This is a genomic window from Sinorhizobium sp., assembly GCF_059070375.1.
In genome coordinates this window covers 592,177-649,076 of sequence record NZ_JCACWC010000003.1, presented here as the reverse complement: position 1 = coordinate 649,076, position 56,900 = coordinate 592,177, and the positions used below count along the sequence as shown (strand labels likewise).

At 63.6% G+C, this 56,900-nt stretch carries 50 protein-coding genes, 1 tRNA gene and 1 pseudogene (1 of these 52 running past the window's edge); 18 read left to right on the top strand and 34 right to left on the bottom strand.

The window, feature by feature from the left end:
- Positions 1–190: 190 nt before the first annotated feature.
- The 9 genes from yacG to AC5J09_RS15060 form a co-directional block, all read right to left on the bottom strand.
- The gene (gene yacG, locus AC5J09_RS15100) at positions 191–403 is read right to left on the bottom strand and encodes a DNA gyrase inhibitor YacG (protein WP_018094182.1); all 213 of its coding nucleotides are present in this window, start codon (positions 401–403) and stop codon (positions 191–193) included.
- A 4-nt stretch (positions 404–407) separates the two neighbouring features.
- Entirely contained in the window at positions 408–1,028 is a 621-nt protein-coding gene (locus AC5J09_RS15095; protein WP_494297929.1) for a Maf-like protein, read from the bottom strand.
- 97 nt (positions 1,029–1,125) lie between these two features.
- Positions 1,126–1,344: a translation initiation factor IF-1 gene (gene infA / locus AC5J09_RS15090; protein WP_004435948.1), complete on the bottom strand. Its 219-nt coding sequence runs from the start codon at positions 1,342–1,344 to the stop codon at positions 1,126–1,128.
- A gap of 157 nt (positions 1,345–1,501) precedes the next feature.
- Positions 1,502–1,981, bottom strand: a complete 480-nt coding sequence (locus tag AC5J09_RS15085; RefSeq protein ID WP_100669629.1) for an arsenate-mycothiol transferase ArsC — start codon at positions 1,979–1,981, stop codon at positions 1,502–1,504.
- A 13-nt stretch (positions 1,982–1,994) separates the two neighbouring features.
- The gene (locus tag AC5J09_RS15080; protein ID WP_018094178.1) at positions 1,995–2,471 is read right to left on the bottom strand and encodes a UPF0262 family protein; all 477 of its coding nucleotides are present in this window, start codon (positions 2,469–2,471) and stop codon (positions 1,995–1,997) included.
- Positions 2,468–3,772 (bottom strand): histidinol dehydrogenase, encoded by a 1,305-nt coding sequence (hisD, locus tag AC5J09_RS15075; protein ID WP_494297928.1) that lies wholly within the window; start codon positions 3,770–3,772, stop codon positions 2,468–2,470. The genes AC5J09_RS15080 and hisD overlap by 4 nt, the downstream gene beginning before the upstream one ends.
- Before the next feature lie 64 nt (positions 3,773–3,836).
- On the bottom strand, positions 3,837–4,277 hold the full coding sequence (locus tag AC5J09_RS15070) for a DUF2948 family protein (protein WP_494297927.1): 441 nt from the start codon (positions 4,275–4,277) through the stop codon (positions 3,837–3,839).
- A gap of 154 nt (positions 4,278–4,431) precedes the next feature.
- Complete coding sequence (gene murA / locus AC5J09_RS15065) at positions 4,432–5,724, bottom strand: UDP-N-acetylglucosamine 1-carboxyvinyltransferase (protein WP_275596795.1); 1,293 nt, start codon at positions 5,722–5,724, stop codon at positions 4,432–4,434.
- Between the two features lie 169 nt (positions 5,725–5,893).
- Complete coding sequence (locus AC5J09_RS15060) at positions 5,894–6,109, bottom strand: hypothetical protein (protein WP_494297926.1); 216 nt, start codon at positions 6,107–6,109, stop codon at positions 5,894–5,896.
- A gap of 261 nt (positions 6,110–6,370) precedes the next feature.
- On the opposite strand from AC5J09_RS15060, the gene AC5J09_RS15055 reads away from it, so the two are divergent.
- Positions 6,371–6,445, top strand: a tRNA-Thr gene (locus AC5J09_RS15055).
- Between the two features lie 94 nt (positions 6,446–6,539).
- Here the strand turns inward: AC5J09_RS15055 and AC5J09_RS15050 are convergent.
- The 6 genes and pseudogenes from AC5J09_RS15050 to AC5J09_RS15025 all read right to left on the bottom strand — a co-directional run bounded on the left by AC5J09_RS15050 (position 6,540) and on the right by AC5J09_RS15025 (position 10,513).
- Positions 6,540–6,824: a copper-binding protein gene (locus AC5J09_RS15050; protein WP_494297925.1), complete on the bottom strand. Its 285-nt coding sequence runs from the start codon at positions 6,822–6,824 to the stop codon at positions 6,540–6,542.
- Between the two features lie 21 nt (positions 6,825–6,845).
- Positions 6,846–6,980 (bottom strand): annotated as a pseudogene (locus tag AC5J09_RS15045) (cupredoxin domain-containing protein); the annotation flags it as partial.
- A gap of 27 nt (positions 6,981–7,007) precedes the next feature.
- Positions 7,008–8,357, bottom strand: a complete 1,350-nt coding sequence (locus tag AC5J09_RS15040; RefSeq protein ID WP_494297924.1) for a multicopper oxidase family protein — start codon at positions 8,355–8,357, stop codon at positions 7,008–7,010.
- A gap of 14 nt (positions 8,358–8,371) precedes the next feature.
- Positions 8,372–9,817 carry a TolC family protein gene (locus tag AC5J09_RS15035; protein ID WP_494297923.1) on the bottom strand — a complete coding sequence of 482 codons (1,446 nt, stop codon included), beginning with the start codon at positions 9,815–9,817 and terminating at the stop codon, positions 8,372–8,374.
- Positions 9,814–10,041 (bottom strand): hypothetical protein, encoded by a 228-nt coding sequence (locus AC5J09_RS15030; RefSeq protein ID WP_494297922.1) that lies wholly within the window; start codon positions 10,039–10,041, stop codon positions 9,814–9,816. The genes AC5J09_RS15035 and AC5J09_RS15030 overlap by 4 nt, the downstream gene beginning before the upstream one ends.
- Before the next feature lie 94 nt (positions 10,042–10,135).
- Positions 10,136–10,513 carry a hypothetical protein gene (locus AC5J09_RS15025; protein WP_494297921.1) on the bottom strand — a complete coding sequence of 126 codons (378 nt, stop codon included), beginning with the start codon at positions 10,511–10,513 and terminating at the stop codon, positions 10,136–10,138.
- Positions 10,514–10,846: 333 nt separating this feature from the next.
- Here AC5J09_RS15025 and AC5J09_RS15020 point away from each other — a divergent pair, with 333 nt between their 5' ends.
- Entirely contained in the window at positions 10,847–10,993 is a 147-nt protein-coding gene (locus tag AC5J09_RS15020; RefSeq protein ID WP_494298942.1) for a hypothetical protein, read from the top strand.
- Positions 10,994–11,039: 46 nt separating this feature from the next.
- Here the strand turns inward: AC5J09_RS15020 and AC5J09_RS15015 are convergent, their stop codons facing one another.
- The 4 genes from AC5J09_RS15015 to AC5J09_RS15000 all read right to left on the bottom strand — a co-directional run bounded on the left by AC5J09_RS15015 (position 11,040) and on the right by AC5J09_RS15000 (position 14,995).
- Positions 11,040–11,252 (bottom strand): hypothetical protein, encoded by a 213-nt coding sequence (locus AC5J09_RS15015; protein WP_004435886.1) that lies wholly within the window; start codon positions 11,250–11,252, stop codon positions 11,040–11,042.
- Positions 11,253–11,385: 133 nt separating this feature from the next.
- On the bottom strand, positions 11,386–12,690 hold the full coding sequence (gene pncB / locus AC5J09_RS15010; RefSeq protein ID WP_100669636.1) for a nicotinate phosphoribosyltransferase: 1,305 nt from the start codon (positions 12,688–12,690) through the stop codon (positions 11,386–11,388).
- Positions 12,691–12,806: 116 nt separating this feature from the next.
- On the bottom strand, positions 12,807–13,406 hold the full coding sequence (gene pncA, locus AC5J09_RS15005; RefSeq protein WP_494297920.1) for a bifunctional nicotinamidase/pyrazinamidase: 600 nt from the start codon (positions 13,404–13,406) through the stop codon (positions 12,807–12,809).
- A 401-nt stretch (positions 13,407–13,807) separates the two neighbouring features.
- Positions 13,808–14,995 carry a polysaccharide biosynthesis/export family protein gene (locus AC5J09_RS15000; protein ID WP_018094165.1) on the bottom strand — a complete coding sequence of 396 codons (1,188 nt, stop codon included), beginning with the start codon at positions 14,993–14,995 and terminating at the stop codon, positions 13,808–13,810.
- Between the two features lie 403 nt (positions 14,996–15,398).
- Between AC5J09_RS15000 and AC5J09_RS14995 the strand changes: the two genes are divergently transcribed.
- The 5 genes from AC5J09_RS14995 (at position 15,399) to AC5J09_RS14975 (ending at position 28,201) form a co-directional block, all read left to right on the top strand.
- Positions 15,399–22,898, top strand: coding sequence for a type I polyketide synthase (locus tag AC5J09_RS14995; RefSeq protein ID WP_494297919.1), 7,500 nt, complete (start codon positions 15,399–15,401; stop codon positions 22,896–22,898).
- Complete coding sequence (locus AC5J09_RS14990) at positions 22,895–24,310, top strand: aminotransferase class I/II-fold pyridoxal phosphate-dependent enzyme (protein ID WP_494297918.1); 1,416 nt, start codon at positions 22,895–22,897, stop codon at positions 24,308–24,310. The genes AC5J09_RS14995 and AC5J09_RS14990 overlap by 4 nt, the downstream gene beginning before the upstream one ends.
- 39 nt (positions 24,311–24,349) lie before the next feature.
- Positions 24,350–25,153 (top strand): SDR family oxidoreductase, encoded by an 804-nt coding sequence (locus AC5J09_RS14985; protein ID WP_411923378.1) that lies wholly within the window; start codon positions 24,350–24,352, stop codon positions 25,151–25,153.
- Between the two features lie 81 nt (positions 25,154–25,234).
- The gene (locus AC5J09_RS14980; protein WP_411923379.1) at positions 25,235–26,851 is read left to right on the top strand and encodes an LTA synthase family protein; all 1,617 of its coding nucleotides are present in this window, start codon (positions 25,235–25,237) and stop codon (positions 26,849–26,851) included.
- A 24-nt stretch (positions 26,852–26,875) separates the two neighbouring features.
- Entirely contained in the window at positions 26,876–28,201 is a 1,326-nt protein-coding gene (locus AC5J09_RS14975) for a capsule polysaccharide biogenesis protein (RefSeq protein WP_494297917.1), read from the top strand.
- Here AC5J09_RS14975 and AC5J09_RS14970 read toward each other — a convergent pair.
- From AC5J09_RS14970 to AC5J09_RS14935, 8 genes are all read right to left on the bottom strand, one after another.
- Positions 28,171–29,184, bottom strand: a complete 1,014-nt coding sequence (locus tag AC5J09_RS14970) for a KpsF/GutQ family sugar-phosphate isomerase (protein ID WP_100669643.1) — start codon at positions 29,182–29,184, stop codon at positions 28,171–28,173. The two genes, AC5J09_RS14975 and AC5J09_RS14970, sit on opposite strands and share 31 nt — an antisense overlap.
- 184 nt (positions 29,185–29,368) lie before the next feature.
- Positions 29,369–29,824, bottom strand: a complete 456-nt coding sequence (locus tag AC5J09_RS14965) for an RrF2 family transcriptional regulator (RefSeq protein WP_100669644.1) — start codon at positions 29,822–29,824, stop codon at positions 29,369–29,371.
- 296 nt (positions 29,825–30,120) lie between these two features.
- Entirely contained in the window at positions 30,121–30,339 is a 219-nt protein-coding gene (locus AC5J09_RS14960) for a hypothetical protein (protein WP_018094157.1), read from the bottom strand.
- Between the two features lie 547 nt (positions 30,340–30,886).
- Positions 30,887–33,421: a protein translocase subunit SecD gene (gene secD, locus AC5J09_RS14955; protein ID WP_379941621.1), complete on the bottom strand. Its 2,535-nt coding sequence runs from the start codon at positions 33,419–33,421 to the stop codon at positions 30,887–30,889.
- Between the two features lie 93 nt (positions 33,422–33,514).
- A complete protein-coding gene (locus AC5J09_RS14950) occupies positions 33,515–33,937 on the bottom strand; it encodes a hypothetical protein (RefSeq protein ID WP_324762867.1) in 423 nt (140 codons plus the stop codon).
- 158 nt (positions 33,938–34,095) lie between these two features.
- Complete coding sequence (locus AC5J09_RS14945; RefSeq protein ID WP_494297915.1) at positions 34,096–35,709, bottom strand: 5-guanidino-2-oxopentanoate decarboxylase; 1,614 nt, start codon at positions 35,707–35,709, stop codon at positions 34,096–34,098.
- On the bottom strand, positions 35,706–36,896 hold the full coding sequence (locus AC5J09_RS14940; RefSeq protein ID WP_275596810.1) for a pyridoxal phosphate-dependent aminotransferase: 1,191 nt from the start codon (positions 36,894–36,896) through the stop codon (positions 35,706–35,708). The genes AC5J09_RS14945 and AC5J09_RS14940 overlap by 4 nt, the downstream gene beginning before the upstream one ends.
- A gap of 23 nt (positions 36,897–36,919) precedes the next feature.
- Positions 36,920–37,534 (bottom strand): TetR family transcriptional regulator C-terminal domain-containing protein, encoded by a 615-nt coding sequence (locus AC5J09_RS14935; RefSeq protein ID WP_494297914.1) that lies wholly within the window; start codon positions 37,532–37,534, stop codon positions 36,920–36,922.
- 269 nt (positions 37,535–37,803) lie between these two features.
- On the opposite strand from AC5J09_RS14935, the gene AC5J09_RS14930 reads away from it, so the two are divergent.
- The 8 genes from AC5J09_RS14930 (at position 37,804) to AC5J09_RS14895 (ending at position 45,448) form a co-directional block, all read left to right on the top strand.
- Positions 37,804–38,577, top strand: coding sequence for an ABC transporter ATP-binding protein (locus AC5J09_RS14930; protein ID WP_018094151.1), 774 nt, complete (start codon positions 37,804–37,806; stop codon positions 38,575–38,577).
- A 35-nt stretch (positions 38,578–38,612) separates the two neighbouring features.
- A complete protein-coding gene (locus AC5J09_RS14925) occupies positions 38,613–39,395 on the top strand; it encodes a transporter substrate-binding domain-containing protein (RefSeq protein WP_100670015.1) in 783 nt (260 codons plus the stop codon).
- Between the two features lie 105 nt (positions 39,396–39,500).
- Entirely contained in the window at positions 39,501–40,226 is a 726-nt protein-coding gene (locus AC5J09_RS14920) for an ABC transporter permease (protein WP_018094149.1), read from the top strand.
- On the top strand, positions 40,223–41,047 hold the full coding sequence (locus tag AC5J09_RS14915; protein WP_494297912.1) for an ABC transporter permease: 825 nt from the start codon (positions 40,223–40,225) through the stop codon (positions 41,045–41,047). The genes AC5J09_RS14920 and AC5J09_RS14915 overlap by 4 nt, the downstream gene beginning before the upstream one ends.
- A 1-nt stretch (position 41,048) precedes the next feature.
- A complete protein-coding gene (locus AC5J09_RS14910) occupies positions 41,049–42,218 on the top strand; it encodes a M20 aminoacylase family protein (RefSeq protein ID WP_018094147.1) in 1,170 nt (389 codons plus the stop codon).
- A 213-nt stretch (positions 42,219–42,431) separates the two neighbouring features.
- Positions 42,432–43,913 (top strand): cytochrome ubiquinol oxidase subunit I, encoded by a 1,482-nt coding sequence (locus tag AC5J09_RS14905; RefSeq protein ID WP_494297911.1) that lies wholly within the window; start codon positions 42,432–42,434, stop codon positions 43,911–43,913.
- Entirely contained in the window at positions 43,903–44,907 is a 1,005-nt protein-coding gene (gene cydB / locus AC5J09_RS14900) for a cytochrome d ubiquinol oxidase subunit II (RefSeq protein ID WP_494297910.1), read from the top strand. Before AC5J09_RS14905 ends, cydB begins: the two co-directional genes overlap by 11 nt.
- 235 nt (positions 44,908–45,142) lie before the next feature.
- The gene (locus AC5J09_RS14895; RefSeq protein WP_100669651.1) at positions 45,143–45,448 is read left to right on the top strand and encodes a chorismate mutase family protein; all 306 of its coding nucleotides are present in this window, start codon (positions 45,143–45,145) and stop codon (positions 45,446–45,448) included.
- A gap of 18 nt (positions 45,449–45,466) precedes the next feature.
- Here the strand turns inward: AC5J09_RS14895 and galE are convergent, their stop codons facing one another.
- From galE to mscL, 3 genes are all read right to left on the bottom strand, one after another.
- A complete protein-coding gene (gene galE / locus AC5J09_RS14890) occupies positions 45,467–46,495 on the bottom strand; it encodes a UDP-glucose 4-epimerase GalE (protein WP_018094143.1) in 1,029 nt (342 codons plus the stop codon).
- Positions 46,496–46,675: 180 nt separating this feature from the next.
- Positions 46,676–47,842: a pyridoxal phosphate-dependent aminotransferase gene (locus tag AC5J09_RS14885; RefSeq protein WP_338278022.1), complete on the bottom strand. Its 1,167-nt coding sequence runs from the start codon at positions 47,840–47,842 to the stop codon at positions 46,676–46,678.
- A gap of 133 nt (positions 47,843–47,975) precedes the next feature.
- Positions 47,976–48,404 (bottom strand): large conductance mechanosensitive channel protein MscL, encoded by a 429-nt coding sequence (mscL, locus tag AC5J09_RS14880; RefSeq protein WP_018094141.1) that lies wholly within the window; start codon positions 48,402–48,404, stop codon positions 47,976–47,978.
- 218 nt (positions 48,405–48,622) lie between these two features.
- Here mscL and AC5J09_RS14875 point away from each other — a divergent pair, with 218 nt between their 5' ends.
- Entirely contained in the window at positions 48,623–52,129 is a 3,507-nt protein-coding gene (locus tag AC5J09_RS14875) for a hybrid sensor histidine kinase/response regulator (RefSeq protein ID WP_494297909.1), read from the top strand.
- Positions 52,130–52,310: 181 nt separating this feature from the next.
- Here the strand turns inward: AC5J09_RS14875 and AC5J09_RS14870 are convergent, their stop codons facing one another.
- Entirely contained in the window at positions 52,311–52,958 is a 648-nt protein-coding gene (locus tag AC5J09_RS14870; protein WP_029959395.1) for a response regulator, read from the bottom strand.
- Positions 52,959–53,098: 140 nt separating this feature from the next.
- The gene (locus AC5J09_RS14865) at positions 53,099–53,536 is read right to left on the bottom strand and encodes a hypothetical protein (RefSeq protein ID WP_100669655.1); all 438 of its coding nucleotides are present in this window, start codon (positions 53,534–53,536) and stop codon (positions 53,099–53,101) included.
- Positions 53,537–53,656: 120 nt separating this feature from the next.
- Between AC5J09_RS14865 and AC5J09_RS14860 the strand changes: the two genes are divergently transcribed.
- Positions 53,657–54,004 carry a DUF952 domain-containing protein gene (locus tag AC5J09_RS14860; RefSeq protein ID WP_100670017.1) on the top strand — a complete coding sequence of 116 codons (348 nt, stop codon included), beginning with the start codon at positions 53,657–53,659 and terminating at the stop codon, positions 54,002–54,004.
- Positions 54,001–55,089, top strand: coding sequence for a quinone-dependent dihydroorotate dehydrogenase (locus tag AC5J09_RS14855; protein WP_494297908.1), 1,089 nt, complete (start codon positions 54,001–54,003; stop codon positions 55,087–55,089). Before AC5J09_RS14860 ends, AC5J09_RS14855 begins: the two co-directional genes overlap by 4 nt.
- Here AC5J09_RS14855 and AC5J09_RS14850 read toward each other — a convergent pair.
- On the bottom strand, positions 55,065–56,432 hold the full coding sequence (locus AC5J09_RS14850; protein WP_494297907.1) for an MATE family efflux transporter: 1,368 nt from the start codon (positions 56,430–56,432) through the stop codon (positions 55,065–55,067). The two genes, AC5J09_RS14855 and AC5J09_RS14850, sit on opposite strands and share 25 nt — an antisense overlap.
- Before the next feature lie 46 nt (positions 56,433–56,478).
- On the bottom strand, positions 56,479–56,900 hold the 3' portion of the coding sequence (locus AC5J09_RS14845; protein WP_018094134.1) for a CAP domain-containing protein. The gene runs 82 nt beyond the window's last position; only the last 422 of its 504 coding nucleotides appear in the window; its start codon lies off the right edge, out of view; the stop codon is at positions 56,479–56,481.

Genomic DNA, 56,900 nt, shown 5'->3' with positions numbered 1-56,900 from the left:
TTCGCCCCGGAAGCGAGCGGGGTTATAACATCTTGTTCGGCCGTGTCCAGCACCAAATGACTCTTTTTCGAAGGAATTTAGCTGGCTGCGGAAAGATGGAGAAAGTCGAAGGAATTCAGAGAGATCGCCGGCGTCCGCGAATTCCCCGGGGCCCGCTCCGAAATAACCGATGTTCGGGTGGAGCGAAGAATTACCGTTCGTCGCCGTCGTCGGCCTTCGACTCGTCGTCAGCGACCGGGATCGCATAGGAACCGGACAGCCAGCGATTGAGATCGACGTTACGGCACCGCTCGGAGCAGAAGGGATAATGCTCGCGCACGGACGGACGTCCACACTCCGCGCAGGGACGCGTTGCGCGCAGGGGTTCTACGTTCGACCCGTTTTTCTTGCCTTCGCCGCGCATCTTCTCAGCCTTCCAGCCAACGATCGTGCACGTCGTACCCTTCGCCGAACAGGAGATTGACGGTCTCATAGAGCGGCAAGCCTACCACATTGGTGTAGGAGCCGACCAGCTTCACGACGAAACCTCCGGCAATTCCCTGGATACCATATCCGCCGGCCTTGCCGCGCCACTGGCCGGAAGCGAGATAGCTCTCGATGTCGAGCATGGAAAGGCGTTTGAAGCGCACCTTGGTGTCGATCACCTTCTGACGAAGCGTGCGGTCGGGCGTGACGAGGCAGATGCCCGTATAGACGCGGTGGCTGCGGCCCGACAGAAGATGCAATGCGCTCGACGCCTCGCTCACCAGTTCCGGCTTCGGCAGGATACGGCGGCCGACGCAAACGACGGTGTCGGCTGCGAGAATGTAGCTGCCGTCCCAGGCCGGGTCGCCGGTAATCGCAGAAAGCGCCGCCTTCGCCTTTTCAGCCGAGAGCCGCCGCGCAAGCGAGCGGGGGTGTTCCGAACGCTTCGGCGTTTCGTCCAGGTCCATAGGCATGAGGCGCGCGGGCTCGATTCCCGCCTGCGCCAGGAGCTCGACACGACGCGGCGATCCGGACGCCAGTATCAGTTTCTTGGTCACTGCCATCGATGCGAGCCGTTATTCCCGGAGTTTGTGCCATGCTCGTGCATATCGCTGCCCAAAATCGCTCAGCACTTTTGGGCGACGTCCATTCGGCCGGGGCCTACTTGAAGCGGTAGGTGATGCGACCCTTCGTCAGGTCATAGGGCGTCATCTCGACGAGGACCTTGTCGCCGGCCAGAACGCGGATACGGTTCTTGCGCATGCGGCCCGCCGTGTGGGCGATGATCTCGTGCTCGTTTTCAAGCTTCACGCGAAAAGTCGCGTTGGGAAGCAATTCGGTGACCACGCCCGGAAATTCTAGGACTTCTTCTTTCGCCATGCAGGACTGTTCTTTCTCGTGCTCAATAGCGGATGCAACAGGCATCCTCGAAAAGTTGCCGGAAACTACACAATCGCCGCGGCTTTGTGAACCGCTTTGATCAGGCTTTTTCGGGTACCCGATCCTCGCGCATCGAATCGCGGCGCGAGGATCGGAATCATGCCGCCGGAGGACTGCCTTTCTGGGGGCTTTCCACGGCGAGACGGCTTGCGATCAGCGTCGCGAGATGATCGCGCACCGCCCGGTAGGCGGCCACGATCTGCTCCCTTGTGCCGGTCGCAACGGTCGGGTCGGGTGTCGGCCAGTATACCACATCCACCGCCATGGATCGGGTCAATTCAAGGGCCATGTGGTGGGCTTCGGGCGCCAGCGTCACGATGAGGTCGAAGTAATCGTCTTCGAGCTCTTCGAGCGTGCGCGGCTGATGCCGGCCGATCGTCAGCCCGACCTCTTCGAGAACCACGTCTACGAAGGGATCCCGCTCGCCCTGCCGGACGCCGGCGGACGCGACGTAGGTCCCCTTCGGGAGCGCCACGCGGGCGAGCGCCTCGGCCATCGGCGAACGGATGGCGTTCATGCCGCACATGAAAAGAACCGAGCGGGGCGCTTTCGATTGCGGCGTGGCGGTCGCGATCATCTCCGCCTCCCCGTCAGCCGCGCCAGTACAGCACGCAGACGAGCGTGAAGAGCCGGCGCGCCGTATCGAAATCCAGTCTGATCTTGCCCGAGAGCCGGTCCATCAGGGTCTGAGAACCCTCGTTGTGGATGCCGCGCCGCCCCATGTCGATCGCCTCGATCTGGCTCGGCGTCGCCGACCGGATCGCCTGGTAATAGCTTTCGCAGATCATGAAGTAGTCCTTCACGATACGGCGAAAGGGCGTGAGCGAGAGGATGTGGGTGGCGACCTCGGTACCGCCATCCGTCGAAATCCGGAAGACCAGCTTCGCGTCGACCAGCGACAGATTGAGCCGATAGGGGCCGCCGGAATGCCCGACGGGTTCGAACAGGTTATCTTCGAGCAGGTCGAAAATCGCAACCGCGCGCTCATGCTCCACATCCGGCGTCGAGCGGCCGATCGTCTCGTCCAGCACGACATCGCAGAGCCGCAGGTTGCGATCGGCCTTCATCCCTCTTCCCCGAGATTGAGGCGGATGGCAACCGATCGGGCATGGGCCTCGAGGCCTTCCGATCTTGCCAGCGCGATCGCGGCGGGCCCGAGAATGCGTAACTGATCCGGGCCGAGCCGCAGGATCGAGGTTCGCTTCACATAGTCGAGCACGCCGAGGCCCGAGGAGAACCGCGCCGAACGCGCCGTCGGCAGTACGTGGTTGGAACCGCCCACATAGTCGCCGATGACTTCGGGCGTGTGCCTGCCGATGAAGATCGCACCGGCATTGCGGATCGCGGGAACCATCGAGTCCGGATCGGCCGTCGCCAGTTCGAGATGTTCCGGGGCGATGCGGTTGGCGAGCGGCACGGCCTTGTCGAAATCCGGAACCAGGATCACGGCGCCGAAATCGCGCCAGCTCGCTGCCGCCGTGTCGGCGCGCGGCAGCGTCTTCAACTGACGCTCCACCGCCTTTTCGACCGCATCGCCGAAGGCCGCATCGTCGGTGATCAGGATCGCCTGCGCGCCGGCGTCGTGCTCGGCCTGGGCGAGCAGGTCAGCGGCGATCCAATCCGGATCGTTGTCGCGGTCCGCGATCACCAGCACTTCCGACGGCCCGGCGATCATGTCGATGCCGACCGTGCCGAAAACCTGCCGCTTGGCGGCCGCAACATAGGCATTCCCAGGGCCGACGATCTTCGCAACCGGTTCGATCGTCTCGGTGCCGTAGGCGAGCGCGGCCACGGCCTGCGCGCCGCCAATGCGGTAGATCTCCTCCACACCGGCAAGGCGGGCGGCTGCGAGCACCGCCGGGTTGATCGCCCCGCCGCTGGCCGGCACGACCATGACGATGCGCGGCACGCCTGCGACCTTGGCCGGCAGAGCGTTCATCAGAACCGAGCTCGGATAGCTCGCCGTGCCGCCGGGCACATAGAGACCGACTGCGTCGATCGGCGTCCAGCGCGAGCCGAGGCCGACGCCCATCTGGTCTTCGTAAATGTCGTCCTTCGGCAATTGCCGCCGGTGATGCGCCTCGATGCGGGTCGCCGCGACTTTCAAAGCACCGAGCACTTCCGGAGCAACCGCGTGGATCGCCGCATCTATTTCCGCCGACGTCACCGCCATGCCCGTGACCGTGAGGTCGATTCCGTCAAAACGCGTGGAATAATCGGCGAGCGCCGCATCTCCGCGGGCGCGGACATCGTCGATGATGGTGCGCACGACGGCGTTGACGTCTTCGGAAACTTCCCGTTTCGTCGTCAGGAACGCGGCGAAATCGCGCTCGAAGCTCGTATCGAGATAGTTCAGCCTGATTGCCAATGCGATGATCCTTTTGGTGGTTGCCGGCGGGGACGCTCAAGCGGGAGTTCTCAAACCGGCGTCCTCAGGCGCCCTCGGGGTGGCGCGGCTTGAACGCCGTCTCCCAGGCGCCGCCGGTATCGGCCAGCTGCACCTCGATGCACTCCACATCGAGCGCGATCGATGCCTCGCCCGCGAGCACGAGCTCGATCGTGCCTTCCGGCCCCTGCCCCTTGACGTCGAAGCGCAGGGCGAGAAGGTCGAGCACCGCTTCCATGTCGGTGCGATCGAAGCCGAGCGACCGCACGGCACTGACGCATTTGAACAGAAGGACGGCGCGGCGCCGCTCGAAGCCGCGGCGCTTGCCCTCCGCCTTTTCCCAGGCGAAGCGGTTGACCACCAGGGTGAACTGCCGGCGCCGGGCGTCGTAGGCGATGCCCGCTACCTTGAAGACTGCGTCCTGCACATGGGCGGAGACGACGCCAAGGTCTTCCTCGTCGAGTGCCAGCAGTTTCAAAGCATCCATGCGATTCATCCCGTCCGTTTTCATGCCCCGCATTTTAGCGGGTGATCGTCAAGGACATAGGACGTTGCGCCCGAAACCGCAACGGCTCGAGCGCGGGAAGTGACCGAAAGCGTCACAGCGGCTTTGCGCACCTGATCGGACGCGCCGAGCCGGATCAGTCGCTGACGCGCTCGACATGGGCGCCGCAGCGCGTGAGCTTCTCTTCGAGGCGCTCGAAGCCGCGGTCGAGATGGTAAACGCGCGAGACCATGGTCTCGCCCTCGGCCGCCAGGCCCGCGATGACGAGCGAAACGGAGGCCCTGAGATCCGTCGCCATGACCGGTGCGCCCTTCAGCCGCGACACGCCCTCCACCTTGGCCGTCTGGCCGGAGAGCGAGATCTTGGCGCCGAGCCGCGCCAGCTCCTGCACATGCATGAAACGGTTTTCGAAGATCGTCTCGGTAATGTGGGAAATGCCGCTCGACCGGGTCATCAGTCCCATGAACTGCGCCTGGAGGTCGGTGGGGAAGCCGGGAAACGGATCGGTAACGATGTCGACCGGCTTGATGCCGGCGCCGTTGCGAACGATGCGGATGCCGTTGTTCGTCTCGCTGATCTCGGCGCCGGCGCGGCGGATCGCCTCGAGCGCCGTGTCCAGGAGGCTCGCCTCGGTGTCCTCGAGAATGACGTCGCCGCCTGCCATGGCGACCGCCATGGCATAGGTTCCCGTCTCGATGCGATCGGGCAGCACGCGGTGACGGGCGCCCGAGAGCGAGCGCACACCCTCGATGGTGACAGTGCTCGTCCCCTGCCCGCTGATCTTCGCGCCCATGGCGTTCAGGCATTTGGCAAGGTCGACGACTTCGGGTTCGCGTGCGGCATTGCCGAGCACGGTCGTGCCGTTGGCCAGCGTTGCCGCCATCATCAGCACATGCGTCGCGCCGACGGAAACCTTCGGGAACACGTAGCGCGCACCGATGAGCCCGCCTGCCGGTGCGGTGGCGTTGACGTAGCCGCCATCGATCTCGATATTGGCGCCAAGTGCTGCCAGCCCCTCGATGAAGAGATCGACCGGACGCGTTCCGATGGCGCAGCCGCCCGGCAGAGACACCCGCGCCTTGCCTTCGCGGGCGAGCAGCGGCCCGATGACCCAGAAGCTCGCGCGCATCTTCGAGACGAGTTCATAAGGCGCCGTCGTCGAAACGATGTTGCGGCTGGTGAAATGAACCGTGCGGGCATAGCTCTCGCCCTGGCGTTCGCGCCGGCCATTGACGGAAATGTCGGCACCATGATTGCCAAGGATGCGGATCAATTGCTCGACATCGGCCAGATGCGGGACGTTTTCGAGCGTCAGCGTGTCGTCGGTCAGGAGCGACGCGATCATCAGCGGCAAGGCGGCGTTCTTCGCGCCGGAGATGGGGATCACCCCGTGGAGTTCGTTTCCGCCTACAATCCTGATGCGATCCATGAGACCTCTCGAACGGGCGCTGCCCGCCTTTCTGGAAAATCGATGCCGATCCGGCATTGTTGAAGGGCGTCTCTTTAGTGGAGATGCGGTGAAATTAGAAGTGCCTTGAAAGGCGGGGTGCAGGGAAAGCGTGGACCCGGACGGCCCCGCCTGCCGCCGGTTGCAGGACCTAATCTTCCGATTGGTCCGTTTTTGCGGCAGGCAGTCCGGATGTCTCGTCCGCAGCACCAGCCCGGCGCGCACGCATCTGCTGCTTGCGCCGCTGGAGATTGTCGCGCAGGTTCTTCGCCAGACGCAGCCGCCTCGCCTCGGCCTCGCTCGAATGCCCTGCGCCCTTTGCCCGCCCCGGCGCATGCTTATTGTTATCGTCGCTCTGCATGGCCATCCATTACCGCAAAACCAGGACCTTCGGAAGCGGCAAGCCGGCCGGGTGAGAGCGAAATCGGGGAAAACCGCGAAGCTGCTTCCGAGCCGGTCCGTGCCGCAACAGGCCGCAACGGAAGAGCTTGAGCGCCCCGGACCATGTGAGCCCGCCACCTTCCCGGCGCGGCCCGCCCAAAAACTTCGAAATGCGGCTTGCGCTCTCCCTCAAGCTATGGCAATAGGCCCCTCGCCTGATGCGGCTCGTCACGAAGCGCCGCCGGATGCTGCTATAGCTCAGGGGTAGAGCACTCCCTTGGTAAGGGAGAGGCCGAGAGTTCAAATCTCTCTAGCAGCACCATCATCCCCCCCGGAAAACACTCTTTTTTGAGCTTTAAGCTTGCCGGCGAAGCCGGGATGGGGACGGGCGGCATCCCGCCGCGTCCCCATCGGAGCTACTTCACTTCGGTGACGGTCAGCTTGCCGTCGAGGCGTTCGGCAACGAATTCGATCTGGTCGCCTTCCTTCAGCTTCGACAGCAGGGCTTCGTCCTTGACCCTGAAGACCATCGTCATGGCAGGCATCTCGAGAGCCTTCAGCTCCTCATGCTTCAGCGTGACCTTCTTCGCTTTGGCATCGACCTTCTTGACGGTGGCTTTGGTGAAGTCGCCGGCGATGGCGCCGTAGGCAGTGCCGAGAGCGAGGGCGAAGGCCAGTGTGAATTTGACAGTCGTTTTCATGTGAGACCCTTTCCTGAGGATTTATTTCTGTGCGGCAGTCACGTCGCCGTGCATGCCCGCGTCGTAGTGACCCGGCACCAGGCACGCGATCTTGAAAGCGCCGGCATTGGTGAATTTCCAGACGATCTCGCCCGACCTTCCGGGGGCGAGACGGATCGGTTGGTTGAAGATCGTCATGCGCTATCACCCGTGTTTGGAGTGCTTCGGCGTGATCCGGGTCTTTGCGTCATCGGCCCTGGTCCAGTCCGGAAGCTCGCCCGTCCACTCCCAGGCCTGCGTTCCGGGCGGGTTTTCGTACCAGCCGGGATCGGAGTAATCGTCCGCCGAGATGCCCTCGCGCACCTTGACGACGGAGAACATGCCGCCCATTTCGATCGGCCCGTGCGGACCCCAGCCGGTCATCATGGGTATGGTGTTTTCGGGAAGCTCCATCTCCATCTTGCCCATGTCGGACATGCCGGCCGTACCCATCGGCATGTATTCCGGGTGGGCCTTCCGGATCTTTTCCGCGACCTCCTTTTTGTCGACGCCGATAAAGGTCGGGATGTCGTGTCCCATGGCGTTCATCGTGTGGTGCGACTTGTGGCAGTGGATCGCCCAATCGCCCGCGTATTTGGCGTCGAATTCGTAGGCGCGCATGGCGCCGACCGGAATGTCGATGCTGACCTCCGGCCAGCGCGCCTCCGGTCGGACCCAGCCGCCGTCGGTACATGTGACCTCGAAGTCGTAGCCGTGCATGTGGATCGGGTGGTTGGTCATGGTGAGATTGCCAACCCGCACGCGCACGCGGTCGTTCCTGGAAACGACCAGCGGGCTGATGCCCGGGAAGATGCGGCTGTTCCAGCACCACATATTGAAGTCGGTCATTTCCATGACACGCGGCACGTAGGAGCCCGGCTCGATGTCGTAGGCGTTGAGCAGGAACACGAAATCCCGGTCGACCGGCATGAATTTCGGATTCTTGGGGTGGATCACGAAGAAGCCCATCATCCCCATCGCCATCTGCACCATCTCGTCGGAATGCGGGTGGTACATGAAGGTGCCCGACTTCACGAGATCGAACTCGTAGACGAAAGTCTTGCCGGGCGGGATGTGCGGCTGCGATAGCCCGCCGACGCCGTCCATGCCGGATGGCAGGATCATGCCGTGCCAGTGGATCGTCGTCGGCTCCGGCAGCTTGTTGGTGACGAAGATGCGGACCCGATCGCCTTCGACCGCCTCGATCGTCGGGCCCGGCGACTGGCCGTTATAGCCCCAGAGATAGGCGGTCATGCCCTCCGCCATCTCGCGCTCGACCGGCTCGGCGACGAGATGGAACTCCTTGACGCCGCTGTTCATCCGGTGGGGTGCGGTCCAGCCGTTGATGGTCACCACCGGGTTGTAGTCGGGCCCGGAGGAAGGCCGGACGGGGGCTTGCGTATCCGCCGTCTCCCTGAATGCCGCCTCGGGCAGGCCCATATTCGACGTTTTCGCCCAGGCGGCGGTGGATACCAGTGCGGCGCTCGCGCCGAGTAACTGTCGTCTGTTGAACATTTTGCGTGCCTTTCTCATTCGCCGCTTTCGGCGGCCGCCGCGACCGCGGTTTCGCGGGAGGCTGCGCCCCCGCCGTAGATCGCCGGAGCCAGATCCGCCTCGGCCAGCCAGAAGTCGCGCTTGGCATCGATCGCGAGCAGGATCGCATTGACCTTCTCGCGGCTGTCGGCGAGCAGTTCGAAGGTGCTGGTGATCATCCCGTTGTAGGTGAGGAGGGACTGCTCCTCGATTTCGGTGCGCAGCGGCACGACGCTGCTGCGGTAGTGCCGGGCGATGTCGTAGTTGGCGCGGTAGGCCTGATAGGCCGAGCGTGCTTCCGAGCGGACATTGACGGCCTTCTCGGCGAGAAGGTTCGCCGCCCGCATATAAGCGAGCTCGGCCTTGCGCATGCGCGCTTTGCCGCTGTCGAAGATGGGAATGACGAATTCGAGATCGGCCCGGCCCGTCGTCTCCGACGAGATGTCGCCGTCCTCCTTTGCCCGCTCGGTCTCGAAGCCGGCGAGGAGGTTGAGGTCGGTGACGTAGCGGGTGGCCTCGGTCAGATTGTAGGATCTGGCCGTCGCCTCCAGATCGAGCTTCGCAATCTGGAGATCGACCCGCCGCCGCAGAGCTTCCGCCTCGATCTGGTCGCGCTTCATCAGACCCTTCGGCAGGGGAGCCAGCCGGTTCGGCACCTGGAATTTGACGTCCGAACCCCAGAGGCCCATCAACCGCGTCAGTTCCTCCTTGGCCAGACGCGCCTGGAGCCGCGCCTTGGCCCCCTCTCCCGCCAGTTCGGCGTAGAAGACATGCTCGCGGGCCTGCGCCCCCTTTGTCATGGCCCCGCTCTCGCCGAGCTTTTCGGCAAGCGCGGACGCTGCGTCGGCCGCCGCCTGCGCCCGGTTGAGCTGGCCCACCGTTTCCCAAGCCGCTACGGCATTGATCCAGGCGCGCCGCGTCTCGGAAGCAAGCTGCAAGGTGCGCGAAGCGGCATCCAACTGCGCCTTCCGGAACTCGGTGTCGGCGAGCGCGATATTCCTGTCGCGCGTGACGAGCGCAAGAATATTGGAGACGATCGCGCCCTCGACCGTCCGGAATGCCGTAAGCCCCGGCGTGCCGATGCCCGTCAGCCCGACACCCACGGTCGGGTTGACGAGCATTGTCGCCTGCCAGGCGTCGGACGCCGAATCGCCGAGATCGGCATAGGCCGCCTGCAGCCCCTTGTTGTTGAGTAGCGCGACCTGGACTGCCGTCTCGACGTCGATCGACTTCTTCGCCATCAGCGCCTTCACCCGCTTGGAGACGGATCGGGCCTGTTCCTGGTTCTGCACCCACACGGTCTGCTTGCCGGCGGCTTCGGCCGTTGTCGCCGCCACCAGGGAAAATCCGGCATTCTTGACTGCGTACTCGCCAGCCGTAACGCAGCCGCCGAGCACCAGCGGCAGTGCGAGCGTCGCCAGTCTCATCTTGGCTTTCATCATGATCCGCCTCCTTTCGGAGCCTGCGCATCATTCTGGTCGCGCCATGGTTTGGGATCGACGGCCCTGCGGTCCGTATAGCCCGAGACAGGACTCGTATAGGCAACGGGGCGCACCCCGGCATCGCTGGCCGGGCGTTCGCCCGAGGCGATCACATCGGGAGGCAAGGTGGCGGCGCAACCGCTCGCAAAAAGCGGCAGGACGGCCACGAAAAGCAGATGTTTCATGGATTTATCCGAATAGGAGATTGCGGCGGCGCTCGAGAGCAAGGCTTGCTCGCGAACACGCGTTCGACCCGTCAAACGGACGGGCGCATCCTATTCAGGCGCTTGGGGGGCGGTGCAGCAGCGGCAATTCGCCCGTGGTCCCGGCCTCGTCGACGAATTCCCGGACGGGGGATATGCGGGGTCTGCCAATAGCGTCGGTCGCCGCCAGAATCGCCATGCCGGCACAAACGTCTTTACAGCATTGCTGCTTCGCGGGCTTCTCGTCGCCTGCGGCAGAGGAGTCCTGATCGCCGTGCGAATGCGCGCCGCTCGCCATATCGGAATGATCGCCCGACTGCGCAATTTCAGACTGGGACCAGTCGCCGTGCATGGCTGCGGAGGAACTCGGCAAGGCATATGCCGCCAGTGACACGAAAATCACCAGGCGGAACAGAATCAACAGCTTCTGCGTCGTGATTCGAAGCATGACCATGTTCAATGCCTATCATCGGGCCCAAAATTTTCAATCTTCAGCTCACATCCACGCGCAAGGCGCATCGAGTGTGGCGCGACCACAACGGGCGAACTTCGCCGCTGCAACCCGATTTTCAAGTTCTAGGGCTTACAACGATGGCAAGGTCAATCGGAAAATTTCAGGGAAGAGAAGCAATTGAAAGCCTCAGGTGGCGTGGCATGCCCGCCACGGTCAGGAGATTGTTAACCATATTCTCCGTTCCTCGGGGAACAGTCCGACCGGCGCCACAGGAATAACTCTATTCCGCGGTCTTTCGCACGTGCAACCAAGCAATGGTCGGAGAAGATGGACATGATCAAATCGGGTCTCGGCGTCACTGTCGCGGTTCTCGCCCTGTCCGTCACAGTCAGCGGCATCCTGCATTTTGCGCTGTCCAGCTATCGCCCGGAGGCGAATGCCGCCGTGTCGCACGAAATCACCTCATCGATACCACGATGAAAGAGGCCGCCTTGTCAGGCGCGCAAAGCTCGCACGGGGACATGCGTCATGAAACGCGGCGACGCTGCTCCGGGCCGAAATCTCCCAGCTGAGCCAGAAGTTCGTCGCAGGAACACTTCTTCGTGTCCATCAGGTCGAGAATGCGCTTGGCGGCCCTGTTGGCCTCCACACCATCCCTGCCGACATTGTGCAGAGCGCACCAGATATCGAGCGCTCCGCGCATGACGTCCACGTCATCCGGAGAATAGGCCTGACGCACGAACCCCTCCCAAGGTGTACCTCAACGACCTCATCATGGGGCAATCGGGGGGAAATTCAAGGAAATAGTGAGGTACCGCAATAAGTCATATGATTGAGGGATTGGAAGCCGCAGACGCCGGCTTCTTCCCCCGTCACACCCGTACGGATTGCTCCACGAAATCCTCGCTGCCGAAGAATTTCAGATAGCGCGAGACTTCGGCCGGATCCCCCGTCGCCTTGCGCGGGTTGTCCGAGAGCTTGACCGCCGGGCGGCCATTGGCCTCACTGACCTTGCATACGATGGAGATCGGGTTGAGGCCCTTGATTTCGGTCGGAGCGCAGCCGGCGAAATCATTGGTGAGGTTGGTTCCCCAGCCGAAGCTCATGCGCACGCGCCCTTCGAAGTGGCAGTAGGTCCTGATGATCGTGTCGACGTCGAGGCCGTCGGAGAAGATCAGAAGCTTCTCCCGCGGGTCTCGGCCCATCTTCTTCCACCAGGCGATGATCTTCTCGCCTCCCTCGATGGGCGGGGCGCTGTCCGGCCGGAAGCCGGTCCAGTCCGCCACCCAGTCGGGCGCATCCCTGAGAAAGGCGGCCGTCCCGAACGCGTCCGGGAGCACGATCAGGAGGTTGCCGCCATAGAGCTGGTTCCAGTCCTGCAGAACCTTGTAGGGCGCGGCCGCAAGCTCGCGGCCGTTGCGGGCAAGCGCCGCGGCCACCATCGGCAGCTCGTGCGCATTGGTGCCGACCGCCTCCAGGTCGTTGTCCATTGCCAGCAGCACGTTACTGGATCCCGTGAAGGACGGGCCGATGCCTTCCTTGAGCGCCTCGACGCACCAGCGCTGCCATAGGAAGCTGTGCCGCCGGCGCGTGCCGAAGTCGGAGATGCGCAGGTTCGGATGCTCGCGCAGCTGCTCGACCTTCGACCACATCTTGGCCTTGGCGCGGGCATAGAGCACGTCCAGCGTGAACGGGCCGAGCCCTTTCATCGCCGCGCGCGAGCGCAATTCGTTGATGATCGCGAGCGCGGGGATTTCCCACATCGTCGTCTCGGCCCAGCGGCCACGGAACGTCAGCTCGAACTGGCCGTCACGACGCGACAACTCGTATTCCGGAAGGCGGAATTTTGCGAGCCAGGCCAGAAATTCCGGCGAGAAGATCTGCGTGCGGCCATAGAAGCTGTTACCCGCGAGCCATATCATCTCTTTCTTGGTGAAGCGCAGGCCGCGCGCGTGGTCGAGCTGGTCGCGCAGTTCCTGCTCGTCGATCTCCTCGGCAAGGCGCACCGTCTTCGTGCGGTTGATCAACGAAAAGGTCGCGTCCACGCCCGGATAGAGCTGCCAGATCATCTGCAGCATCAAAAGCTTGTAGAAATCCGTATCCAGCAGGCTGCGGACGATCGGATCGAGCTTCCAGGTATGGTTATAGACCCGTCGCGCGATATCGGTCTTTGGCATCTGCAATACGCTCCTCTTGGACCGTCATGACCCGCTCTGTGGCGAGGCGATCGTGGTCGATATCCTAAGTCCGGGCGGGGATGCGGCCGATGCCGCGCTTCCCCGTCCCGGGGCGACTAGATCAGCCGGACGCCGGCATCGCGCATGCGCAGGGTCATGGCCGCGAGCGAGCCGTTCAGATCGATGCCGCGGCAGGCACCGAGCACCACCGACGTCGAAAAACCCTGAGCGACCGCATCGAGTGCCGAGAAGCCAACGCAGAAATCGGTGGCCAGGCCGCAAAGCGTCACGCTCTTTATGCCGCGCTCGCGCAGGTAACCGGCAAGCCCGGTCGGGGTCCGGTGGTCGTTTTCGAAAAAAGCGGAATAACTGTCGATCTCGCGGCGGAAGCCCTTGCGTATGACGAGTTCCGCCGAGGTCCATCGCAGGGAGGGATGAAAATCGGCACCGGGGCTCCCCTGGACGCAATGCTCGGGCCAGAGCGTCTGCTCTCCATAAGGCATCGCCACGGTCTGAAACGGAGCCTTGCCCGGATGCGTCGAGGCGAAACTCGAATGGTCGGCCGGGTGCCAGTCCTGGGTCAGGACGACATGCGGCGACGCGTCGATGAGGCGATTGACGGCAGGCACGATCTCATCGCCGCCCTCGACCGCGAGAGCGCCGCCGGGGCAGAAGTCGTTCTGCAAATCGATAACGATCAGGGCGTCGTCAGGCATTGCCTCTCGCAATCCGGCCGAGCCGCATCGGCCATCAACAAATCGATCTCGATCACGATGGTTCAGGTCGGATCGACCTAAGTGATGAACGTGATCGATTCTAATAAGTTAGAGCGGGATGCGGGCGGAAAACCGCATCCACTTTTCCTCATCCCGCTCCAAGTTAGAGCAGGATGCGGGCGGAAGATCGCATACACCTTTCCTCATCCCGCTCTAAACCAGATCAACCATAGAACGCGCACCGCGGCAAGCACGTTCGGCGCTCGTGACGTGAATCTCGCGGCGAACGGGCGAACCTTATAAAGGTGATTGATTATAAGATCTTAATTCATGCCGGCCGAAAGCGTTCAGCGGCAACCGCGTCGACACCGGACCGACGCCCGGTGTCGCGCGCCCCAAGATCAGTTGTTCAAATCGCTGAGATTGTCGGCGACGTTCACGCCGGAATTGACGATACCGATCGGCCTTGCGACGAAATCGAGGAATTTCGTGATGTCGACAGAAGGATGGCGCGAGGCATAGATGACGTCGCGATTTTTGACCGGGAAGGTCTGACCGACAATGAGGCTGTCCGGTTTCGTCATGTCGAACCGGTAGACGACCGGGTAGCGCCCGACGCGGTCGGCCTTCATGCCCTTGCTCAGCAGCTTGTGAAACCGCTCCTGCCCAAGCAGGCTCATGACGATGTCCGGCTCCTCGTAGCGGAAGACGAAGTAACCCTTGGCATCCACCGTCCGATCCGAGCCGCCGCCCGCGAGCGCCACGGCCTCGAGCAGGTTGAGATCGTTGGCGCCGAATTCGACGCGCTGATTTGCGCGGACCTGGCCGAGCACGGTGAAGGTCCGCGGATCGCGCGTCACGAAGATCTGGTCGCCCGGCTTTACGTGAATGTTTTCCGACGGGCTCTCGATGATCGATTTCAGCAGGACCGTGCCGGTCTTCTTGCCGCGCACCAGGGTCACATAGGTCTCGTAGGGCTGCGCCGATGGGCCGCCCGCCTTCGCGATGACCTCGTTGATCGTCTCGCTGACGAGATTGAGAGGCACGACCGAAGGGCGGCCGACGGCACCGGAGACCGTGACGATGCGCGACGCCGTCGACGTCGACGTCACGATCACATCCGGCTCGACGGCCTTCTGTTTCAATGCATCGAGGATCGCCTGGCGCGCCTGCTCGAGCGTCAGGCCGGCAAAACGGACCGATCCGACATAAGGAATTGCCGCCTTGCCATCGGGCTGGACGACGAGATCGATGCTCGTCTGCTTCGATTCAGTTGTGGAAAACAGTCCGTCGCTGCCCGCCTCGAAGATCGTGACCTTCAACTGGTCGCCAATGCCGATGACCACCTGACCGACGCCGCCGCCAATGCCGAAGCGGCGGCTGAGGGTTGTGGAAACATATTCGGAAACGAGCCGCGCCGACTGGCCATCGACATCTACAATATCAAATACCGTCGCGTTCCTTCTGCCGATCTCCGAGCCGGACTGGCCGGCATCCGAAACGATATCGGTTGTCAGAGGGCCCTCGCCCGGCACGGCCTGGCATCCCGCAAGCGCGGTACAAAGCAGAAGGGCAGTCACTCGTTTCACTACGACACTCCGTGTTCGGCGCAGCAATGATTCCATACAGATATCTGCGCCGCATTTTCCCGGCAGGGAATCCGCCGGTCTCTGAAAAGCACAAAGGCCGTCCCACAACAAGCCACCTCGCCGCGACAGCCGGCAAAATAATCGAGACTGCGCTCTTCCGGCCATACCGCCTCGATCTTGGTTACGAACCGTCGCGGTAATTGTATTGGACGGAACGCAGGAGACGTATATCTAGCCCTTCGGGGTTGAAAGCTAGGCACTATGAGTTAAAAGCTCACTAATACAGCGCAGGGGATAAACCCGGGGATACCCACAGAGCAGGAATGTCGCCGATTGCAATTTACGTTTGACCTTGCAATGGGCTAAGACAATTTTAACGGCAGTTCAGAGCGTTCGATCTTACATGACGGTTGAAATCATAGGGCGTGCATGCCTTGCCCCGGGAGCGAAATCTCCGCAGGCGCTGTTCAAAATCCTTCGTCAGGGCAAGTGCACCGTGACCCGCGTCCCTTCGGACCGCTGGGACCTTGCGCGATTCTGGCATCCGGTCATGGGCACGCCCGGCAAGACCTATTCCTTTGCCGCCGGCGTCCTCGACCATATCTACGATTTCGATCCCGCCGTTTTCGGGATGTCGCAGCGCGAGGCCATGTATATGGACCCTCAGCAGCGGGTTCTGTTGCAGCTCGCCTGGCGTGCGCTCGAGGACGCCAATATTTCCGTCGCCTCGCTGCACGGTGAAAACGTCGGCGTCTATGTCGGGGCCTCCAGCCTCGATCACGCCAATCTCACGGTCGACGACCCGGCTGCCGCCGGCCCCTACTTCATGACGGGCAACACGCTGTCGATCGTCTCCAACCGTATTTCCCACGTCTTCGGCCTGAGCGGTCCGAGCATGACCGTCGACACGGCCTGTTCCTCTTCGCTCGTAGCCCTAGATCAGGCAATGCGGGCGCTGAACGCCGGAGAGATCGACACGGCCATCGTCGGCGGCGTCAATATCCTCGCCCACCCGCTTCCCTTCGTCGGCTTCGCACAGGCGCGCATGCTCTCGCCCGAAGGGCTCTGCCGCGCCTACGACAACGACGGCGCCGGCTATGTGCGCGCCGAGGGCGGCGTCGTCTTCGTCCTGCGCCGCACGGACCGGGCGCAACGCGAGCGCGACCGGAGCTATGCGCGGATCGTCGCCACCGGCGTCAATTCGGCCGGCCGCACCAACGGCATCTCGCTGCCCTCGCGCGAGGCGCAGGCCAATCTGTTGAGGATGATCTACGAAGGCAACGGCATCGACGCCAACCAGGTCGCTTTCGTAGAAGGCCACGGTACCGGCACGAAGGTCGGCGACCCGGCTGAGGTATGGTCCATCGGCACGGTCATCGGCGCGAAGCGCCGGGCTCCGGTGCCGATCGGCTCGATAAAGTCCAATATCGGCCATACCGAGCCGGCCTCCGGCCTGTTCGGGATGCTGAAAGCGGTTCTGGCTCTGGAGAACAATTATCTGCCGGCCTCGCTGCATTTCGAGACGCCGAACGAACAGATCGACTTCGACGGACTCAATGTCCGTGTGACGGCCAATCCGATCGAGCTGCTGAAGGGCAAGCGGGCGCGGCTCGCCGGCATCAATTCCTTCGGCTTCGGCGGCGCCAACGCCCATGTCGTCATCAGCGATCCGGATCCGGCACAGGCGGAAAAGGCTGCGACCTCTCCGGCGGGCCACGTGTTTCTGGCAAGCGCCCATACCGCGTCGAGCCTCGAAAACCTGCTCAGAGACTATAAGGCCGCCTTTGCGGGCGCGACGAAGGAAGAGACGCGCGCGATCGTCGCCGCTTCCGGCGCCAACCGGACGCATATGCGCCATCGGTTCGCGGCACGCAGCGATCATCCCGAAGATATCGTCCGGGCGATTGCCAACCACCTGGAAAAGCCCGGCTCCGATATCGGAGAGACGGGCGAAGCGTCAGCGAAGGAAGCAAAGGTCGCCTTCGTCTTCTCCGGCAACGGCTCGCAATGGGCCGGCATGGGTGTCGAGGCGTTCCGCGAGAATCTGCACTTCCGTCAGTCGTTCACCTCGGTCAGCGCCCTTTTCAGGTTCCATTCGGATATCGTTCTCACCGATCTCCTGACCGACCCTGGACTCGACAGGAAGCTCGCGGACACGAAGGTGGCCCAGCCGCTGCTTTTCGCGATACAGGCCGCGCTCTCCGACTCGCTCGTGGCCATGGGCATCAAGCCGACCGCCGTCTTCGGTCATTCGGTCGGCGAAATCGCTGCCGCTTATGCGGCAGGGGCGCTGTCGCTCGTCGACGCCGTGTCGATCGTCGCCAAACGATCGCTGCACCAGGACCTTCTGGCCGGCCAGGGCACGATGGCTGCCGTTATGCTGGGCGAGCAGGCAGCCAAGGCCTTCGCGGCGGAGCGCGGGCTCGACGATGTCTGCGTCGCAGCCATCAACGCTCACAATTCGGTGACGATTTCCGGCCCGGCAAACGAGATTTCGGCGTTCCGCGACGCTGCGCGCAAGGCTAAAATCCCGGTTCAGATCCTCGACATCAATTATCCGTTCCATCATCCGATCATCGATCGGGCGAAAGAGGCGTTTCTCGCCGACATCCCTGATATTGCCCCCCGCCGGACGGAGCTGGCCTATCTGTCGACCGTCACGGGTGCCGCGCTCGACGGGACTGCGCTCGATCCCGACTACTGGTGGAAGAACGTTCGCGAGCCGGTGCGTTTCCAGGCCGCTGCCGAGGCCGCGCTCGATCTCGGCTGCACGCTGTTCATCGAGATCTCGCCGCGTCCCATCCTCGGATCTTACGTCAAGGAGACGATCAAGCAGGCGGCGGTGCCGGCTTCGGTGGTGGCGACATTGCTGCGCGATGCCGGCGAGAACGGCCACGATCCGATCTCGGCATCGATGGCGCGCGCAGTCGCCCACGGTGCCGCCGTCGACCGGTCGCGTGTCTATGGCAAGCGGGACGCATTCATCGAACTGCCCGCGCTGCCCTTCGAGCCGGTAGAGTTGCGGCCGGCTGTCACGACCGATGCGACGGATCTCTTGGGACGCTCCGCAAAGCCCTATCGTCTCAACGGCTGGCGCGGCGACCCCAATGCGGGAAGCTGGAAAAACCACGTCGACGCGAATCTCTTTCCGGATCTCGCCGAACACGTGGTCGACGGCAAGGCGATCCTCCCGGGCAGCGGTTTCATCGAAATCGCCGTTTCCGCCGCACAGCAATATCACGGCAGCGACGAGGTCGAGATCACCAATCTGGAGATCGTCCGCCCGCTCGAACTGAGCGACAGCCGCATCATGGAACTCTCGACCATCCTGTCGCCGGAGACCGGCGACATCGAGATCCGGTCGCGCGAACGTCTCTCGGAGGACGATTGGACGGTGCATGCCGTCGCGCGAAGCCGCAAGCCCTTGCCGACGACGAGCAACGGCTGTCCGTCCACCAAAGGCCTGGCGAAGACGGCGACCGTGACGGCGGCCAAAGCCTATGAGACGGCGAAGCAGTTCGGGCTGGACTATGGCCCGCAATTCCAGCTTCTCTCCAAAGCCGTGGCCTATGGCGACCGGCTCATCGACGTCGAGTTGAAGCATCCTCAGGCGTCGGGGCACCCCCACGTCACCTACGCCCTTCATCCGATTTCGGTCGACGCGACCTTCCACGGCCTGGTCGCACTCTTTGACCGCTTCACCGGCGACAGGGGCGGCGCCCCCTATATTCCTGTCCGTTTCGGCTCCGTACGCGTGGTCAATGCCGGCCGGGCGATCGCCCGCGCGACGATCGAGATCGAGCGGGTCAGCGCCAACTCGATCAAGGCACGGTTCCATTTCTTCGACGAGACCGGCGTCGCGATCGCACATTTCGAGGATTGCCGCTTCCGCCGTACCTATCTGCGCAAGCACAAGACGCTTGAAGGCCTTTCCTTCCACTATGAGGCAGTTCTGTCTAACGCGGCCGTGCCCGGCACGAAAGTTGCGACGGCCATGCCTGCGACGCTGGCCGAACCGATAGACGGCGACGGCGTCGACAACGCGACCCTGCTCTTCAACGCCGCCATCTATCGCGCCTGCCAGGAAATTGCCCTGAAGCTCGGCAAGGGGACCGCCACAGTGCGAGCCGACGCGCTGCCCGGGGACTTCGCTTTCCAGTGCTTCCTGACGAGCTGCCTCCTGACGCTGGAGGATGCCGGACTTTGCGAACATCAGAACGGCAACTGGAAGGTGGCACGGGAATTCACGCTTCCGACCGTGCCGGAGATCCTTGGCGAGCTCTATGGCGACCGCCCCGATCGTGCGGTCGAAGCGGTGCTCGTCAACAACGCCTATGCGGAAGCGCTCAGCCGTCTCGACGCGCTGCTTGCTCCCCTACCTGCAGGTGACGACGCGGCTTCGTTCAATGCCGGTTTCGTCAGCGAAGCGACGCTCGACCATCAGGCCGTGCATTCCGTGGCGAGCCGGTCGCGCATGGACCAGGTGCTTCACACGGTCGAACGCATTCTCGCTGCGCAGCCGGCAGGCGCCCGCCTGCGGCTCATCGAACTCGGCAGCGTCTCTGCCGGCTTCAGCCGCCGGCTGGCCGATCTCGCGGCGCGCAACGGTGCGGTACTTTCCATTTTCGAGCCGCGCGACAATGCACAACGGAGTCTGGAAATCGCCTTCGAGGAGGATGCGCATGTGCGCGTTCTGAAGAAGAGCGAATTCGCAGATATCGGGCCGTTCGACCTCGCAGTCAGCGCTTCGGACAATCTCTACCAGCTGATCGAAGAGGAGAGCGGGGTCCGCACGGCCCTTCGCTCGATGCTTCCCGGAAGCGGGCTCGTCGCGGCCGTCAGCGCGCCGTCGATCTTCGCCGATTTCGCCCTGGGTCTCTCGGGCGGATGGTTCGAGCGCAGCCAGACGGCAGAATTCCCGATCGGCAGGATCGCTGCCGTACCCCATTGGCAGAAGTGTCTCGCAGATCTCGACCTCGGCGACGTGGTCGTGACGGATCGCGAATGCCCGCATGGGAACACCATCCTGATCGAGGCCCGGGGCACAGCGGCGGCAGGCTCAGGCGCCGAGCCGGGCGAAGCCGCGGCACCCTATCTGCTGATCGAGACTGCCACTGCCCCGAAACCGGTTGCGGCCGGTGGAAGAAGTGCCACGCCCGTCCGGGTGACAGGCGACCTTGCCGCAGACATGGCGACGCTCCGCGCAGCCCTCGAAGCCATGGGCGACAGACCGTTGCGCGCAGTTTTCGCGTCTGAGGCGGAGCGCGCCGGCGGCGACGGTTCGGACCTGTTGCAGACGCGCGTATTGGCGCTCAGCGCCTTTGCCGAGGCCTTGAAACAGCATCTCGCCGGCGTCGAGCCGGAAGGCGACGACCGGCCGCGCCTCGTGCTCGTGGCCCCGGGCGGCGCTCCCCTGTCAGCCTCGGCAAGCTCCGGGCTGAATTCCGGATTGTGGGCCTTCGCCCGCGTCCTTCAGAACGAATATGAGTTCATCGACATTCATGCGCTCGATGTTGCCGACGTCGCCCGCAAGGATATGCTTGCCGCAGCGCTTTCCCTGCTGACGGTTTCGGGACAGAACCGGGAATGGCTGCTGGACCAGAAGACGGGCCTGCTTTCGGAGCTTCGGGCCGTACCCGGCGCAACGAACAAGGCCGACGGGAAAACCAGCGCGTTTGCGGCCGCGACCATTCGCCAGCGCGTCAGTTCGCAGGTTGCAAGCATCGCCTGGGAAGAGGCGAGCGTACCGGAGCCGGGCCCCGGCGAGGTCGTCGTCGCCGTCGCGGCAACCGGCTTGAATTTCCGCGACGTGATGTGGGCCATGGGCCTGTTGCCGGAAGAGGCGTTGGAAGACGGCTTTGCCGGGGCGACGATCGGCATGGAACTATCCGGCCACGTGGTCGCCGTCGGCGAAGGGATCGACGATCTCGCAGTCGGCGATGCGGTGATGGCGATCGCCTCCGCCGCCTTCTCGACCCATGCGGTCGTCGCGCGCGCAGGCATTGCCAAGCTGCCCCGAGCGATGAGCCCGGTGGCCGCGGCCACCTTGCCGGTCGCCTTCCTTACCGCCTATTACGCCATTGTCGAACTCGGCCGCATTCAGGCTGGAGAGACGATTTTGATCCACGGTGCTGCCGGCGGCGTCGGCCTCGCCGCGCTCCAGGTCGCAAAGCTCAAGGGCGCCAAGGTCATCGCCACGGCGGGAACGCGCGAAAAGCGGCGCTTCCTGACGATGCTCGGCGCCGATCATGTCTTCGATTCGCGTTCGCTCGGCTTCGTCGACGATGTCCGTTCGGTCACCCGCGGGGAAGGCGTCGACCTCGTGCTCAACTCGCTTTTCGCCGAGGCGATGGAGCAGAGCCTCTCGCTGGTGAAACCCTTCGGCCGATTCCTGGAGCTCGGCAAACGCGACTATTACGCCGACAGCAAGATCGGGCTCAGGCCGTTTCGCCGCAATGTCAGCTATTTCGGCATCGACGCCGATCAGCTGCTGGTGAATGCGCCGGATCTGACCAGGCGCATCTTCATGGAGATCGGAGCGCTCTTCGAGGAAGGCAAGCTCACGCCGCTTCCCTATCGCGCCTTCGATTACGATGAAATCGGCAATGCCTTCCGGCTGATGCAGAATGCCGGGCATATCGGCAAGATCGTGGTGCTGCCGCCCGTTGCCGGCAGGCACGAGGTGACCGCGAAGGCTGTAAGGGGTATGAAGGTCGACCCGGACGGCGTCCATCTCGTCGTCGGCGGCATCGGCGGCTTCGGCCTCGTCGCCGCCAACTGGCTCGTCGAGAAAGGCGCCCGCCGGATTGCGCTTTGCTCCCGCCGAGGCCAGCCGGATGCGGAAACGCACGCGATGATCGAGCGCTGGCAAAATGGCGGCGTTGCGGCTTCGGTCCATGCTTGCGACATCACGGATGCCGCGGCCGTGGAGACGCTTCTGGCGACGCTTCGTTCGGAAGCACCGCTTCGCTCCGTCGTTCACGCGGCGATGGTGCTCGACGATGCGCTGATCAGCAATCTGAGCCGCGAACGCAACCGGCCTGTCATCGACACGAAAGCCAAGGGCGCGGCAATCCTCGATCGCCTTACCCGTGGTGACAGGCTCGACAACTTCATCCTGTTCTCCTCGGCGACGACGCTGGTCGGCAATCCCGGCCAGGCGAACTATGTCGCCGCCAACGGCTATCTCGAAGGCCTTGCCCGTGCACGGCGCCAGGAGGGCCTGTCAGGGCTCGCCGTCGGCTTCGGCGCGATTGCCGATGCCGGCTACCTGACGCAGAACGCCGACGTCAACGACCTGCTCGCCAAGCGCATAGGCAAAACGGCGTTGAAGGCCCAGGTGGCGCTCGACATGGTGGAGAACCACATCGCCGCGGATCCGGGCACGGTCGACGCGGCCGTCGTGATGATTTCGGAGATCGACTGGACAGCTGCGCGGAATCTGCCGGTCGCCCGCAACGCGCTCTTCGAGGTGATCCTGCGCAGCGCCGATCAGCATGCCACAGGCGCCGAAGGCACGAAGATGGACCTCGTCGCGATGATCGAGGGCAAATCCCCTCAAGAGGCCGAGGACATCCTCTTCGATCTGGTTGCGAGCGAGATCGCCGCCATCCTCCGCGTGTCGAAGGATACGGTCACTCGCGGAAAAATATTGAAGGAGATCGGTCTCGACAGCCTCATGGCGGTTGAACTCGGCATGAGTTTCCAGCAGAACACCGGCTTCGACATGCCTTTGAGCGGCGTCGCGGATAATACCACTGTCGGTGACATTGCACGCAAGCTCCATGAAAAGGTAAGCAAGCGCGATCAGGGCAACGAGAACGAGGCCGGGGACGACAAGCTCGTGACCGAACTTACGCAGCGCCATGTCGGAGCGGACAAGGAAAAAGCACTGAGCCAATGAGCAGCGACGGAAACGGCCAGACTTTCCCGAAGATGAACAGCACGCTCAAGGAGAGTCTGCTGGACAGGATGCGGAACACGCATCAATCGTCCGAGCGCAACCGGATGGCGCGCTCGGAACGGGAGCTGCCGCCGGCTCCGCGTCGCCAGCAGGCGCGTTTCGAGGATCTGCCCGAATATAAGCAGGTCCTTACCCAGAAGATCGCCAGCGAGCAGCTCGGCATCGCCAACCCGTTCTACCGGCCGCATCAGACGGCAGCCGGTGCGACGACGATGATCGATGGCCGCAAGCTGATCAACTTCGCCTCCTACGACTATCTCGGGCTCAACCGGCATGCTCACGTCCTCGAGCGTGCGCGCGAGACGATCGCCGACTTCGGGATTTCCGCGTCGGCAAGCCGCCTCGTCGCCGGCGAACGGCCGCAGCATGTGGAGCTCGAAGAGAAGATCGCGCAATTCTACGGCGTCGATGCCGCCGTCTGTTTCGTTAGCGGCTACCTGACCAATGTCGCCGCGATCAGCTGCCTGATGGGACCGAAGGACCTCGTCATCCACGACGAGTTCATCCACAACAGCGCGCTCGCCGGGATCAAGCTTTCAGGCGCGACACGCCGCTTCTTCAAGCACAACGACACGGCGGATCTCGAGCATGTCCTGCGCACCGTCGCCGGTGACTACCGGCGCATCCTGGTGATCGTCGAGGGCATCTACTCGATGGACGGCGACGTCGCCAATCTGTCGGCGCTTCTTAAGCTCAGGGCCGAATACGGCTTCTGGCTGATGGTCGACGAGGCGCATTCGCTCGGGGTCCTCGGCCGGCACGGCAGGGGCCTCGCCGAACATTTCGGGGCCGATCCGCACGAAGTCGACATCTGGATGGGAACATTGTCGAAGACCACGTCGAGCTGCGGCGGCTACATTGCAGGAAGCGCCGCCCTGGCGGCCGTCCTGAAGGCATCTGCCGGCGGCTTCGTCTATAGCGTCGGCCTCGCGCCCGTGCTTGCCGCATCCGCGGTCGCCAGCCTCGACGTGCTGGCAAGCGAACCGGAACGTACGGCGGCGGTGAGACGCAACGGCAGCCTTTTCCTGAAGCTGGCCAAGGAGGCCGGCCTCGATACGGGGTTGAGCGGCGGCTTTTCGGTCGTGCCCGTGATCGTCGGCGATTCGCTGCGCGCCGTCCAGCTTTCGAACGACCTGCTCGCCGCCGGCGTCAACGTGCTGCCGATCATCCACCCGGCGGTGCCGGAAGGACAGGCGCGCTTGCGCTTCTTCATCACCTGCGACCACACGGAGGAACAGATCCGCCGCACCGTCACATTGACGGCCGAACGCCTGAAGGATCTTACCGACCGCAATTTCGGGCTCGGCGGCGTCGATATCGAGAAGATGCTGAGTGCGCTCTCGGCGCGCTGACCACGATCCGCCGCAAGCGGGCCGCCAACGGGTGCGTCCATGACACATGTGATCATCACCGGCGGCTCGAGCGGAATAGGCCTCGCGGTCGCCTCGATCTACGCAGCCCGGGGAGCGAGGCTCTCTCTTGTCGCCCGCTCCCGCGATCTTCTGGAGCAGGCAGCGCAGAAGCTGGTGGCCGAACACGGCCTCGAGGCTGGAGCGGTCCGCATAGAGGCCGCCGACGTCACCAAAGGAGAGGAGATCGAGGCCGCGATCTTGCGCTGTGTGGAGACGTTCGGGCCTTGCGACGTTCTCGTGACCTCGGCAGGCGTCGTCGAACCGGCGCCCTTCGAGGCGATGCAGGGCGCGGCCTTCCAGCGACAGATGGAAACGAACTTTTCGGGCACGGTGCATGCCGTGCGCGCCGTTTATCCGGACATGAAGGAGCGGCGCAGCGGCCATATTCTGATGGTCTCTTCGGGCGCCGGGCTGATCGGCATCTACGGCTATACCGCCTACTGCGCCTCGAAGTTCGCCCTCGGCGGCTTCGCCCAAGCATTGCGCAGCGAAGCACGCGTCCACAACGTCGGCATATCGATCTGCTTTCCACCCGATACCGTGACGCCGCAATTTACGAGGGAGCTTGCCGCCCGGCCGCAGGAGGCCAGCCTGATCATGGGAACCGTCCGCCCATGGACGGCCGAGGCGGTTGCGCGAAAGATCGTCGACGGGATCGACCGGCGGCGCTTCGAGATTTATTTCGGCGCGATCTTATATCTTCTCGGCCGCTTCGGGCCGGCGGTCAGGCCTTTCCTCAATTGGTGGTTCGATCGGGCGATCGCGCGCAACAGTGGACTGTGACGGCGGCGCCCCCGGCCATGCTTGTGCCAGCCAATATTAGGCTTTAAGTGTCGGGAGAAGCCTTCTGCCGAGGCGGCGACGGTGAAATGGCTCAAAGGTATCGGCTTGGCGCTCATTCCCTTCCACCTGCACGACTACCCGATAGCCTTGACCCTCGGGTGCTATCTGCTGTCCTGCGCGGTGATCTTCTATACCGACCGGTTCGCCCTTCCGGCGCGCGAACGCAGGAAGAACGCACCGAAATACGGGCGCTATCAGGACAGGATCGACCGCCTCGCCCGGCTGCCGGTCATCGCGCTCGTCTTTGCCGGCTTCTTCGCGATCTCGTGGCGGCCCCTCTATGCCGCCGCCGGCACGATGAGTTTCTTCATCATTTTCACCGGCATTTCCCGCGCGAAGTTCAAGTTCATCCGCGAGCCGTTGGTCTTTTCCGATATTGCCCTGGTCGCGGATGTCTTCAAGTACAAGACGATCTTCTATGCGAGCTCGCTGAACATCGTGTTCTGGATCGTCGCCTTCCTTTACGTGTTCGGCGTATCGGCGCTTTACATGTATTTCGAGCCGACGATCCTGCCCGAAAGAAGCAGGGTCTTCTGGGTTCTGATGATGGTGGGGATCGCCGCCGGACCCTGGGGCCTGTTGTTTTACGGGCCGGTGAACCGCCCGACGGCCGCTCTCGTGCAGAAACTGGTGAAGGCGATCAACGTCAAGAAGAACACGGTTCGTTTCGGTACCTTCGCTTCCGTCGTCTTCCATTTCATCATCTGGCTCGGCGTCAAGCGCGACAAGATCGTCGCCGAATTGTCGGAAATACTGCGCGCCGCGGTACACGACCTCATCGGCCACGAGGAGGCCCCGCTGATCGTCGTATGGCAGTCGGAGTCCTTCATCGACATGCGGCATTTCGGTGTCGATTCGATCAAGCTTCCGACGGTCGACCGGTTACGCAAGCAGGCGGTGCAGTGGGGGCGGTTGAGCAATGTCTTCGAGGGCGGCTACACGCTGCGCACCGAATTTGCCGTCCTGAGCGGCCTTGTGCCCGACGACATCCACGTCGATGCCAGCTATCCCTATCTTCGTGCCGCGCACTATGCCGATGTCGTCTGGCCCGGAAAGCTCAAGCGCGCCGGCTGGCGCACGCATTTCATTCATCCCTATGACCGGACGTTCTTCCTGCGGCACAAGGCGATGCCCCTCCTTGGATTCGAGAAGCTTACCATGCTCGATGCCTTCGACCATAAACCGGAGCGCGACGGGCTTTATGTCTCGGACGCCACGCTGGCAGCCCGCGTGCTCGCCGAAGTCGAGAAGCTGCCGGAAGAGGAGAGCGGCTTTTTCTTCGTCGCCTCGATGGCCAATCACGGCCCCTGGGAACCGGGGCGCGTCGGTACGCTCACCCATCCCGTCGATATCTACCTGGCGATCCTCGAGCAGTCTGACGCTGCGTTGAAGCAGCTGATCGACGGCCTCAACAAGCTCGACCGGCCGGTCTGGTTCGTCTTTTACGGCGACCACGCGCCCCTTCTGAAATCCTTCGCGGATCCCTTCCCGGATCCCCGCACGGATTATTTCATCGTGCCGCTCGCCAAGGCGCGCGCTGCGGCCCACAGCCCGAAGCGAGCGAAGGACGAGGATCCCTGGAACCTGCTCGGCTCCATGCTGAAGCACGCCAATCTGCACAAGGACGCGCTGCAATAGCAGCGTCTTCCGGAAATCCGCCCGATGACAGCAGATACGACCTTCGATCCCGCGCCGCCAAGAACCTTCCTGTTCCTGCAGGGGCCGGCGTCGCCGGTCTTCGCCAAGGTCGCCGGGCATCTCGAAGCTCTGGGCCATTGCTGTCTACGCATCAACCTCAATCCCGGCGACCAGATATTCTGGCGACGCCGGGGCGCCCATAACTACCGCGGCTCGTCGGCGCGGTGGCCGGCCTATGTCGAGGCCTTCATCCGCCGCCACGCCGTCACCGACCTCGTCCTGCTCGGCGAAGAGCGCCCCTATCACCGGATCGCCACAGCTGCCGCGCGAAAAGCCGGCATCCGAGTCTTCGTGGTCGAAATGGGTTATCTCAGGCCGGACTGGCTGACTCTCGAGCGTGGCGGCATGTCGTCCAACTCGCACTTTCCGGCCGATCCCGCGCAAATCCTGCGAGCGGCAACGGGCTTGCCCGAGCCCGACTGGCAGCGGCGCTACCGGCAGAGCTTTCTTGCAGAGGCGGCATACGACCTCCTTTACAACCTGCCGAACGTGTTTTTCTCTTTCCTCTTTCCCGGCTACCGCCGGCACGGAATCTTTCATCCGCTCGCCGAATATGCCGGGTGGATCCGGCGGCTGGCGGCCGGCAAAGGCGAGCAGCGGCGCGCGGATGCGTTGATCCGCTCGCTTTCGGCGAAAAATGCACCGTATTTCGTCTATCCGCTTCAACTTGAAACGGACTATCAATTGCGCGCGCATTCACCCTTCAGCAGCCAGCGGGAAGCGATCGACGGCATTCTTGCCTCTTTCGCGCGACATGCGCCGGCAGGAACCAGTCTTGCCATCAAGGTGCACCCGCTCGACAACAGCCTGATCCCCTGGCGCAGGATCGCCTCGGACAAGGCCGCCTCGCTCGGTGTCGGCGACAGGGTCCTCTATCTCGACGGCGGCAATCTCGATTCGCTTACGGAGCACAGCTGCGGAATGGTAACGGTCAACTCCACCGCCGGATTGCATGCTCTGAAGCAGGGCAAGCCCGTGAAGGTCCTGGGGACGGCCGTCTTCGACATTGCCGGTCTCACCGACCAGCAGCCGCTCGACGCGTTCTGGACGGCGCCCGAAGCCCCGGATCCGGTGCTGAGCGGGGCAATGTTCAGGCTGATGGCCGCTTCGATCCAGGTGCGCGGGAACTTCTATTCCCGTGCGGGTACGGATGCCGGCGCCAAGGCGATCGCGGAGCGGCTGCACCGCAACGACGTCAATGAACCGGACGCCTTCGTCGACCCGCCGCCCCGGCAGAAGCCGGCGAAAATCAGCGAAGATCAGGCGACGCCGGCGCGCAGCAGATCGTGAATGTGCAGGATGCCGGCCGGTGCGCCCGCTTCGTCGACGAGGAACAGCACGGTGACCTTGTGGTCCTGCATGAATTCCATGGCGGCGCTGGCAAGGACGTCACCCTTGATCACCCGCGGATTGCGCGACATCACCTCTTCGACCGGTTGCGCCAGGAGGTCGCCCGTCATGTGACGGCGCAGGTCGCCGTCGGTGATGACGCCGACCAGCTTGCCGCTTTCATCTTTTATGCCGACGACGCCGAAGCCCTTGGCCGACATTTCGATGACCGCCTCGCTCATCGGGCGACCTACGGAGAGCAGCGGCATCTGTCCGGTGCCATGCGCCAGCTCCTGAACCAGGCGCAGCTGCGCGCCCAGCTTGCCGCCGGGGTGGAAGGTCTTGAAATCCTCGGCCGAGAAGCCGCGCCGCTCCAGGAGCGCGATCGCCAGAGCATCGCCGACGGCAAGCTGCAGCATGGCCGAGGTCGTCGGCGCCAGGCCGTGCGGACAGGCCTCCGGCACCTTCGGCAGCACGAGGGCGATCTCGGAATTGCGTGCAAGCGTGCTCTCGCGGTTCGAGGAGATCGAGACGATCGGCACTTTGAAGCGCTTGGCGTAGGTCAGCATGTTGGCGAGTTCCGCCGTTTCGCCCGACCAGGAGAGCAGCACCAGCGCATCCCGGGCGGTGATCATGCCGAGGTCGCCGTGGCTTGCCTCGGTCGGATGGACGAAATAGGCCGAGGTGCCGGTGGATGCGAGCGTGGCTGCAATCTTGCGGCCGATATGCCCGCTCTTGCCGACCCCGGAAACGACGACCCGGCCATCGCCGTCGCCCATCAGTTCGACCGCATCGACGAGGGCGGCCGCGAAGGCTTGGTCACCGGTCAGATGGTCTGCAAGGGCCTTGATGCCGTTCGAGGCAGTCGTCAGCGTCCTCCCGATCGACTCCAGCACGGTGCCACCGGCATGCGCATCCGCCGTCGCGTGTCTCACACCCATCATCGCCCCCCTGTAGGGCACCTCCGGGAAAAGTGTGTCACGGTTTTCCGCCGGAAGTGCGTAGCCAAAAAACGGCCTCGTCAGCGGGCCGCAGCAAGATAGACGCCAGATAGGCTTTTTTCCCGGACAAACCAAGTCTTTCGCCGGCCATTTGTACCAAACCGGCGACTTTTCGGGACGGTCAGGCTCAGCCGATGCGCTTTTCGGCCGAGGTCTCGGGGGGGAGGACTCCGCCGGCGGCAAACTCGGCGAGCGTCATCGAATCGAGGATGGACGACATCGCGTCACGCACCGATGTCATCGAGATGCGCACCCGGCAGGTCTCCGGATCGTTGCAGTCATCGCACATTTCATAGGCCGTGCGACTGGCGCAGCGTATCGGCGCCAGCGGGCCGTCGAGCGTCCTTATGACATGGCCGATGCGAATCTCGGAGGCCGGTCGCGACAGGGAATAACCGCCGCCCGGTCCTTTCTTCGAGCGCAGCACGCCGGCGTTGCGCAGTTCCAGGAGTATGGTGTCTAAAAACTTCTTCGGAATGTTGTTGCGCTGCGCGATTTCGGTGATGAAGGCAGTCTGCCCGGGTGGAAGCCGTGCCAGGTCGACCAATGCTTTCAGTCCGTATTTTCCCTTCTTCGTCAGCATTCGAGCCAATTCTCCCCGATCCCGCAGAATCGCCGGATCCGCCCTCGGATACAATCTTGTCCTGGCATAGCACAAGAATGCGCTGCCAACACACAGCTATAGTCGACAACCGGGAGATGACGGGCATCCATGGACGCAAGGAGCGGGAGCGTGCGTATATTACGCTCGCATCCCGTCCGCGGTCCTGAAACGATAATGGGGACTAAAGCACTTCCAGCGAAACTGTGCAGCGGCGTTCCGTCGGGAAGTGCGTACTCTTGAGAGTATTCGGTTCTGAAGCAGTTCGACTTCTGCCCTCACGCGGCGGCAATGCCGGGTGGCCGGCTGGTAAGATTCCGCCCGCCCTGGGCGGAAAGGAGCCGGCCAATGGCCGCGCGTGCTTCATCGACCGAACGGAAGCGCTGAGCGTCCAAGTCCCAGACGTGATACTTGACCGCCAGGAACTTCAGACGGTCTTGGTCAGGAACGACGACTCCGACGGCTTCGCCACCATATTCGATAACTTGCTTGCTCATGTAAATAACGCTCCTCCGCACCCACGGGCGCGGATAATTCAATTCTCGGCAAAGGATGAACTCGGTAAGTTTGAACGGTCACATTCGGCGAAGTTGGCGAATGAGACCTTTAACCGTTGCACGACAATGGGAACGTGAGCCGCAGAAAGCGGCGGTCGAAAATTCGAACATGTCACTCTCCTTTGGCTGGCCCGGCACAGGACGCCAGGCGCTCATGAACAAATCGAAGCGGAATCCTTCCGCCTCCCACGATGGCAAACTAAAATAATCTACCAATTTCGTCAACTGAAGAAACGAGAATGCGAAAAATAATTCCCCATCTCGTTTCCGTAGCTGCCGCCTCGGCAAATCCGTTCGCCTGTCCGGGCTATCTCGCTATCTAGGTAGCGCCGAATCGCCGTGCAAGGGACGGGTCGAATATAGGCAGTTATTTCCGACGAAAAAGGGGCAGCCCCCGGAGAGGCTGCCCCTTTGCCGCGATCGACACGGCGGCATCAGCAAAAGCGCGGACGGTTTTCCGCCCGCATCCGTCGACGGCGCGAGGCCGTCAGGCCGTCGGCGTTTCCGCCTGCTGCCCGGTGGAGCGAGCGGCTTCCCGCTCCTTCCACCAGCGGCTCAGGAACAGCAGGATCGGGCCGCCGATATAGATGGACGAAGTCGTCGCGACGATGACGCCGAAGATCATCGGCCATGCGAAGCTCTGCACCGCCTCGCCGCCCCAGATCGCCATCGGCACAAGGGAAAGCGCCGTTGCAGCCGAGGTGAAGATGCATCGCGCGATCACCTGGTTGATGCTCATGTCGATGAGATCGGAGAACGGCATCGACTTGTACTTGCGCAGGTTTTCGCGCATGCGGTCGTAGACCACCACCTTGTCGTTCACCGAATAGCCGATCATCGTGAGCAGCGCTGCGATCGCGGTCAGGTTGAAGTCGATGCCCGTAAGCGCAAAGAACCCGACGGTCTTGGTGATGTCGAGCAAGAGCACGGCGATGGCGCCGACGGCGAAGTGCCATTCGAAGCGGAACCAGATGTAGAGCAGGATCGCCAACATGGCGAGAGCGACGGCGAGGAAGCCGGAGCGCGCCAATTCGCCGCTGACCGTCGGACCGACGACCTCGGTCCGCTCCATGCTGGCACCGGGGATGGCGGTCGTCACCGCATCCTTGATCTTGTTCAATGCCACCGTCTGCGCCTGCTCGCCGCCCGGCTGCCGCTGCACGCGGATCAGCACCGATTGGCCGCCGCCGAAGTCCTGGAGCGCCACCTCGCCGAGATTGAGCTCCTCGAGGCTTTGACGCAGCGTCGGCAGATTGATCTTCTCTTTCGAAACCGCCTCGACCTGAATGCCGCCGATGAAATCGATGCCGTAGTTGAGACCCGGCGTGAAGAACAGGATGACGGAGCTGATCGACAGGAATGCCGAGAAGCCGATCGCGACGAAGCGGCCCTTCATGAAGGAGAAGTTGGGCAGCTGCGGCACCTTGCCAAAAAGCGAAGGGATTTCCAGCTTCTTCATCTTGCGGCGCACGACGACCTCGCGCATCAGCAGGCGCACGACCGTAACGGATGTGAACATCGAAATGCCGATGCCCAGCATCATGGTGACGGCAAAGCCCTTCACCGGCCCGCTGCCGAACCAGAAGAGAAGCACCGTGCCCGCAAGCGTGGTGACGTTGGAGTCGATGATCGTCGCATAAGCCTTGTTGAAGCCGAGATCCAGCGCCTTCATCGCTCCGGCGCCCGCCTCGGTCTCTTCGCGGATGCGCGCATTGATCAGGATGTTAGCGTCCACGGCCATGCCGATGCCGAGAATGATACCGGCGATACCTGGCAAGGTCAGCGTCGACCCGATCAGGCCGAGAACGCCGATCGTCATGATCGTGTGCAGAACCAGACCCACATTGGCGATCATACCCCAGGCGCCGTAGAGCACGACCATGAGGACCACGACGAGGCCGAAACCGGCGAGACCTGTATAGAGGCCCATGCGAATCGAGTCGCTGCCCAGATTCGGACCGACCGAGCGCTCTTCGATGATCGTCAGCGGTGCCGGCAGCGCACCGGAGCGCAGGAGCGCGGAAAGAACCGTCGCCTCCTCGACCGTGAAGCTGCCGCTGATCTGGCCACGGCCACCGAGAATGGGCTCGTTGATGACCGGTGCCGTCAGAACCTTGCCGTCGAGCACGATCGCAAACGGCCGGCCGACGTTTTCGCGGGTGATGTCGGCGAACTGGCGGGCACCGAGCGAGTCGAAGCTGAAATCGACGACCGGCTGATTGGTTCGCTGATCGAAACCGACCTTGGCGTCGTCCAGGCGCTCGCCGGAAATGGCGACGCGGCTTTCGACCGGATAGCGGTTGCCGTCATTGGCGCCCGGCAGAATGTCGACCCCGCGTGGCGCCGGCTGCGTGACGTCGACGGCCTGGTCGAGCATGTGGAAGCTCATCTGTGCCGTCGAACCCAGAAGCTCGCGCAGGTGAGTCGGATCCTGGAGACCGGGCAGCTGGACGAGAATGCGGTTGGAACCGATGCGCTGGATCAGCGGCTCGGCGACGCCGACCTGGTCGACGCGGTTGCGGATGATTTCCAGGCTCTGCTCGACCGCCTTGGTCATGCGGTCGGCAAGACCCGCCTCGGTCATGGCCAGGGTGATGACATCGCCCGCCGTCGTTACCTCGACCTCGGGAGCGGGGGCGGCAAAACCCACAGTGCTCACGGGCGTCGCCAGTTCCTGCAGCTTCGGCAGAACCTTTTCCCGGTCCTGAGCATCGGGGATGCTTACCGTCACGCTGTTGCCGCTGATACGCGCAGAGGAGGCGGAGACGCGCTCACCGCGCAGGACGCGACGGGTATCGTCGAGAAGCGAGTTGAGGCGAGCCTTCTGCAGCCCCGCCCCGTCCACTTCGAGAACGAGGTGCGAACCGCCCCTCAGATCGAGGCCGAGTGTGACCGGCTTGAACGGAAGAACGGAAGCGACCTGCTCCCTCATGGCCGGCGTCAAAACGCTCGGCAACGCCGCAAGGCATCCGAAAATGATGATCGCGACATAGGCGAGGACCGCCCATCTGGATGTACGCATGTGGGAATTCCATAAATGCCTGAACGCGCTTCGAGCAGCGTCCGGGCTGGGTTTTCATCAATGGCTGAGGCGGGATCGAAAGCCCTGCCGAACTCAAACGATGGCGGCCGACGGTGGCGGCGCGCGGATGCACTCGTTCTGACACGGTGCGCCGCCTGCGATTTCGGCTCGCGGCAGAGTTGGAGCAGGAGAATCCTCGGGCGCAGCGAGCGCAACGCGTTGGAGCTGGATGAACGGCGCCGGATCGCCGCCGACCATCGACTTGCCGTCCGCGCGCTCGCCGCTGAAACGCAGGTCGGGCAGTGCAACCGCCCTGCATATCTGGCGGGCGACCGGCCGGTCGGAGGAACCTGTATCGGGTTGAGCGACATTGCCGGCCGGCGCTCCGGCCGCACGGCTTGCTGCACTCTGGCCGACCGCAATGACCTGCATGGATAGAGAGGCGCAGAACAGCCACAGCACGGCGAGAAGCCGGCTGGCGTGCATGCTCCTGCTGCCACCACCCATGAGGTCCATCTAGGACGCGGTCCCTTTCTCTTTGCGTCCGGTCTATCCGCGATCGAACGCAAGCGAGACAATTCAGCCCGAGCACCAAGCTACACGAAGAACGTGGCCGGATTCGAGCATGTGCGCTCTTAACATCACTCCGGGCCGTAAAAGTCAAATCCGGGCCGTCACGCTGTAGCGCCGGCGGTTCTCTCCTGGTGGATTTCGATGAGCGAAGGCCCCGGGCGCGACGCCGCATCGGCGAGAGCGCGCGGCAAATCCTTCACGGTCGCCAGCCGCTCTGCAGGCAGTCCGTAGGCTTTGGCGGTCAGCAGGAAATCGGGCGCGGAAGGTTTTACACCCTCCGGCGTGATCCCCGATTCGACCATGTAGGACTCGATTTCCCGGTATCCGTCATTGTTCCAGACGAGGAAGACGACCCTGGCATGCGCATCCACCGCCGAACCGATCTCGGCCAGAGAAAACTGGAACCCGCCATCGCCGACCAGGCATATGACCGGCCGCCCCCGATCGGCGACCGCAGCGCCTACCGCGGCGGGAGGCGCATAGCCGAGCGAGCCGTAGCCCGTCGCCGAATTGAACCACGCCCTTTGCCGCGGTGCATCGCAATAGAGGTTGCCGGCATAGACGGCCTGGGTCGAGTCCCCGACGATGGTGCAGTCGGGAAGCGTCCGGTAGATCGCCTCGACGACGCCGATTTCCGCAAGCATTTTCGGTGTCAGCTCCTTCAGCGCCTGCCTGCGCGCGGCCTCCGCCCGCGAGGCTCCATTCTTGGCTGACGCATGGTCCGGCAGGAAGCCCAGAATGCCCGCAGTCGCAGCCTTCGCGCCGGAGAGGATCGAAAGTGCTGCTTTAGGTCCGCGCGCGAGCTGCGCCGCATCGATGTCGGTGCGAATAAGGTTCTTCAGCAGCGGAAAGCCGCCATCCGCATAGAGATCGTAATCGGTCTGGCCCATTTCGGTGCCGAGCGCCAGCACGAGGTCCGCCTCCCGCAACAGCTCGCGTATCGCCTTGAGGCTCGGGCTTGCCGGTACCCGGAGCGGATGGCCGGCAAGCATGCCGCGGGCGTTGACCGTCGTGACCACCGGCGCACCGATCCGCTCGGCGAGTTCCCGCACTTCGGCTTCCGCCGTCAGGGCGCCGCCGCCGCACAGAATGACGGGCCGGGCGGCTTCGGCGCAGAGGATCGCCGCCCTTTGCAGCGTTTCGCTGTCGGAGCGCGGGCGGGTCGCCGCCGCCGGCTTTGCCGGACGACCCTCGATCTTCAGGGCCATCACGTCGGTCGGGATTTCGATATGGACCGGGCCCGGCCGGCCGGAAAGCAGCACGGCAAAGGCGCGGTCGACGACGAGCGGCAGATCGGCGGGGTTGAGAAGCGTGTGCGAATAGAGCGCCAGCGTCTTCATCATTCCATTCTGATCGGGCAGCTCGTGCAGCAGCCCCCGGCCATGCCCGAGGGAATCCCGGCGGTTGACGCCGGAGATCACCAGCATCGGGATCGAGTCCTGCCGGGCTTGCGCCATGGCGGTGATCGTATTGGTAACGCCCGGACCGGTGATCACGAGGGCCACGCCAGGCTTGCCGCTGACGCGTGCATAACCGTCGGCCATGAAGCCCGCACCCTGTTCGTGGCGCGGCGTGACGTGGCGAATATTCGATGCGGCAAGGCCCCGGTAAAGTTCGACCGTATGCACGCCCGGAATGCCGAATACGACCTCCACTCCGTTTGCCTCCAGGAGATCGACAAGGGTCTCGCCGACGGTTTTCGATTCGACTGTCATGCGCGGCGCTCCTTGCGGGTGGTGCAGCGTTCGGCCAGTGCGGCGATGCGGCGGCAGGCCTCCTCGATGGCGGCATCCGGAACGGTGAGGCTCACGCGCAGAAAGTTGCGTGCCTTGTCGCCGAAGGACGACCCCGGCATGACCGCAACTCCCTCCTCTTCCAGGAGCGCCCAGGCGAAGGCTTCGCCGGAGAGGCCCGTGCCGGAGACGTCGATCAGCGCAAACATACCCGCCTCCGGCGGCAGCACCGAAACCCCGGACGCCCCCGCAAGACCGTCGATGATCCGCCGGGCACGCCGGCTGTAGGATTTCCGCATCTGCCTCGCCGTATCGATGTCATGCGTCAGCGCGTAAGCGGTCATATCGGCGATGAACGGCTGCTGCCCGAAAAGCATGGTCTCGGAGATCGGCAGCAGGCGCTCGGTGAACTCGGCCGGGCCGACGGCCCAGCCGCTGCGAAAACCGGGTGCTGCATGCGACTTCGAAATGGACGAGACGACCACGGTGCGTTCGGCAAGATCGGGATTGTCGAACGGCGAAGCGAAGAGCGCATCGAAGACGAGCTCCTCATAGACCTCGTCGCAGACGATCCAGAGATCGTGACGGCGCGCGACTTCACCGATCGCCGCAATCTCTTCCGCCGTCAAAACGGCGCCGGTGGGGTTGTGCGGCGTATTGAGGAGCAGCACGCGGCATTCGGGCGTGACCGCATTTTCCAGATCCTCCGCCCGCATGTGGAAGCCGTTTTCCGGGTCAAGCGGTACGAATACCGGATGGGCCCCCGTGGACCGGATGACGCCTTCATAGGTCGCGTACAGGGGGTCTCCGACGAGCACGCCGTCGCCCGTCTCGGCAAGCGCGAACATCACGGCAAAGAGCGCCGTCTGCGTTCCCGGGAAGCAAAGAATGTTCTCCGCGGTCACGGCGGCACGGCGGCGACGGTATTTTTCGGTAAGCGCCGCCACGACCGCCGGCTCTCCGCGACCGTTTGAATAGCGGTAGCGCCCCGCATTCATGGCCCGCTGGCACTCTTCCAGAAGCGCGCGGTCCGGCGGCAGATCCGGTTCGCCGATTGTCAGCTCGATGAGCTCGGCGCCACTCGCCTTCAGCTGACGTGCGCGGGTGTGCAGCGTCCATTTGCCGGAACCGAGCTCGGCAAGACGTGATGTGATCGACGCGTAGCGCAAGTATTCACTCCCTCATTCGTTTTCTATTTTTCGATCCGAAGACCGAGCAGGGCTTCGACCGAGGCCATGGCGATGCCGACCAGTTCGCCCTCGCGAAAAAGATCGCCGGCGAGGCAGCCTTCGATCCAGAGCCCGTCCACGAGGCCGTTGATCGCGATTGCGTAGCGGCGGCACTCCTCGGGACCGGCGGGCCGGCCCTTCGCCGCAAGAAAATCGCTGAGTAACTCCTGCAATGCGTTGCGGAAGGCGAGATAGCCATCGCGATGGATTTCTGAGAGCACCGGATCGACTCGCACCTGGCTGATGAAAGCGGCCCAGAGAGAGATGCTGCGGCTGTCGGCGACCGGCTCGGTCAGATTGATGGCGATGAAATCCTTGAGACGCGTCGCCGGATCGCCCTCGACGTTCTTCGCCTTCTCCGTGAGAGAGGCGATGACGGCGCGGTATGCCTCCGCAACCATCTGGTCTTTGGATTCGAAATAATGACGGACGAGCCCGGCGGTAACGCCGGCGCGAACGGCGATCTGGCGCACGGTCGCACCCTTGAGGCCGAATTCCGAGATGCAGTCCAGCGTCGCCTCGATCAGTTCCTGGCGCCGCTCGCCCTCGGGGGCGCGATAGAAGCTGCGCCGGTTCACCGAATGCCCCGCGCCGTGCCGTTCAGCCAGATCGTCATTGCCTGCGAACCGGTTGGGCTCATGCGTTGCTCCCGGGAATGACCGTTGTTGCGAGGAGCGTCAGAAAATCGACGCGGGTGTTATTATACGCTTGAATAATAGCGACACAAGTGCAACGATGCCTTCCAGAAACAGCGTGACAAGCCGAAGATGCTGCACGAGAGAACGACCAGGGGAACTGTTTTTATGGCTTCAACGAGCGTTCCGCGAACGAGAGGAGCCGCGCGCCGATGACGGATGCGGCCCAGGCAATCGCGGTTACCGACCTCCACAAGCGTTTCGGGCCATTGGAAGTGCTGAAGGGCGTATCGCTGAGCGCGCAGCAGGGCGACGTCATCGCGATCATCGGCGGCAGCGGTTCCGGCAAATCCACGCTTCTCCGTTGCATCAACATGTTGGAACTGCCCTCGGCCGGCCAGATCAGCGTGCACGGAGAAGAGATCCGCATGAAGCCGGACGGACACGGCGGATTGATGCCGGCCGACCGCAAGCAGGTCCAGCGGATCCGCACCCAGCTCGGCATGGTTTTTCAAAGCTTCAATCTCTGGCAGCACATGACAATTCTCCAGAATGTCATCGAGGCGCCGGTGCACGTACTCGGTAAAACGAAGGCCGAAGCGGTTGAGACGGCCGAGGCGCTGCTCCGCCGGGTCGGCCTTTACGAGAAGCGGGATGCCTATCCGGCCTTCCTGTCCGGCGGCCAGCAGCAACGCGCCGCCATTGCCCGGGCGCTTGCGATCCAGCCGCTGGTCATGCTCTTCGACGAGCCGACCTCTGCGCTCGATCCGGAACTCGTCGGCGAAGTGCTTTCGGTCATCGGCGATCTGGCGCGGGAAAAGCGGACGATGGTGCTCGTGACCCATGAGATGAAATTCGCGCGTGACGTCGCCACTCACATCGTTTTCCTGCACAACGGCGTGATCGAGGAACAGGGTCCGCCAGAGGCGATCTTCGGCGCTCCGAAATCCGAAAGGCTCAAGAAGTTCATCAGCTCCATTCACTGAATTCCGCAATGCTCAACAACCAAAAAGGGAACGGCATGAAGAAGACATTGAAACTCGTGGCGCTCGCCGCCGCCCTGGCCATCACGGGTGCGGCCGCCGCCTCGGCCCAACAGGTCAAGGTGGGAATTGCGGCGGAGCCTTATCCGCCCTTCACTTCGCCTGACGCCAGCGGCAACTGGCAAGGCTGGGAGATCGAGTTCATGAAGGCCATGTGCGCCGAGGCCAAGCTCGATTGCGTCGTCACCCCGGTTGCCTGGGACGGCATCATTCCGGCGCTGACCTCCAAGAAGATCGACATGATTATCGGCTCGATGTCGATCACCGCGGAGCGGCTGAAGACCATCGACTTCTCCGACAAGTACTACAATACGCCGACCGGCATCATCGGCGCCAAGGGCGACGACATCAAGCCGACGCCGGAGGGTCTCGCCGGCAAGACGATCGGGGTGCAGGTGTCGACCGTGCACCAGGCCTATGCCGTGAAACACTTTGCGCCGGCCGGCGTCGAGGTGAAGGAATATCAGACGCAGGACGAGGCGAACCAGGATCTCGCCGCCGGCCGCGTCGATGCCGTCCAGGCTGACGCGATCGCCCTCGATGCCTTCCTGAAAAGCGACCAGGGCAAGCAGTGTTGCGATTACAAGGGCGAGGTCGCCGAGGACGTCGACGTCATCGGGCCGGGCGTCGGCGTAGGCTTGCGCAAGGGAGAGACGGAACTGAAGGAAAAGATCAACGCGGCGATCAAGGCGATCCGCGAGAACGGCACCTACGACGCCTTCTCGAAGAAATACTTCGACTTCGACATCTACGGCGGATAACCGCAACCGGCCGGCGGTCCGGGCGATCGCCGGCCTGAATTCGTGTTTGAGCGGGATGCGGATTGCGGACATCGTCCGTGATCCCGCTCTGTTTAAGAGGCTGCCGTGCTCGGTGATTCCTTTATCAACTGGAGCCTGCTTTCGCTCTCGGCGCCCGGCTGGGGCGGCGTCCTGCTGCAGGGTTTCCTCAGCTCGATCGAGATCGCAGTCGGCGGCTATGCGCTCGGGCTCGCACTCGGCATCGGCGGGGCCTTCGGCAAGCTCTATGGCGGGCCGGTGCTTCGCGATCTTCTGGAGTGTTACACGACGGTGGTTCGCGCGGTGCCCGAACTGGTACTCATCCTGCTTCTCTACTATGCCGGCACCGATCTTCTGAACCAGTTCCTGGGCGCCATCGGGGTCGGAGCCGTCGATATCAGCGGGCTCGTGGCCGGCATCTTCGTGATCGGGGTCGTGCAGGGGGCCTATTCGACGGAGGTGCTTCGCGGAGCGATCAAGGCGGTTCCCGCCGGCCAGATCGAGGCGGCGCGCGCTTACGGCATGTCGCCGCTCCTGGTGCTGCGGCGCATCACGCTTCCGGCGATGCTGCCCTATGCCATCCCCGGGCTTGCCAATCTGTGGCTGATCGCCACCAAGGACACGGCTTTGCTCGCTGTCGTCGGTTTCAGCGAGCTGACGCTGGTCACCCGGCAGGCGGCAGGCGCCACCAAGGCCTATCTCCTCTTCTTCTGCGCCGCCGGTGCGCTCTATCTGACGCTGACGCTCGTTTCCAATGTCTTCATCGGCATGGTCGAACGCCGTGCGCGACGCGGCTTCGCGGAGCAACGATGACCGACGAAACCACCCACGCGCTCGCATACACGCCGGAAGACCTCCCGAGAAAGGAGAGTTTCCTCAAGCCCCACCGCATCGTGCTGATGCTTCTCTTCGCGGCGCTCGTGGTGGCGGTCGCGGTCTTCATGCGCTGGGACTGGCTGCCGCGCTACCTGCCGAGGCTCGGCTCCGGCATTCTCGTAAGCTTGGCGATGCTCTTCAGCACCGCGATCCTCGGCTTCCTCCTGGCCGTGCCGCTCGGCCTCGCCCAGGTGACCGGCCCCTGGTTCTTCAAGACTCCAGCCCGCATCTTCTGTACCGTCATCCGCGGTACGCCGCTGCTGCTGCAGCTATGGCTTCTCTATTACGGGCTCGGCTCGCTCTTTCCGCAGTTCCCCGCAATCCGGCAATCCTTTCTCTGGCCGTATCTGCGCGAGGCATGGCCCTATGGCGTAGCGGCGCTCACGGTATCCTTCGCCGCCTATGAGGGCGAGGTCATGCGCGGCGCGTTCGCCGGCGTGCCGTCCGGGGAGCTGGAAGCCGCCCGTGCCTACGGCATGGGCCGCTGGACGATGTTCCGGCGCATCTGGCTGCCGCGGGCGATCCACCGCGCGCTGCCCACCCTCAACGGCGAGACCGTGCTGCAATTGAAATCCACGCCGCTCGTCGCGACAATCACCGTCGTCGACGTCTATGCGGTGATCTCGAAGGTGCGGCAGGAAACCTACCTGACCTATGAGCCGCTCCTGCTGCTCGCGGCGATCTACATGTGCCTGACGGCCATCCTGGTCGTGGCCTTCCGTTACTTCGAAAACCGCATACCCACCCGTGGTGCCTGACATGAAGCTTTCCGCCTCCATCGACAATGCCATGCCGGAACTCGTCGCTATCCGACGCGATCTGCACGCCCATCCCGAACTTGGGCTCGAAGAAACGCGGACATCCGCCTTCATCGCCCGCCATCTTGAAGCACTCGGCTATGAGGTGACGACGGGCCTGGCGAAGACAGGCGTGGTCGGCACGCTGAGATCCGGCACCGGGTCGCGCTCGATCGGCATCCGCGCCGATATCGATGCGCTGCCGATCCAGGAGGAAACCGGGGCCGCCTATGCAAGCACGAAGCCGGGCTTGATGCATGCCTGCGGTCATGACGGCCATACGACGATGCTGCTCGGCGCGGCCCGTGCGCTTGCCGAGCGAAAGAATTTCGACGGCACGATCCACCTCATCTTCCAGCCTGCGGAGGAGAATGCGGGCGGTGCGAAAATCTTGGTCGACGAGGGTCTCTTCGACAGATTCCCCTGCGATGCCGTGTTCGCGCTCCACAACGAACCGAACCTGCCCTTCGGCCAGTTCGCTTTGCGCGAGGGCCCGATCATGGCGGCGGTCGACGAGGCGCGGATCACCGTTCACGGCTGCGGCGGCCACGGCGCCGAACCGCAGGAGACCGCCGATCCTATCGTTTGCGGCGCCAGCATCGTCATGGCGCTGCAAACCATCGTCGCACGCAACATCCATCCGATGGACCCCTCCGTCGTGACCGTCGGCGCGTTTCACGCCGGCTCCGCCAGCAACATCATTCCGGAGCGCGCAGAGATCGTCGTCGGCATACGCTCCTTCGATCCGGGTGTCCGCGATGAGCTCGAACGCCGCATCCGGATGATCGCCGAGGCTCAAGCGGCAAGCTTCGGCATGCGCGCAACCGTCGATTACGAGCGAAGCTACGATGCGACGATCAACCACAAGGCGGAGACCGATTTCCTCCGCGAGGCCGCCATCCGCTTCGCCGGCGCCGACAAGGTCGTCGATCTCGCGCGGCCGTTCATGGGAAGCGAGGACTTCGCCTATATGCTCAAGGAAAGGCCCGGCAGCTATTTCTTCCTGGGCTCGCGGGTGACGGGCGAGGAAAAATCGCTCCACCACCCCGGCTATGATTTCAATGACGATCTGCTGCCCATCGGCGCTGCCTTCTGGACCGAGCTCGCCGAGGCCTACCTCGCGCGCCGGTGATTTCTTGGAGTGCTTTCCTCTCAACGCTGTTCACGTCACAGGGATGAGGCCAGAGAGCGAGACACGGCAGGCTGCTTCGAGGACGCTGTCGCACGCGGCGCCCTGATGGGCACCGCTTCAAAGTGCCGCGGGCGAACGATTGCCGCAGTGTGACAACGTGACGATCCGCCCGTCATTGACCTTTGGCAATATTGCGTCAGATTCAATCACACGATGCAGATCGCAAATGCCGGACGCCGTTCGCGTCTGAGCTTGCGGTTTCCGCCCGAAAGGATCAGCGCCGTGTTCGAAGCCTTTGACGCAACTGTCCTTGCACGCATACAGTTCGCCTTCACCGTCTCCTTCCACATCATCTTCCCGGCCTTCTCCATCGGGCTTGCCAGCTATCTGGCCGTTCTCGAAGCGCTCTGGCTCTGGAAGAAGGACGAGGTCTATCTGGAGCTCTTCAACTTCTGGAAGACGATCTTCGCCGTCGCTTTCGGCATGGGCGTCGTCTCCGGCATCGTCATGTCCTACCAGTTCGGCACCAACTGGAGCGTGTTTTCCGACAAGGCCGGGCCGGTAATCGGGCCGTTAATGGGCTACGAGGTGCTGACCGCCTTCTTCCTGGAAGCGGGCTTTCTCGGCGTCATGCTTTTCGGCCTCAACCGGGTCGGCCCGAAGCTGCATTTTTTCGCAACCGCCATGGTCGCGCTCGGCACGCTGATCTCGGCCACCTGGATCCTCGCGGTGAACTCCTGGATGCAGACGCCCGCCGGCTTCTCCGTCAACGAGGCCGGGCAGTTCATTCCCGACGATTGGTGGGCGGTCATCTTCAATCCGTCTTTCCCGTATCGGCTGACGCACATGGTGCTCGCCGCCTATCTGACGACGGCCTTCGTCGTCGGCGCCTGCGGGGCGTGGCACCTCCTGCGCAAGACCGCGCCGCGGCGCGCCCGCACGATGTTCTCAATGGCGATGTGGATGGCGGCGATCGTCGCGCCGATCCAGATCCTTGCCGGCGACCAGCACGGACTCAACACGCTCGAACATCAGCCGGCAAAGGTAATGGCGATGGAAGGGCATTATCAAAGCCATCCGGAAGGCGCGCCGCTGATCCTCTTCGGCATACCGAACTCCGCCGAGAAGCGCGTCGACTACGCGCTCGAGATCCCGAAGCTTTCGAGCCTGATCCTGAAGCACTCGCTCGACGCGCCGCTTGCCGGTCTCGACACCATACCAGAGGACCGGCACCCGCCGGTCGCCATCGTCTTCTGGTCGTTTCGCGTGATGGTGGCGATCGGCTTCGCCATGCTCGGTCTCGGCCTCTGGAGCCTCTGGTGTCGGCTGCGCGGCACGCTCGACACGAGTGCCGCGCTCCACCGCGCGGCGGTGCTCATGGGCCCGGCGGGCTTCGTGGCAGTGCTTGCCGGCTGGATCACCACGGAGGTCGGGCGGCAGCCCTACACGATCTATGGGCACCTTTTGACGGCGGACTCGATTTCCCCGATCGCAGCGCCGGCTGTGGGCGCCTCGCTCGTCGCCTTCATCATCGTCTATTTTCTCGTTTTCGGCGCCGGCACCTTCTACATCCTGCGGCTGATGGCACGCCTGCCGCGCGATGCGAGGCCGGATCTCGACGAAGGACCCTTGCGCACGGCCGGAGTGACGCCCGGGCCGGCAACAGCCAACCAGGGAGGCCATCATGGCCATTGATCTGCCACTGATCTGGGCCGCGATCATCGCTTTTGCGGTGCTTGCCTATGTCGTTCTCGACGGTTTCGACCTCGGCGTCGGGATATTGTTTCCGTTTTTCCCCGAAAAGCATGACCGCGACGTGATGATGAACTCGGTGGCCCCGGTATGGGACGGCAATGAAACCTGGCTCGTGCTCGGCGGCGGAGGGTTGCTCGCCGTGTTTCCGCTCGCCTATGCGACGATCCTGCCCGCACTTTACGCGCCCATCATCGCCATGCTGATCGGCCTCATCTTCCGCGGCGTGGCGTTCGAGTATCGCTGGCGCACGCAGCGCGGCGAATTCCTGTGGAACTGGGCATTTGCGGGCGGCTCGATGCTCGCTGCCTTCGCGCAAGGCCTGGCGCTCGGCGCCCTCGTGCAGGGCATCCCGGTCGAGAACCGGGCCTATGTCGGCGGCTGGTGGGACTGGCTGACGCCGTTTTCAATCGCCACCGGGGTGGCGATCGTGATCGGCTATGCGCTTCTCGGAGCGACCTGGCTGGTCATGAAGACCCGTGGCGAGCTCGCCGAACGGGCGCGCGGCGTCGCGCTTCGAACCGCTCTCGCCACGGTTGCCGCAATGGGCGTCGTCAGCCTCTGGACGCCGTTTCTCGAGCCGGTCTATCTGGAGCGCTGGTTCGGATGGCCGACGGCGATCTTCAGCGTCATCGTGCCGCTGCTCGTCCTCGGCTGCCTTTACCTTCTTCTCAAGGGCATCCGCGACCGGCACGATGTCCAGCCCTTCATCGCCGCGCTCGGCCTGTTCGTGCTCGGCTATATCGGCATCGGCATCAGCTTCTATCCCTTCATTGTGCCGCCTTCGCTGACGATCTGGGATGCCGCCGCGCCGGACGAGAGCCTCGCCTTCCTGCTCGTCGGCGCGCTTGTGCTGGTGCCGATGATTCTCGCCTATACCGCCTATGCCTACTGGGTGTTCCGCGGCAAGGTCGATCCGGAGGAGGGCTATCATTGACGCGCTCCAGCGGCACTGCCCGCAAGCTTCTCTGGTTCGTGGGCCTATGGGCCGCCGGCGTCGCGGCGGTCAGCATTGTCGGTCTTGCGATCAAGCTTGCTCTCGGCGCGTGAAAACCCCCGCTCGCAGCGGAGCCGTCACGCTGCGTCGGTTTAACCCCTTCTCAGCCGGCGCCCCCTTTGCTAGCAGTTCGGCGCTATCAAATGGGGCGGCCTCCGCTCCGCGAGGATCCGACATGCAGAAAACACCGGCAGAATGCACGACGATGGACGATATACGTGCGGAGATCGACCGCCTCGACCGCGCCTTGATGACGCTTTTCGCCGAACGCTGGGGCTATATCGAGCGCGCCGCGGAGATCAAACGCCCGCTCAACCTCAAGGCGGACATCCCGGCACGGGTGGCGGAGGTGAAGGAAAACGCGCGCCGGAACGCGGTCGAGCTCGGCCTCGATCCGGACTTCTACGAACGATTCTGGGCACAACTCGTCGAACGTGCCATTGCGCACGAGCGGAAACTGCTCGGAGAGGACCACCCCTGAAGGCTTCACGCAACGGGCTCAGCCGTTCGCGATCAACCGCTCGTCCTGTTCCTCGTCGAAGCTGTTCTTGCGGCCGAGATGGCTTTCCCAGTCGAAGGCGCTCCGGACGATATGCTCGAGGCTCGCATGCGTCGGGACCCAGTCGAGCTTCAGCCGGGCTACGGAAGAGTCGGCGACGATTTGCGCCGGATCGCCCGGCCGCCGGGGCGCGTAGTCCACCATAAAATCGCGGCCGGAAACCTGGCGCACAGTATCGAGCACCTGCAGCACCGAGAAGCCGTGGCCGTAACCGCAATTCGCAACCAACGGTTCACCGTCAGCCCGCAGATAGGCGAGCGCGCTCCTGTGTGCCGCCACGAGATCACTCACATGGATATAGTCTCTGACGCCGGTACCGTCCGCCGTCGGATAGTCCGTGCCCAGGACATCGACCTTCCGACGCCTCCCGAGCGCCGCCTCGCAGGCGACCTTGATCAGATGCGTCGCGCCGAAGGTGGACTGGCCGGCGCGGCCGAGCGGGTCGGCCCCGGCCACGTTGAAATAGCGCAACGCGACAAAACGGAAATCATGCGCGGCCGCGGCGTCCTGCAGCATCATCTCCGACATCAGCTTGGAGCGGCCGTAGGGACTCTGGGGCCGCAGGGCGGCGGTCTCGCCGACCGGATCGGACGTATCCTGGGTTCCATAGACGGCGGCGGTCGAAGAAAATACGAAATGGCGAACGCCGGCCTCGATGGTTGCGGCAATGAGCGTGCGGGTATTGGCCGTATTGTTCTCATAATAGGCAAGCGGGTTGGCGACCGATTCCGGTACGACGGCCGAGCCCGCAAAATGGACGACCGAGTCGATGTCGTTCTCGGCAAAGACCCGCTGGAGCAGCGCCCGGTCACCGACATCGCCGAAGTAGAAGCGCGCCTCCGGTGCGACCGCCCAGCGAAATCCAGTCGACAGGCAGTCGAGCACCACCACCGCTTCGCCGCCGTCGAGCAGCGACCATACCATGTGGCTGCCGATATAACCTGCTCCGCCTGTTACCAATACGGCCATTTTCCGTCCCCTGCCCTCTGCATATGCGGGATCAGAAAAGACGCGTTCGCGTTTCAGAAATTCTAAATCGGGGCGCTGTTCGCCGGCACGCAGCGGCTATTCTCGGTGGGGTGGTTAAGGGTCCGCCGCACCGATCGCTCGGATTTTACCGATTGGCCGTATCCTCGCCGAAATGCCCCGTCAGCGGCTGAGGATGTAGCGCTGCAAGCGCTCCGCGGCCTCGGCGATCTGGAGCGGATCACGCAGGAAGCAGGCGCGCATGAAAAGCGCTCCGCCCTCGCCGAAGGCCGTCCCCGGCGCCAGACCGACGCCGGTCCGGTCGACGAGGTCGAGCGCCGCGGCCCGCGAGTCGGTGACGCCGTCGATCTTCAGGAAGGCGTAGAGCGCGCCATCGGGTTTCAGCGTTTCGACGCGGTTGGTCGCGATCAGCGCGTCGCAGAACGTATCGCGGTTGCGCTTCGCCTTGGCAATGTTCTCGTCGACGAAGCCGTCGCCTTCATCGAGCGCGGCGACTGCCCCGCGCTGCATGAACTGCGCGACACCGGAGGTCGAATACTGGATGAGATTTTCGAGCACCTGCCCCATCGCCGGCGGCGCGACGATCCACCCGACGCGCCAGCCGGTCATGGACCAGTTCTTGGAAAAGGAATTGACGAAGAGGATGCGGTCATCCTCCTCCATCACGTCGAGGAAGGACGGCGCCCGGCCGCCGAGATAATAGTAGAGCGCGTAGATCTCGTCGGCGATGATCCAGAGTCCATGTTTACGCGCGAGCGCCAGAATGGCCTTGAGATCCTCGTAAGTGGCGGTCCAACCGGTGGGGTTGGACGGCGTGTTGATGAACAGCGCCCGCGTCCTCTCCCCGATCGCCGCCTGAAGACGTTCGGGATCGAGCTGCCATTTGCCGCCTTCGAATTGCAATGGAACGGCGACCGGGCGAACGCCGGAGAGGTCCGCAGCAGCCGCGAAATTCGGCCAGGCGGGCGTCAGCAGGACCACCTCGTCGCCGGGAGAGCCTACCGCTTCGATCGCAAGCTTGATCGCCTGCATTCCCGAACCGGTAACATAGAAATTCTCAGGCGAAAGCGCCTTCTGGAACCGGCGCTGGTAATAGCGGACCAGCGCCTCGCGCAGCGGCGGGATGCCGCGCTGCCAGGTGTAGAAGGTCTCGCCGGCCATCAACGCGTCGGCCGCCGCGCGACTGACGAAATCCGGCGTCGGCAGATCACCTTCGCCGACCCAGAGCGGGATCAGTCCTTCGCGCCCGCGCGCATAGTTGACCACTTCGACGATGCCGCTTTCGGGCGCTGCCGTCGCGCGGGGGCTGAGACTGGTCATGATCGTCATCGGCGGGCTCCTGATTGCCCGCCGTTTCTAGACGCTTTGGCGTCGGCGATCACGCGAATTTCTCTGACCTGTTTATCGAATTTTGTGATGTTTCCATCACTCGGCGGCACCGGACCGCCGCGTGATCCGCGTCTCAGGCGCGCTGCTTCAGGAGATCGCGAATTTCGGAGAGAAGCAGGATGTCCTGCGGCGGAGGTGCGGACGGGGGCGGCGCCTTATCCCTTTCCACCGACGCACGCGCGCGATTCACGAGCTTGATCAGCAGGAAGATGATCCAGGCGAGAATCAGGAAGTTGATGAGCACCGTGATGAAATTGCCATAGGCAAAGACCGCGCCCTGTTCGCGTGCGGCTGCGAGCGTCGGCGCGGTAACACTGGCGGAGAGCGGCAGGAAATAGTTGGAGAAGTCGAAGCCGCCGCCGGTGATCGCTCCCACGACCGGCATGACGAGGTCGTTGACGACCGAATCGACGATCTTGCTAAAGGCCGCACCGATGATCACGCCGACCGCAAGGTCCATGACGTTGCCGCGGGCGATAAACTCCTTGAATTCGTTCAGCATGCCTCTCTCCTCGAAATACCCCCGAACGTCCACCCGCACCTGTCTTGCGCGGCAACCGCCGGTAGGAATCTAGACCAAAGCCCCGCGTGAGGAAATCGCACTCCTTGCATTTGGTCAAGCGCTGCGGATATCGGCGCGTTATCTTGAACTTAAGACTGATGCACCGCCGATTTCCAACCAAATGGACTTGCCCTATGCTGGCAGCGGAGGAGTGAGGCATGCTTTCGGGTTCGGTCATTTTTGCCTCGGCCTTCGCCTATCTGTTGCTGCTCTTCGCAGTTGCAAGCTATGGCGACCGGCGAGCCAGACGAAACAAGATTGCCGAGAAGGGCAGGCCGCTCGTCTATGCGCTGAGCCTGGCGATCTACTGCACCTCCTGGACCTATTTCGGCGGCGTCGGCCTTGCGGCGGAGCGCGGACTCGAATTCACCGGCATCTACATCGGTCCGATCCTGATGTTCACGTTCGGCATGCCGCTGATCCGCCGCATCGTTCGGCTCGCCAAGACCGAAAAGCTAACCTCCGTCGCCGATTTCGTGGCTGCGCGCTACGGCAAGAACCCGGCCGTTGCGGCAATCGTCGCGCTGATCTCGCTCGTCGGGGCCATTCCCTATATCGCATTGCAGCTCAAGGCGGTGTCGAGTTCGGTCGCCACGATGATCGACACCAGCGACTACGGCATAGGTTCGGGCGAGAACTTCGTCGACCTGCCGCTTCTGGTCACGCTCTTTCTCGCCTGTTTCGCGATCGTCTTCGGTACACGCCACACGGATGCGACGGAACACCAAGACGGCCTGATCCTCGCGATCGCGATGGAATCGGTCGTCAAGCTCGTGGCGATGCTCACGGTGGGCATCTATATCGTCTTCTTCCTGTTCGGCGGGCCTGCAAATCTATGGGCAGAAGCGCAGCAGAGTCCCACGGTGCTCGCCGCGCTCGAATACCAGACGCCGGTCGCGCGCTGGATTCTGATGATCGCGCTTTCCGCCTTCGGCATCATCATGCTTCCCCGGCAATTCCACGTGACGGTCGTGGAAAACCGCACCGATAACGAACTGCGCACGGCGGGCATCCTCTTCCCGCTCTATCTAATCGCAATCAACGCCTTCGTCCTGCCGATCGCGATCGCCGGCATCCTGACCTTCTCCGGCTCCGGCAATGCGGATCTCTATCTTCTGGCACTGCCGCTTGCCGGCGACGTGCCGCTCGTCACGCTTTTCACCTTCATCGGCGGCTTCTCCGCGGCGACCGCCATGGTCATCGTCGCTTCGGTCGCGCTCTCGATCATGGTTTCGAACGACATCGTCATGCCGGTATTCCTGCGCCGCAGGCTCGGCACGCGCGGCTCTCTCCAGGAGGACATGGCCGGTACGCTCCTCAATATCCGCCGAACGGCGATCTTCGTCGTCCTCTTCCTCGGCTACGGCTATTATCGCGCCGCCGATATCAGCGCCGGGCTTGCCTCGCTCGGACTGCTCTCCTTCGCCGCCATCGCGCAGATGGCGCCGGCGCTCCTCGGCGGTCTCGTCTGGCGGCAGGCCAATGCCCGCGGCGCGATCGCCGGGATGGTCAGCGGCTTCCTCGTCTGGGCCTATGTCCTTTTCCTGCCGAGCCTCGGCGGGCCGGACAATTCCCACATCGCCTCCACGGTGCTCAGCTTCCTGCTGCCCTTCGCCGATCTCTTCTCCGGCGCCCATTCAGACCCGCTGGTAAATGCGACGGCTCTCAGCATGCTCGTCAATGTCGCGGCCTATATCGTGGGTTCGCTGACGCGCGCGCCCAAACCCTTGGAGCGTTTCCAGGCGGGCGTCTTCATCACCCGCCGCTCACGCACCGAGCGGACCTTCCGCGGGCGCAAGACCAAGGTGACGGTGCGCGACCTCAAGACGACGATCGGCCGTTACATGGGCGAGGAGCGCATGCAGCGCTCCTTCCATACCTATGAACAGCAATCCGGCCGCTGGCTCGACGACAACGCCTCCGCCGACATGGCGCTTGTCCACTTCTCGGAACAATTGCTCGGCAGCGCGATCGGCTCGTCTTCCGCCCGGCTCGTCCTTTCACTTGTCCTGCAGCGCATGGACGACACCTCCTCCGACACCGCCTGGCTGCTCGACCAGGCAAGCGAGGCGCTCCAATACAACCAGGACATGCTGCATACGGCACTCTCGCAGATGGACCAGGGCATTGCCGTCTTCGACAACGCCAACAATCTCATCATCTGGAACCGCCGTTTCCGGGAACTCCTGGATCTCCCCGAGGCCGCCGGACAGGTGGGCTTTCCGCTGGCCGACATCGTCGCGATCCTTGCCCGCCGCGGGGATGTCCGCCAGGATGAGGAGAAGGCGCTGATCGCCAACTTCCTGACGCTCGACAAGCCGTTCCTGCTCGAACTCGAAGGCGGCGCCCGCATCCTGGAGGTCAGAAGCAATGCCATGCCCGACAAGGGCATCGTCACGACCTACACCGACATAACCCAGCGCGTCGCGGCCGACATGGCGCTCAAACAGGCGAACGAAACGCTGGAACTGCGCGTCGCCGAGCGGACGGGAGAACTCACACGCGTCAACCGCGAACTGGGCGAGGCAAGGGCGGCCGCCGAGGAGGCGAATATCGGCAAGACCCGCTTCTTTGCCGCTGCCGGTCACGACATCCTGCAGCCCTTGAACGCGGCACGGCTCTACTCCTCGTCGCTGGTCGAGCGACTCGGAGATTCCGACAACCGGGCGCTGGTGCAGAACATCGACTCATCGCTCGAATCGGTGGAAGCCATCCTCGGCGCCGTGCTCGACATTTCGCGGCTCGACACCGGCGCGATGAAGCCGCGCCTGCAATCCGTGCCGCTCGACGAATTGCTCAGGCGGATCGAGACGGACTTTGCGCCGATGGCGAGGGCGAAGGATATCGAACTCGTCATCATGCCGACATCGCTCGCGGCGCGCAGCGATCCGAACCTGCTCCGGCGCCTCGTCCAGAACCTCGTATCGAACGCCATAAAATACACACTTCGGGGCAAGGTGCTGGTGGGCGTGCGCCGGCACGGACAGACGGCGACGATCGAAGTCCTCGATTCGGGCATCGGAATTCCAACATCGAAATTCCGCACCGTCTTCAAGGAATTCGCGCGCCTCGAAGAAGGCGCGCGAACCGCGTCGGGGCTCGGCCTCGGTCTCTCCATCGTCGACCGCATCTCGCGCGTTCTCAATCACCCGGTCGGCCTGCAATCGAAGCCCGGGAAAGGCACCGGCTTCAAGGTCAGCGTGCCGCTCGACAAGAGCGCCGGCGGCAGGGTCAGGCCGCAACCCGTCGCAGCGGCGAAAACGAGCGAAGCACTGGCCGGGCTGAACGTCATCTGCATCGACAACGAGCCGAAGATTCTCGAAGGCATGGCCCTGCTGCTCGGCGGCTGGGGCTGCAGCGTGACGACCGCCGAGTCGCTCGCAGCCTGCACTGAAATGGCGCCCGGCAGACTGAGCGTGCGTCCCGACGCGATCGTCGCCGACTATCACCTCAGCGACGGCACCGGTGTCGAGGCGATCGCCGCGATCCGCGGCCTCTGGCAGGAGAGTATCCCCGCACTCATGGTAACCGCCGACCGGTCACCGGAAGTGCGCGGCGCCGCCGAACGGGACGGCGTCTCGCTGCAGCACAAGCCCGTCCGCCCGGCCGCTCTGCGCGCCTGGCTCACGCAGCTTGCGGCGGCGGGACGCGCCGCGGCGGAATAGCGGCGGAATAATTGGCTTAGCTCGGGATCGCCCCTCATCCGGCCTGCCGGCCACCTTCTCCCCCAGGCGGGGCGAAGGGACAAGCCGCCAACTCCTGACGCACCCTCACCCCTCAAAAACGGGGAGAGGGTCGCGGCAGCGGGATGAGGGGCAAAAATCTCCAGCGTCGGGAGCGGCGGCCTCAGGCCGCCGCGACCGTCCCCAGCTTCGATAGCTGGATCACCGCCTGTGTACGGCTGTCGACGTTGAGCTTCAGGAGGATCGCCGAGACATGCGCCTTGATCGTCGCCTCGGAGACGCCGAGTTCATAGGCGATCTGCTTGTTGAGCAGCCCCTCGGCGAGCATCGAGAGGACGCGGGACTGCTGCGGCGTCAATGTCTGCAGCCGGTGCAGCAGGTCGGCAACCTCCGGCTCGTATTCCTGGTTCTGGTCGTAACCGGCCGGGACGAACACCTCGCCGGCCATCACCTTTGCGATGCCTTCACGGATTTCCTCGATACCGGCCGATTTGGACAGGAACCCTGCCGCGCCCAGGTCGAGCGCACGATGGATGGTCGCCGGATCGTCATGGGCCGAGACTATCATCACGGGCAGGCTCGGAAACTCGGCACGCAGCGCGATCAGCCCCGAAAGCCCGCTCACGCCCGGCATCGTCAGGTCGAGCAGCATCAGATCGGCGTCCGGGTTGTCGGCCGCAGCCCTGCGCGCAGCGGCGAAATCTCCGGCCTCGACGATGGCCGGTGCGCCCGCCATGCCGCTCAGCGCCTGGCGCATTGCGCCACGAAAGAGCGGGTGGTCGTCGGCGATGATGATGGTCATTTCCGGCATGATGACGCTCCCTCCCAAGAGCCTCGGCTGCCATCCTGCAGCTTTGCGCTGTGGATCTGCCGTATCATCTTATTCCCAAATGATCCCTGTTTCAGGGAAACATGCGCGGCGCGTGCCCTCCAGCACGTCACCGCTCGTTTTCAGGTCTTCTGCGGCAGATTCTCACCCTCGTCGGCGGAATCGCTGCCCTTGTCCTCGAATTCCTTCACGATTCCCATGAACTTGCGCACCATTCTTTCCATGATGCTCATTGCCCGGTCAATCTCTTCATCGTCGGGTAGCGCCGGTTCGGCCGCGGTTTCACCGCTTTCCACGGCCTTTTCCAGCGCTTCGATGCGACTTGTGAGGAGGTCGAGTTCGCGCTCGAATGCGGCTCTCTCGTCGGCCGCCATCCTGCAGATGAGCTCCCCGCCCTTTTCCTGGCACAAGGTGACCTCGCCGGTCTCGGTGTCGAGCCGGGCTAATCCCGTTTCCGACTTCTGCATGCTGTAGCGGCCGGGCGAGGCTTCCTGCGCAGCCGCCGGGGCAATGAGACCGAACCCCAACCCGACTGCGAGTATTGCGACTGCCTGTCTCATGACGTTCTCTCCGTTGAATGCTTACGGAAAATCCGCCTCGATCTCATGCTGTGCGGTGGACAGGCGCCGATATTTGCGGCAAGGCCATCACTCATGCTCACGACGGATAAGCGAACAAAGATGAACGCTACCATATACAAGATCGTTCCGGCACTTCTATGGCAGGAGGCGCGGCGGACCGGCGCGTTCGCAGGCGCGCCCGTCGATCTCGCCGACGGGTTCATTCATTTTTCGACCCGGGACCAGGTCGTCGAAACCGCCTCCCGGCATTTCGAGGGTCAGGGCGACCTGCTGCTCGTTGCGGTCGACGCGCCGGCGCTGGGCGACAAACTCGTCTATGAGCCCTCTCGCGGCGGCGCGCTGTTTCCGCATCTTTACGCTCCGCTCCCGCTTGACGCCGTATTGTGGGAGAAGCCCCTGCCGCTGCGGCCGGACGGTCAGCACAGCTTCCCGGAACTCGCCCCATGATCCGCCGGTTGGAGCACCTCGCACGGCGCGGCCTCTTCCTCTTCGATCCGGAAGCGGCACACGGCCTTTCGATCAAGGCGCTGAAAGGCGGCCTGGTGCCGAGCTGCGCCGCGCCGGCGGACCCCCGGCTCGGGCAAACCGTGGCGGGCCTCGTTTTTCCCAACCCAGTCGGCATGGCCGCCGGCTATGACAAGAATGCCGAAGTCCCGGAAGCGCTGCTGAAGATCGGCTTCGGCTTTACCGAGATCGGCACGGTAACGCCGAGGCCGCAGCCGGGCAACGACAAGCCGCGGCTCTTCCGGCTCGTCGAGGACGAGGCGGTGATCAACCGGCTCGGCTTCAACAACGAGGGGCACGGGGCGGCGCTGGCGCGGCTCAAGGCCTGCTCGCGCGAGGCGCTGATCGGCGTCAATATCGGCGCCAACAAGGACAGCGCCGACCGGATCGCCGACTACGTGACAGGCATCCATACCTTCCATTCGGTGGCACGCTATTTCACCGCCAACATCTCCTCGCCCAACACGCCGGGCCTGCGCGATCTGCAGGCGCGCGAGAGTCTCTCGGCGCTGCTTTCGGCCGTGCTTTCCGCCCGGGACGATGAGGCGCGAAAAAGCGGCCGACAGGTTCCGGTCTTCCTCAAGATCGCTCCGGACCTGACCGAAGAAGGCATGGACGACATCGCAGCCGAGGTGCTGGCGCATCGTCTGGACGGGTTGATCGTTTCCAACACGACGCTTTCGCGCGAGGGTCTGAAGGACCGGCGCCAGGCCAACGAAGCCGGCGGCCTTTCCGGAAAGCCGCTCTTCGAGAAATCGACGGCAGTGCTCGCCCGGATGCGCAAGCGGGTAGGACCGCACTTGCCGATCATCGGGGTCGGCGGCGTGTGCTCGGCGGAAACCGCAGCGGAAAAGATCCGCGCCGGAGCCGATCTCGTCCAGCTTTATTCCTGCATGGTCTATGAGGGACCGGGATTGCCCAGCCGGATCGTGCGCGGCCTCTCGGCCCTTTGCGAGCGCGAGAAACTTGACTCGATCCGCGACATCCGCGACAGCCGGCTCGACTACTGGAGCGGCCGGAACGTCTGAGCCGCCCGGCGCGGCACCATCAGCAGCAGGAAAGCGCCGCGCAGCAGCAGGAAAAGGTTGAGCGCGGCCCATAGACCGTGATTGCCGAAGGCAGGGACGAGCACGGCGAGCGCCGCCACGTAGCCGATGAAGGCGGCCAGCATCATATTGCGCATGTCGCGCGACCAGCCGGCACCGATGAAGACGCCGTCCATCAGGAAGGCGAGTGCGCCGGTCAGCGCCGTCACGGCCGCCCATGGCATATATTCATAGGCGAGCGCGCGCACGTCCGGCGCAGTCGTCAGCATGTTCACCACGGTGTTGCCGAAAGCGAGCAGGACGAGCGTGGTCGATGCGGCGAGGCCCAGCGACCACAGGGCAGTCATCCGCAGAACCCGGTCGAAAGCGGGGCGATAACCGGCACCGATCGACCGGCCCGTCAGTTGCTCGGCCGCGGTGGCAAGCCCGTCGAGATAATAGCCGGCCACAAGGAAGATCGTCATCAGCACGGCGTTTGCCGCAAGCGTCACCGGCCCGAAGGACGTCCCGATCCGGGTCACGAGCGTGAAGGCCGCCAGAAGGGCGAAGGAGCGGATCATGATATCGCGGTTGAGGCCGAACAGTTTCTTCAGGCGGTCGCCGGCAAAGATCATCGCCCAACCGGGCGCGTCCTTCCTGTCGAAGCGGCCGTAGACCACTGCAAAACCCGCAAGCGCGCCGATCACCTCACCCGCCACGGTGCCGATCGCGACGCCGGCCACGCCCCAGCCCAGAATGAGGCCGAGCAGGATCGAGAGTACGATATTGGTGCCGTTGATCAGCGTCTGCAGCATCAGGCCGAGCGTGCCCTCGCCGCGCCCGAGCACGAATCCGAGGATGGCGTAGTTGGCGAGGGCGGCCGGGCCGGAAAGGATGCGATAGAGGAAATAGGTTCGCGTCACCTCCGCAACTTCCGGACCGGGCCCCATAAGCCAGAGGCCGGCGGAAAGCAGGATGGGCGATATAAGCACGATGGTGCCGCCGGTGACGAGCGCGATCATGAGCGAACGCCAGAAGACCGCCTGCTGTTCGCGCCGGTCTCCCCGTCCATAGGCTTGCGCGACGAGACCCGTGGTTGCGGCACGCAGGAAATTGAAAGTGGTGAAGATGAGGTCGAACATCACCGCGCCGACCGCGAGACCTGCGAGCAGCTCTGCCTTGCCGAGCCGGCCGACGACGGCCGTGTCGACGAGGCCGAGCAGCGGCGTCGTCAGAAAGCCGAGCGTCATCGGCAGGGCGATCGAGAAGATAAGCCGGTTGGTGACCAGGAAAGGTCCGGCTTCGGGGTTGTCCGTGTCGCGCTCGAGGCTTTGCGTAGCCGTCATGATCCTGTCCCTACGGTCCGATTCCGTAGGTCACCCGGGAATCAGCTCAGCTGCAGAGCACCATGGCCCAATAGGGGCGGTTTCCGGAAGCGGAATTCTGCGCCACGGCGACGCCGAGCCCCCGGTAATTGCCGAGCATGTTTTCAAGATGCTTCGGAGAATTGAACCAGGCATCGTAGGCGCGCCCGGCGTCCTTCTGACCGACGGCGATGTTTTCGGCGGCCGGCAGCGTGACGCCCTGCCCCTTCATCCGATCGTAGAAACTGTCCCGCCAGCCGATATTGTGCCGCATCTTGCCCGCGCTCGCCATGCGTGCCGCCTGATGCATGGCCGCAACGGAAGCGACCGGGTCGCCGGAAAGCGCAGGAAGACCCCTGCCCTTGCGCAGCGTGTTGACGTAACCGAGCGTCGCTTCGGTCTGATCGCTGCCCGTACCACTGTCCGGAGAAAGGAGATTCGAGGTGGTGC

What these genes read in the sequence shown, in the direction of transcription:
- AC5J09_RS14915 (WP_494297912.1), top strand. Translation starts at nt 40,223, where the DNA reads ATGACCGACGAAACCACCCACGCGCTCGCATACACGCCGGAAGACCTC.
- AC5J09_RS14945 (WP_494297915.1), bottom strand. Translation starts at nt 35,709, where the DNA reads ATGACAGTCGAATCGAAAACCGTCGGCGAGACCCTTGTCGATCTCCTG.
- AC5J09_RS14910 (WP_018094147.1), top strand. Translation starts at nt 41,049, where the DNA reads ATGAAGCTTTCCGCCTCCATCGACAATGCCATGCCGGAACTCGTCGCT.
- AC5J09_RS14970 (WP_100669643.1), bottom strand. Translation starts at nt 29,184, where the DNA reads ATGATGGGTGTGAGACACGCGACGGCGGATGCGCATGCCGGTGGCACC.
- murA (WP_275596795.1), bottom strand. Translation starts at nt 5,724, where the DNA reads ATGGATCGCATCAGGATTGTAGGCGGAAACGAACTCCACGGGGTGATC.
- galE (WP_018094143.1), bottom strand. Translation starts at nt 46,495, where the DNA reads ATGGCCGTATTGGTAACAGGCGGAGCAGGTTATATCGGCAGCCACATG.
- AC5J09_RS14860 (WP_100670017.1), top strand. Translation starts at nt 53,657, where the DNA reads ATGAACGCTACCATATACAAGATCGTTCCGGCACTTCTATGGCAGGAG.
- AC5J09_RS15080 (WP_018094178.1), bottom strand. Translation starts at nt 2,471, where the DNA reads ATGAAGGCCGATCGCAACCTGCGGCTCTGCGATGTCGTGCTGGACGAG.
- AC5J09_RS15020 (WP_494298942.1), top strand. Translation starts at nt 10,847, where the DNA reads ATGATCAAATCGGGTCTCGGCGTCACTGTCGCGGTTCTCGCCCTGTCC.
- AC5J09_RS14850 (WP_494297907.1), bottom strand. Translation starts at nt 56,432, where the DNA reads ATGACGGCTACGCAAAGCCTCGAGCGCGACACGGACAACCCCGAAGCC.
- AC5J09_RS14975 (WP_494297917.1), top strand. Translation starts at nt 26,876, where the DNA reads ATGACAGCAGATACGACCTTCGATCCCGCGCCGCCAAGAACCTTCCTG.
- AC5J09_RS14990 (WP_494297918.1), top strand. Translation starts at nt 22,895, where the DNA reads ATGAGCAGCGACGGAAACGGCCAGACTTTCCCGAAGATGAACAGCACG.
- AC5J09_RS15040 (WP_494297924.1), bottom strand. Translation starts at nt 8,357, where the DNA reads ATGTTCAACAGACGACAGTTACTCGGCGCGAGCGCCGCACTGGTATCC.
- AC5J09_RS15030 (WP_494297922.1), bottom strand. Translation starts at nt 10,041, where the DNA reads ATGAAACATCTGCTTTTCGTGGCCGTCCTGCCGCTTTTTGCGAGCGGT.
- AC5J09_RS15050 (WP_494297925.1), bottom strand. Translation starts at nt 6,824, where the DNA reads ATGAAAACGACTGTCAAATTCACACTGGCCTTCGCCCTCGCTCTCGGC.
- AC5J09_RS14870 (WP_029959395.1), bottom strand. Translation starts at nt 52,958, where the DNA reads ATGCCGGAAATGACCATCATCATCGCCGACGACCACCCGCTCTTTCGT.
- AC5J09_RS15060 (WP_494297926.1), bottom strand. Translation starts at nt 6,109, where the DNA reads ATGGCCATGCAGAGCGACGATAACAATAAGCATGCGCCGGGGCGGGCA.
- AC5J09_RS14895 (WP_100669651.1), top strand. Translation starts at nt 45,143, where the DNA reads ATGCAGAAAACACCGGCAGAATGCACGACGATGGACGATATACGTGCG.
- AC5J09_RS14960 (WP_018094157.1), bottom strand. Translation starts at nt 30,339, where the DNA reads ATGAGCAAGCAAGTTATCGAATATGGTGGCGAAGCCGTCGGAGTCGTC.
- secD (WP_379941621.1), bottom strand. Translation starts at nt 33,421, where the DNA reads ATGCGTACATCCAGATGGGCGGTCCTCGCCTATGTCGCGATCATCATT.
- AC5J09_RS14925 (WP_100670015.1), top strand. Translation starts at nt 38,613, where the DNA reads ATGAAGAAGACATTGAAACTCGTGGCGCTCGCCGCCGCCCTGGCCATC.
- AC5J09_RS15025 (WP_494297921.1), bottom strand. Translation starts at nt 10,513, where the DNA reads ATGGTCATGCTTCGAATCACGACGCAGAAGCTGTTGATTCTGTTCCGC.
- AC5J09_RS15095 (WP_494297929.1), bottom strand. Translation starts at nt 1,028, where the DNA reads ATGGCAGTGACCAAGAAACTGATACTGGCGTCCGGATCGCCGCGTCGT.
- AC5J09_RS14885 (WP_338278022.1), bottom strand. Translation starts at nt 47,842, where the DNA reads ATGACGATCATGACCAGTCTCAGCCCCCGCGCGACGGCAGCGCCCGAA.
- AC5J09_RS14865 (WP_100669655.1), bottom strand. Translation starts at nt 53,536, where the DNA reads ATGAGACAGGCAGTCGCAATACTCGCAGTCGGGTTGGGGTTCGGTCTC.
- AC5J09_RS14905 (WP_494297911.1), top strand. Translation starts at nt 42,432, where the DNA reads ATGCAGATCGCAAATGCCGGACGCCGTTCGCGTCTGAGCTTGCGGTTT.
- pncB (WP_100669636.1), bottom strand. Translation starts at nt 12,690, where the DNA reads ATGCCAAAGACCGATATCGCGCGACGGGTCTATAACCATACCTGGAAG.
- pncA (WP_494297920.1), bottom strand. Translation starts at nt 13,406, where the DNA reads ATGCCTGACGACGCCCTGATCGTTATCGATTTGCAGAACGACTTCTGC.
- mscL (WP_018094141.1), bottom strand. Translation starts at nt 48,404, where the DNA reads ATGCTGAACGAATTCAAGGAGTTTATCGCCCGCGGCAACGTCATGGAC.
- AC5J09_RS15070 (WP_494297927.1), bottom strand. Translation starts at nt 4,277, where the DNA reads ATGGATGCTTTGAAACTGCTGGCACTCGACGAGGAAGACCTTGGCGTC.
- AC5J09_RS15035 (WP_494297923.1), bottom strand. Translation starts at nt 9,817, where the DNA reads ATGATGAAAGCCAAGATGAGACTGGCGACGCTCGCACTGCCGCTGGTG.
- AC5J09_RS14985 (WP_411923378.1), top strand. Translation starts at nt 24,350, where the DNA reads ATGACACATGTGATCATCACCGGCGGCTCGAGCGGAATAGGCCTCGCG.
- yacG (WP_018094182.1), bottom strand. Translation starts at nt 403, where the DNA reads ATGCGCGGCGAAGGCAAGAAAAACGGGTCGAACGTAGAACCCCTGCGC.
- AC5J09_RS14995 (WP_494297919.1), top strand. Translation starts at nt 15,399, where the DNA reads ATGACGGTTGAAATCATAGGGCGTGCATGCCTTGCCCCGGGAGCGAAA.
- AC5J09_RS14930 (WP_018094151.1), top strand. Translation starts at nt 37,804, where the DNA reads ATGACGGATGCGGCCCAGGCAATCGCGGTTACCGACCTCCACAAGCGT.
- AC5J09_RS15085 (WP_100669629.1), bottom strand. Translation starts at nt 1,981, where the DNA reads ATGATCGCGACCGCCACGCCGCAATCGAAAGCGCCCCGCTCGGTTCTT.
- cydB (WP_494297910.1), top strand. Translation starts at nt 43,903, where the DNA reads ATGGCCATTGATCTGCCACTGATCTGGGCCGCGATCATCGCTTTTGCG.
- AC5J09_RS14855 (WP_494297908.1), top strand. Translation starts at nt 54,001, where the DNA reads ATGATCCGCCGGTTGGAGCACCTCGCACGGCGCGGCCTCTTCCTCTTC.
- AC5J09_RS14965 (WP_100669644.1), bottom strand. Translation starts at nt 29,824, where the DNA reads ATGCTGACGAAGAAGGGAAAATACGGACTGAAAGCATTGGTCGACCTG.
- AC5J09_RS14875 (WP_494297909.1), top strand. Translation starts at nt 48,623, where the DNA reads ATGCTTTCGGGTTCGGTCATTTTTGCCTCGGCCTTCGCCTATCTGTTG.
- AC5J09_RS14950 (WP_324762867.1), bottom strand. Translation starts at nt 33,937, where the DNA reads ATGGACCTCATGGGTGGTGGCAGCAGGAGCATGCACGCCAGCCGGCTT.
- infA (WP_004435948.1), bottom strand. Translation starts at nt 1,344, where the DNA reads ATGGCGAAAGAAGAAGTCCTAGAATTTCCGGGCGTGGTCACCGAATTG.